General features: G+C 65.8%; 46 protein-coding genes (2 of these 46 only partly in view). 17 read left to right on the top strand and 29 right to left on the bottom strand.

The genetic code is table 11. From position 1 onward, the window contains the following. Window positions 1-578 carry the end of a FimL-related protein gene (locus tag D7325_RS09385; RefSeq protein ID WP_120995293.1) on the top strand. Its footprint begins 1,099 nt before the window's first position, so 578 of the gene's 1,677 nt are visible here — the last part of the coding sequence; its start codon lies beyond the left edge, outside the window; it ends in the stop codon at window positions 576-578. Beyond that, window positions 575-1,411, top strand: a complete 837-nt coding sequence (nudC, locus tag D7325_RS09380) for an NAD(+) diphosphatase (RefSeq protein ID WP_120995292.1) — start codon at window positions 575-577, stop codon at window positions 1,409-1,411. Before D7325_RS09385 ends, nudC begins: the two co-directional genes overlap by 4 nt. Here nudC and xylB read toward each other — a convergent pair whose 3' ends face one another. From xylB to xthA, 10 genes are all read right to left on the bottom strand, one after another. Beyond that, the gene (gene xylB, locus D7325_RS09375; protein WP_120995291.1) at window positions 1,412-2,917 is read right to left on the bottom strand and encodes a xylulokinase; all 1,506 of its coding nucleotides are present in this window, start codon (window positions 2,915-2,917) and stop codon (window positions 1,412-1,414) included. An 11-nt stretch (window positions 2,918-2,928) separates the two neighbouring features. After that, window positions 2,929-4,401 carry a mannitol dehydrogenase family protein gene (locus tag D7325_RS09370; RefSeq protein WP_120995290.1) on the bottom strand — a complete coding sequence of 491 codons (1,473 nt, stop codon included), beginning with the start codon at window positions 4,399-4,401 and terminating at the stop codon, window positions 2,929-2,931. A 55-nt stretch (window positions 4,402-4,456) separates the two neighbouring features. After that, entirely contained in the window at window positions 4,457-5,563 is a 1,107-nt protein-coding gene (locus D7325_RS09365) for an ABC transporter ATP-binding protein (protein ID WP_120995289.1), read from the bottom strand. 50 nt (window positions 5,564-5,613) lie between these two features. After that, entirely contained in the window at window positions 5,614-6,447 is an 834-nt protein-coding gene (locus D7325_RS09360) for a carbohydrate ABC transporter permease (protein ID WP_120995288.1), read from the bottom strand. 10 nt (window positions 6,448-6,457) lie between these two features. Continuing rightward, window positions 6,458-7,393: a carbohydrate ABC transporter permease gene (locus tag D7325_RS09355; RefSeq protein ID WP_120995287.1), complete on the bottom strand. Its 936-nt coding sequence runs from the start codon at window positions 7,391-7,393 to the stop codon at window positions 6,458-6,460. A 90-nt stretch (window positions 7,394-7,483) separates the two neighbouring features. Then, complete coding sequence (locus D7325_RS09350; protein ID WP_120995286.1) at window positions 7,484-8,788, bottom strand: ABC transporter substrate-binding protein; 1,305 nt, start codon at window positions 8,786-8,788, stop codon at window positions 7,484-7,486. Between the two features lie 235 nt (window positions 8,789-9,023). Further along, window positions 9,024-9,941 (bottom strand): AraC family transcriptional regulator, encoded by a 918-nt coding sequence (locus D7325_RS09345; protein WP_425452281.1) that lies wholly within the window; start codon window positions 9,939-9,941, stop codon window positions 9,024-9,026. A gap of 82 nt (window positions 9,942-10,023) precedes the next feature. Further along, entirely contained in the window at window positions 10,024-10,950 is a 927-nt protein-coding gene (locus D7325_RS09340; protein ID WP_120995285.1) for a carbohydrate kinase family protein, read from the bottom strand. 286 nt (window positions 10,951-11,236) lie between these two features. After that, complete coding sequence (locus tag D7325_RS09335; RefSeq protein WP_425452280.1) at window positions 11,237-12,613, bottom strand: substrate-binding domain-containing protein; 1,377 nt, start codon at window positions 12,611-12,613, stop codon at window positions 11,237-11,239. A 127-nt stretch (window positions 12,614-12,740) separates the two neighbouring features. Next, window positions 12,741-13,553 (bottom strand): exodeoxyribonuclease III, encoded by an 813-nt coding sequence (gene xthA, locus D7325_RS09330; protein WP_120995284.1) that lies wholly within the window; start codon window positions 13,551-13,553, stop codon window positions 12,741-12,743. A 110-nt stretch (window positions 13,554-13,663) separates the two neighbouring features. Between xthA and D7325_RS09325 the strand changes: the two genes are divergently transcribed. From D7325_RS09325 to D7325_RS09300, 6 genes are all read left to right on the top strand, one after another. Next, window positions 13,664-14,302 (top strand): GNAT family N-acetyltransferase, encoded by a 639-nt coding sequence (locus D7325_RS09325; protein WP_120995283.1) that lies wholly within the window; start codon window positions 13,664-13,666, stop codon window positions 14,300-14,302. Window positions 14,303-14,377: 75 nt separating this feature from the next. Beyond that, on the top strand, window positions 14,378-16,123 hold the full coding sequence (locus D7325_RS09320; protein ID WP_120995282.1) for an autotransporter assembly complex protein TamA: 1,746 nt from the start codon (window positions 14,378-14,380) through the stop codon (window positions 16,121-16,123). Next, window positions 16,120-19,800 carry a translocation/assembly module TamB domain-containing protein gene (locus tag D7325_RS09315; RefSeq protein WP_245962058.1) on the top strand — a complete coding sequence of 1,227 codons (3,681 nt, stop codon included), beginning with the start codon at window positions 16,120-16,122 and terminating at the stop codon, window positions 19,798-19,800. Before D7325_RS09320 ends, D7325_RS09315 begins: the two co-directional genes overlap by 4 nt. A 249-nt stretch (window positions 19,801-20,049) precedes the next feature. Continuing rightward, a complete protein-coding gene (locus tag D7325_RS09310) occupies window positions 20,050-21,399 on the top strand; it encodes an alanine/glycine:cation symporter family protein (protein WP_120995281.1) in 1,350 nt (449 codons plus the stop codon). A 54-nt stretch (window positions 21,400-21,453) separates the two neighbouring features. After that, the gene (gene tpx / locus D7325_RS09305) at window positions 21,454-21,954 is read left to right on the top strand and encodes a thiol peroxidase (RefSeq protein ID WP_120995280.1); all 501 of its coding nucleotides are present in this window, start codon (window positions 21,454-21,456) and stop codon (window positions 21,952-21,954) included. Window positions 21,955-22,355: 401 nt separating this feature from the next. Next, a complete protein-coding gene (locus D7325_RS09300) occupies window positions 22,356-23,534 on the top strand; it encodes an NAD(P)-dependent oxidoreductase (protein WP_120995279.1) in 1,179 nt (392 codons plus the stop codon). 101 nt (window positions 23,535-23,635) lie between these two features. Here D7325_RS09300 and D7325_RS09295 read toward each other — a convergent pair whose 3' ends face one another. After that, a complete protein-coding gene (locus D7325_RS09295) occupies window positions 23,636-25,102 on the bottom strand; it encodes a lipid II flippase MurJ (RefSeq protein ID WP_120995278.1) in 1,467 nt (488 codons plus the stop codon). 269 nt (window positions 25,103-25,371) lie between these two features. Here D7325_RS09295 and D7325_RS09290 point away from each other — a divergent pair, with 269 nt between their 5' ends. The 5 genes from D7325_RS09290 (at window position 25,372) to D7325_RS09270 (ending at window position 34,727) form a co-directional block, all read left to right on the top strand. Then, on the top strand, window positions 25,372-26,664 hold the full coding sequence (locus D7325_RS09290) for an MdtA/MuxA family multidrug efflux RND transporter periplasmic adaptor subunit (RefSeq protein ID WP_120995277.1): 1,293 nt from the start codon (window positions 25,372-25,374) through the stop codon (window positions 26,662-26,664). Further along, complete coding sequence (locus D7325_RS09285; RefSeq protein ID WP_120995276.1) at window positions 26,661-29,741, top strand: MdtB/MuxB family multidrug efflux RND transporter permease subunit; 3,081 nt, start codon at window positions 26,661-26,663, stop codon at window positions 29,739-29,741. Before D7325_RS09290 ends, D7325_RS09285 begins: the two co-directional genes overlap by 4 nt. A gap of 73 nt (window positions 29,742-29,814) precedes the next feature. After that, the gene (locus D7325_RS09280; RefSeq protein ID WP_120995565.1) at window positions 29,815-32,919 is read left to right on the top strand and encodes a multidrug efflux RND transporter permease subunit; all 3,105 of its coding nucleotides are present in this window, start codon (window positions 29,815-29,817) and stop codon (window positions 32,917-32,919) included. Continuing rightward, window positions 32,916-34,394: an efflux transporter outer membrane subunit gene (locus tag D7325_RS09275; RefSeq protein ID WP_120995275.1), complete on the top strand. Its 1,479-nt coding sequence runs from the start codon at window positions 32,916-32,918 to the stop codon at window positions 34,392-34,394. The genes D7325_RS09280 and D7325_RS09275 overlap by 4 nt, the downstream gene beginning before the upstream one ends. Before the next feature lie 63 nt (window positions 34,395-34,457). Then, on the top strand, window positions 34,458-34,727 hold the full coding sequence (locus D7325_RS09270) for a hypothetical protein (protein ID WP_120995274.1): 270 nt from the start codon (window positions 34,458-34,460) through the stop codon (window positions 34,725-34,727). 25 nt (window positions 34,728-34,752) lie between these two features. On the opposite strand, the gene D7325_RS09265 is transcribed toward D7325_RS09270, so the two are convergent. Further along, the gene (locus D7325_RS09265) at window positions 34,753-35,106 is read right to left on the bottom strand and encodes a hypothetical protein (protein WP_162988028.1); all 354 of its coding nucleotides are present in this window, start codon (window positions 35,104-35,106) and stop codon (window positions 34,753-34,755) included. Between the two features lie 149 nt (window positions 35,107-35,255). Here D7325_RS09265 and D7325_RS09260 point away from each other — a divergent pair, with 149 nt between their 5' ends. Together D7325_RS09260 and galU are read left to right on the top strand one after the other, a co-directional pair. Continuing rightward, complete coding sequence (locus D7325_RS09260) at window positions 35,256-36,443, top strand: hypothetical protein (RefSeq protein WP_120995272.1); 1,188 nt, start codon at window positions 35,256-35,258, stop codon at window positions 36,441-36,443. 233 nt (window positions 36,444-36,676) lie between these two features. Beyond that, window positions 36,677-37,516: a UTP--glucose-1-phosphate uridylyltransferase GalU gene (galU, locus tag D7325_RS09255; protein WP_120995271.1), complete on the top strand. Its 840-nt coding sequence runs from the start codon at window positions 36,677-36,679 to the stop codon at window positions 37,514-37,516. 40 nt (window positions 37,517-37,556) lie between these two features. Here galU and D7325_RS09250 read toward each other — a convergent pair whose 3' ends face one another. Continuing rightward, complete coding sequence (locus D7325_RS09250) at window positions 37,557-37,979, bottom strand: VOC family protein (protein WP_120995270.1); 423 nt, start codon at window positions 37,977-37,979, stop codon at window positions 37,557-37,559. 67 nt (window positions 37,980-38,046) lie between these two features. Here D7325_RS09250 and gorA point away from each other — a divergent pair, with 67 nt between their 5' ends. Both gorA and D7325_RS09240 read left to right on the top strand, forming a co-directional pair. Beyond that, on the top strand, window positions 38,047-39,405 hold the full coding sequence (gene gorA, locus D7325_RS09245; RefSeq protein WP_120995269.1) for a glutathione-disulfide reductase: 1,359 nt from the start codon (window positions 38,047-38,049) through the stop codon (window positions 39,403-39,405). Window positions 39,406-39,409: 4 nt separating this feature from the next. Further along, window positions 39,410-40,057 carry a trimeric intracellular cation channel family protein gene (locus tag D7325_RS09240; protein ID WP_120995268.1) on the top strand — a complete coding sequence of 216 codons (648 nt, stop codon included), beginning with the start codon at window positions 39,410-39,412 and terminating at the stop codon, window positions 40,055-40,057. A 101-nt stretch (window positions 40,058-40,158) separates the two neighbouring features. Here the strand turns inward: D7325_RS09240 and D7325_RS09235 are convergent, their stop codons facing one another. The 16 genes from D7325_RS09235 to D7325_RS09160 all read right to left on the bottom strand — a co-directional run. Beyond that, window positions 40,159-40,665, bottom strand: a complete 507-nt coding sequence (locus D7325_RS09235; protein ID WP_120995267.1) for a copper chaperone PCu(A)C — start codon at window positions 40,663-40,665, stop codon at window positions 40,159-40,161. Window positions 40,666-40,715: 50 nt separating this feature from the next. After that, window positions 40,716-42,185: an NADH-quinone oxidoreductase subunit NuoN gene (gene nuoN, locus D7325_RS09230; protein WP_120995266.1), complete on the bottom strand. Its 1,470-nt coding sequence runs from the start codon at window positions 42,183-42,185 to the stop codon at window positions 40,716-40,718. A 6-nt stretch (window positions 42,186-42,191) separates the two neighbouring features. Beyond that, window positions 42,192-43,724 (bottom strand): NADH-quinone oxidoreductase subunit M, encoded by a 1,533-nt coding sequence (gene nuoM / locus D7325_RS09225; RefSeq protein WP_120995265.1) that lies wholly within the window; start codon window positions 43,722-43,724, stop codon window positions 42,192-42,194. 21 nt (window positions 43,725-43,745) lie between these two features. Next, complete coding sequence (nuoL, locus tag D7325_RS09220; protein ID WP_120995264.1) at window positions 43,746-45,590, bottom strand: NADH-quinone oxidoreductase subunit L; 1,845 nt, start codon at window positions 45,588-45,590, stop codon at window positions 43,746-43,748. Beyond that, window positions 45,587-45,895: an NADH-quinone oxidoreductase subunit NuoK gene (nuoK, locus tag D7325_RS09215; RefSeq protein WP_120995263.1), complete on the bottom strand. Its 309-nt coding sequence runs from the start codon at window positions 45,893-45,895 to the stop codon at window positions 45,587-45,589. Before nuoK ends, nuoL begins: the two co-directional genes overlap by 4 nt. A gap of 4 nt (window positions 45,896-45,899) precedes the next feature. Then, the gene (gene nuoJ, locus D7325_RS09210; protein ID WP_120995262.1) at window positions 45,900-46,400 is read right to left on the bottom strand and encodes an NADH-quinone oxidoreductase subunit J; all 501 of its coding nucleotides are present in this window, start codon (window positions 46,398-46,400) and stop codon (window positions 45,900-45,902) included. Window positions 46,401-46,508: 108 nt separating this feature from the next. Continuing rightward, complete coding sequence (nuoI, locus tag D7325_RS09205) at window positions 46,509-47,057, bottom strand: NADH-quinone oxidoreductase subunit NuoI (RefSeq protein WP_120995261.1); 549 nt, start codon at window positions 47,055-47,057, stop codon at window positions 46,509-46,511. Between the two features lie 12 nt (window positions 47,058-47,069). Next, window positions 47,070-48,062 (bottom strand): NADH-quinone oxidoreductase subunit NuoH, encoded by a 993-nt coding sequence (nuoH, locus tag D7325_RS09200; RefSeq protein ID WP_120995260.1) that lies wholly within the window; start codon window positions 48,060-48,062, stop codon window positions 47,070-47,072. Then, the gene (gene nuoG / locus D7325_RS09195) at window positions 48,059-50,788 is read right to left on the bottom strand and encodes an NADH-quinone oxidoreductase subunit NuoG (RefSeq protein WP_120995259.1); all 2,730 of its coding nucleotides are present in this window, start codon (window positions 50,786-50,788) and stop codon (window positions 48,059-48,061) included. The genes nuoH and nuoG overlap by 4 nt, the downstream gene beginning before the upstream one ends. A 113-nt stretch (window positions 50,789-50,901) precedes the next feature. Continuing rightward, window positions 50,902-52,263, bottom strand: coding sequence for an NADH-quinone oxidoreductase subunit NuoF (nuoF, locus tag D7325_RS09190; protein WP_120995258.1), 1,362 nt, complete (start codon window positions 52,261-52,263; stop codon window positions 50,902-50,904). After that, window positions 52,260-52,754, bottom strand: coding sequence for an NADH-quinone oxidoreductase subunit NuoE (nuoE, locus tag D7325_RS09185; RefSeq protein WP_120995257.1), 495 nt, complete (start codon window positions 52,752-52,754; stop codon window positions 52,260-52,262). The genes nuoF and nuoE overlap by 4 nt, the downstream gene beginning before the upstream one ends. Window position 52,755: 1 nt before the next feature. Beyond that, window positions 52,756-54,537: an NADH-quinone oxidoreductase subunit C/D gene (gene nuoC, locus D7325_RS09180; RefSeq protein WP_120995256.1), complete on the bottom strand. Its 1,782-nt coding sequence runs from the start codon at window positions 54,535-54,537 to the stop codon at window positions 52,756-52,758. Between the two features lie 60 nt (window positions 54,538-54,597). Then, window positions 54,598-55,272 carry a NuoB/complex I 20 kDa subunit family protein gene (locus D7325_RS09175; protein WP_120995255.1) on the bottom strand — a complete coding sequence of 225 codons (675 nt, stop codon included), beginning with the start codon at window positions 55,270-55,272 and terminating at the stop codon, window positions 54,598-54,600. A 10-nt stretch (window positions 55,273-55,282) separates the two neighbouring features. Beyond that, window positions 55,283-55,690, bottom strand: a complete 408-nt coding sequence (locus D7325_RS09170) for an NADH-quinone oxidoreductase subunit A (protein ID WP_120995254.1) — start codon at window positions 55,688-55,690, stop codon at window positions 55,283-55,285. Between the two features lie 253 nt (window positions 55,691-55,943). Then, the gene (gntR, locus tag D7325_RS09165) at window positions 55,944-56,963 is read right to left on the bottom strand and encodes an HTH-type transcriptional regulator GntR (RefSeq protein WP_120995253.1); all 1,020 of its coding nucleotides are present in this window, start codon (window positions 56,961-56,963) and stop codon (window positions 55,944-55,946) included. 88 nt (window positions 56,964-57,051) lie between these two features. After that, window positions 57,052-57,671 carry the 3' portion of a TRAP transporter substrate-binding protein gene (locus tag D7325_RS09160; RefSeq protein WP_120995252.1) on the bottom strand. It continues 403 nt past the right edge of the window, so 620 of the gene's 1,023 nt are visible here — the last part of the coding sequence; the start codon falls outside the window, past its right edge; its stop codon occupies window positions 57,052-57,054.

The following is a 57,671-nucleotide window of genomic DNA, read 5'->3' as shown; positions in this document are numbered from 1 at the left end:
TTCCGGTGGTATCTGAGTGGTCCCATGAGCGAGCGCCCGAGCCGCTCGCCCTGCAAAAGCTGGCCGATGCGGTGCTGTACGTCGAAAGCATGGTGGCCAATCTCGAGCGCGGCGAGCGGCGGGATACCCGTCGGCAAATCGCACAGCCTGGCGCAGAGGCGGAAGCCTTCGCCAACCATCAGCTCACCGAAGCCCGCATCGTCGTACTCGATGAGGCGGCCGCTGGCCTGGCGCTCGCCAAGCGGGCCATCACCGCTTATCTCGAATCGAACGGCGAGAAGCTGCATCTGGCTAACGTGCCTTTCAGTCTGAACGCTGTCCGCGGCGGCCTCTGGTTCCTCGGCCAAGAGCGCGCCGCGGAACTGATCGGCGCCTGCGCCGACTATATCCAGAAGGACATGATGGAAAGCGCCCAGATGCCATCCGAACAGATGCTCGAAACCCTCGCCGATGCCCTGACCAGCCTCGAGTACTACCTCGAAGGCGGGGCGGCGCTACGGCATGATCAGGCGCGAGCGAGCGTTCTCGATCTGGCCGCGGACAGCGTTCGCGCGCTGGGCCTGCCGGTCGCCGCATGACCATCGCGCGCTGGCAACCCGCCCTGTTGGGCGCGCCGTCGACGGGCGCCTGGGCCTTGGTGCATTGCCAGCAGCAGTTTCTCGCCGATGCCAATGGCGTGCTGTTCCCGCGCGACTGGCTGAGCAAGCAGGACCTTCCCGTGTCCAGCGAGCACGGTCTCGGTCATTTCGAGGGGCGCCCCGTCTACCTGCTCGAGCTGATGGAGCCCGCCGCTTTGCCCGGCGCCTTCTGGCAGGGGTTGCGGCAATTCATGCTGCAGACCGATGACCACGAGCTGTTCCGCATGCTCGGCTATGCCGCGCAGATCGGCACCTGGGCGAGCCAGCATCGCTTTTGTGGCCGTTGTGGTGGGCCGATGCGCCAGCACGGTGCCGAGCGGGCCATGCACTGCGAGGCGTGCGGGCTGCATCAATACCCCCGGCTGTCGCCGAGCATGATCGTGCTGGTCCATCGGGGCGATGAGTTGCTGCTGGCACGCTCGCCCCGTTTCGCCTCGGGCGTGTACAGCACGCTCGCCGGTTTCGTCGAGCCGGGGGAGTCGGTGGAACAGTGTGTGGAGCGCGAGGTGTTCGAAGAGGTCGGTGTCACCGTCCGCGACCTGCATTACATCGGCAGCCAGGGCTGGCCGTTCCCCCACTCGCTGATGCTGGGCTTCCATGCCCGCTATGTCTCGGGCGAAATCGTGCCGCAGCCGGGGGAGATCGAAGATGCGCGCTGGTTCCATCTGGACGATCTGCCCCCCTTGCCGGCCAGCCGCTCCATCGCGCGCTACCTGATCGACCTCTACGTCGCGCAACGTCGCGGTACCGAACTGCCACAGCTCCTTGGCTGATCACGGCGCGTCCTGCGCCAACCCATGCATCTGATCGAGGGCGGCCCGGTAACGCCGATAGGCCTGCTCGTAGCGAAGGACGGCCTGCGAGTCCGGCTGCACGCCAGGTTCGTCGCCCAGGCCGACGCATCGCTGGCACAGCTCGGCCAGGCTGGCCTGCGGGTCGAGCGTACGGGCATGGCACCAGGCTACTTGTAACGCCGCGCCGAGGGCGCCGGCTTCGGTCTGCTGGCCCCGAACCACCTCGACCGCCAGCACGTCGGCGATCATCTGGGTCCAGACGGCACTGCGCGCACCGCCTCCGACCAGGCGCACCCGTCGGCACTCGATGCCGCTGTCCCGGAGCAGGTCGAAGCCATAGCGCAGACCGTAGGTCACGCCTTCCATCACGGCTCGGCAGAGATTGGGGCGCGACAGGTTGTCGATCCGCATCCCGGTCAGCGTTCCGGTCGCATTCGGAAGCGGCGGAACGCGCTCGCCGTTGAAATAGGGCAGCAGCGTCAGGCCGTCTGCGCCGATTGGCGCCTGCGCGACCAGCGCCTCGAAATGGTCGAGCTCGACTCCGAGCAGTTCGCGCACGGCGGCGTTGGCGTTGGTCAGGTTCATCGTGCAGATCAGCGAGAGCCAGCCGCCGCTCGACGAGCAGAAGGTGGCGACCGCAGGGTGCGGGCTGATGGCTGGCGTGTCCGAGTAGGCGTACAGCGTGCCGGATGTACCCAGCCCCACCGTGACCGAGCCGGGGCTGATGTTGCCGGTGCCGATGGCCGCCATCATGTTGTCACCGCCGCCACTCGAGACGAGTACGCCGGGTGCGAGTCCGAGCAACGCTGCGGCTTCCGGGCGCAGCTTGCCGGCAGGTCCGTCGGGCTCGATCAATGTCGGCAGTGCCCGCTCGAGGCGGCCGGCGGGGTCGATGTGCCGGAGCAGCTCACGATCCCAGCGCCGTGCCCGCACATCGAAGTAGCCGGTACCCGACGCATCGCCGAACTCGGTGACGCAGCGCCCCGTCAGCCAGAAGTTCAGGTAGTCGTGCGGCAGCAGAATGTGGGCGGTGCGCTCGATCAGGTCGGGGTAGTGCTCCAGGGTCCAGAGCAATTTGGAGACCGTGTAGCCCGGCGCGATGGCCACGCCGAGCCGCGCCAGGGAGCCTTCCGGGCCGCCGAGCCAGTCGAGCAGCCGCTCGTTCTGCGGCGTCGACTCGGTGTCGCACCAGAGCTTGGCCGGACGCAGCGGCTGGCCCCTTTCGTCGAGCAGGACCAGGCCGTGCTGTTGCCCTGAAACGCCCACGCCCCGTATGCGCTCGCCATCCAGGCCGGCCCGGGCCAGCGCCGTGTGCGTCGCCGCGACCAGCGCATCCGTCCATTGGCGCACGTCCTGCTCGCGCCGGCCGTTGCTGCCGCTGAGCAGCGAATGCGGGGCGGCACCTTCGCCGAGCACCTGGCCGGTGTCTGCGTCGAGCACCACCGCCTTGGTGCCCTGGGTGCCGCAATCGATGCCAAGAAACATGCGGCCTCCGCTCAGCTCAGCAATTTGCGCAGCGTGCCGGCGACGCCCAGCGTGCGCAGCCAGGCCAGGTTGCGTTCGAAGGCATCGCGGAACGCCTCGGAGCGAGGAATGAGCGTGCCGAAGATCTCCTCACGCGCAAGCAGGCGCTCAGCCAGACCGTCATCTTCGGCCACGAGCGACTGGCAGAACGCGGCGCGCGGGTCGGGTATCGCATAAGGCTGACCTCGTTCATCGACGCCCTTGAGGTACCGCGCCCAGGCCGCCACCACCAGCGCGGCGCGATCGAGCGGGGCGCCATCGCGGATCAGCCGTTCGATGGTCGGCACGCTGAATTTCGGGAATTTCGATGAGCCATCGGAGCACACCCGCTCGAGCTGGTCGGCGATGGTTCGGTTCGAGAACCGCTCGATCAGGGTGTCCTTGTAGCGCGCCAGGTCGATGCCCGGAACGGGCGCCAGCTGTGGGGTGACGTCGAGGTCCATGTACTGGCGGATGTACGCGACGATCAGCGGATCGGCCATCGTCTCGTGCACGTAGCGATAGCCGTGCAGCCAGCCCAGGTACGTCAGGGCGAGGTGGCTGCCGTTGAGCAGCTTGATCTTCATCTCCTCGTAAGGCGCCACGTCGTCGGTGAACTGCACGCCGACCTTGTCCCAGGCCGGCCGGCCATTGACGAAGCGATCCTCCAGCACCCACTGAACGAACGGCTCGCAGACCACCGGCCAGGCGTCGTCGATGCCGTGCGAGTCCAGCAGCCCTTGCCGATGGCCTGCGCTGGTCATGGGCGTGATGCGATCGACCATCGCATTGGGAAAGCCGACCTCCCGATCGATCCACTGCGCCAGTTCGGCGTCGCGCAACTGGGCGAAGGCGAGCAACGCCTTGCGGGTGACGTCGCCATTGTGCGGAAGGTTGTCGCACGACATCACCGTGAAAGGCGCGACACCCGCCGCGCGCCGGCGCTGCAAGGCCTCGCACAGCAGCCCGAAGACGCTCACCGGTGCCTGTGGGTTGGCCAGGTCGTGCTGGATCTCCGGCAGGTCGGCGCGGAACGCTCCGGTGCTGTCGTCCATGCAGTAGCCGCCCTCGGTAATGGTCAGCGACACGATGCGGATCGTCGGATCGGCCAGCCGGGCGACAACCGCCTCGCAGGCGTCCTCGACCAACAGCATGTCGCGGATCGCGCCGATGACCCGCACCTCGGTGTCGGGGCGATCATCGAGTTCGACCAGCGTGTACAGATAGTCCTGGCCGGCGAGCGCGTCGCGCATCGCCCGCTCGGGCGCGCGCGTGCCGATGCCGCAGATGCCCCAATCGAGGCCGTCGCCGGTGTTCATGAGCGCATCGGTGTAGGCGGCCTGGTGGGCGCGGTGGAAGCCGCCGACGCCAATGTGGGCGATGCCCGTTCGGACCGCGGCGAGGTCATAACCCGGCCGCGCGACGGCCGGCGGGAGCTGGGGCAGGGTGGTGAGGCTGAGCTTCATCGGGACTCTCATTGACTGCGTGTTGTCTGCCGGCCGTCGGCCGGCGTCTGCATGTTCAGGCGACCTGCTGCTGCAAGGGTTGGCCGATGGCCTGCCCCTGGCTGTCGAACAGGTGGCAGTGATCGCTTTCGAGGGTGAGGTCGAGTTCCTGCCCGTACCGCGGGGTGAAGTCGCCACGCACCCGCATGGTCAGGCTCTCGCCCGAGCGGGTGCGAACGTGGCAGTAGGTGTCGCTGCCCAGGCGTTCGCCGACATCGGTCTTGACCTTGAGATGACAGCGCTCGTCGCTGCTGCGGTGCAGGTGTTCCGGGCGGATGCCGAGCGTGACGTCGCTTCCGCTCGTCAGCCCGGCGGCCTGCAACGGCAGGCTCAGGCGGCAGCCGGCGTCCAGCTCGACTTCGCAGCCTTGCGCGCCGACGGAGGCGATGCGGCCACGCAGGAAGCCCATCTTCGGCGTGCCGAGAAAGCCCGCGACGAACAGGTTGGCCGGGCTGTGGTAGAGCTCCATCGGCGAGCCGACCTGCTCGATCCGCCCGCCATTGAGCACCACCACCTTGTCGGCCAGGGTCATGGCTTCGACCTGGTCATGGGTCACGTAGATCATGGTGGCGTTGAGTTCCTTGTGCAGGCGCGCCAGCTCCAGCCGCATCTGCACCCGCAGCGCGGCGTCCAGGTTCGACAACGGCTCATCGAACAGGAAGACCTTGGGGTTACGAACGATCGCCCGGCCGATCGCCACCCGTTGGCGTTGCCCGCCGGAGAGCTGCCGCGGCTTGCGGTCGAGCAGCGGTTCGAGTTCGAGAATGCGCGCCGCCTCCGAGACCTTGCGGGCCACCTCGTTCTTGTCGGCCTTGGCCAGTTCGAGCGCGAACGACATGTTCCGGCGCACGCTCATGTGCGGGTAGAGCGCGTAGGTCTGGAAGACCATCGCCAGGTCACGCTTGGCGGGGCTGACATCGGTGATGTCGCGCCCGTCCAGTTCGATCTGCCCGCTGCTGACTTCCTCGAGCCCGGCGATCAGGCGCAGCAGCGTCGACTTGCCACAGCCGGACGGGCCGACGAAGACGACGAACTCGCGGTCCCTGACGTCGAGGTCGATGCCCTTGATGATCTCGACGTCGTCGAACACCTTTTTCAGATTGCGGATCTTCAGATCAGCCATGGGGATGCTCCTTCGAAAGCCGCGGCGATCGGGCGCCGCGGCGTGATCGTTCACTTCACGGCGCCGAACGACAGGCCGCGGACGAGTTGTTTCTGGCTGATCCAGCCGAAGATAAGAATCGGTGCGCAGGCGAGCGTCGAGACCGCCGAGAGCTTGGCCCAGAACAGCCCTTCAGGGCTCGAGTAGGAGGCGATCAGCGCGGTGAGCGGGGCGGCGTTGGCGGAGGTCAGGTTCAGCGACCAGAACGCCTCGTTCCAGCACAGGATCAGCGAAAGCAGCATGGTCGAGGCGAGCCCACCCTTGCTGATGGGCAACAGGACCTTGACCATTTCCTGCAGCGTGGTGGCGCCATCCATGCGGGCGGCTTCGAGGATGTCCCGCGGGATGTCGCGAAAGTAGGTGTAGATCATCCAGACCATGATCGGCAGGTTGATCAGCGTGTAGATGATCACCAGCACCGTGCGGGTATCGAGCAGGCCGAACTGCTTGGCCAGCAGGTAGATCGGCACCAGCACGCCCACCGGCGGCAGCATCTTGGTGGAGAGCATCCACAGGAGCGTGCCCTTGGTGCGCTTGGTCTCGAAGAATGCCATCGAGTACGCCGCCGGAATGGCGAACAGCATGCCCAGCGCCGTCGCGCCGAAGGAAATCACCACCGAGTTCCAGGCGAAGCGGAAATAGCCGCTGCGGTCCTGGATATGCAGGTAGTTCTCCAGCGTCGGCGTGAAGAACAGCTGCGGCGGGGTGGCGAAGGCGTCGATCTCGGTCTTGAAGCTGGTCAGCACCATCCAGAAGATCGGAAAGAACAGCAGCAGCGCCACGATCCAGGACACGCCCCCGACCAGCAGGGTATTGAGGCGGCGACTTTGTTTGAGCGTCAGCATCGGTCAGCCCTCAGTGCTTTTCGGTCAGGTTCTTGCCGAGCATGCGCACCAGCAGGATGGCGGCAATGTTGGCGATCACCACGGCGATCAGCCCGCCCGCCGAGGCCATGCCAACGTCGAACTGCAACAGCGCCTGGGTGTAGATGAGGTACGCCAGGTTGGTCGAGGCATAGCCGGGACCGCCGCTGGTGGTGGTGAAGATTTCGGCGAACACGGAGAGCAGGAAGATCATCTCGATCATCACCACCACCGCAATGGGGCGTGCCAGGTGCGGCAGCGTGAGGTGCCAGAAGATGGCCAGCGGACCGGCCCCATCGAGCCGCGCCGCTTCCTTTTGCTCCTGGTCGAGTGACTGCATCGCCGTCATCAGGATGAGGATGGCGAACGGCAGCCACTGCCAGGCCACGATGATCACGATCGACGCCATCGGATGCTGCGCCAGCCAGTCCACCGGCTGGGCGCCGAAGAACTTCCAGAGTGCGGCGAGCACGCCGGAGACCGGGTGGAAGATCAGGTTCTTCCAGATCAGCGCGCTGACCGTCGGCATGATGAAGAACGGCGAAATCAGCATGACGCGTACCAGGCCGCGGCCGGGAAACTCCGCCGCCTCCAGCAGCGCGGAGATCAGCACGCCGAGCACCACGCTGATCAGCAGCACGCCGCCGACGAGGATCAGCGTATTGGTCATGCCGGGGATGAAGCCGGCGTCGGTCAGGAAGTAGTGGAAATTCTCCAGCCCCACGAAGCCGCGCTCGCCGGGGTAGAGCAGGTTGTAGCGGATGACCGAGAAGTAGACGGTCATCGCCAGTGGCACTAGCATCCAGATCAGCAGCAGCGTGACCGACGGGCTGATCAGGAACCAGCCGGGGCTGCGCCGACGGCGACCATGCACCGGGCGCGCGTCCGACGTGGCGGTGCTCGGGGTGGCTAGGGTTGTGCTGTTCATACGGCGTCTCCGAGAGGTCGCCTGCCTCGCCGGGAAATCCCGGCGGGCGTGGTGAGAGGGCGCGCGGTTCGGTTGGCGAGACGACTGGCGTTACTTGGGATAGCCCGCGCGCTTCATGTCGCGCTGCACCGACTGCTGCGCCGCGTTGAGCATCTGCTCGACCGGCATCTGCCCCGTCAGTGCTGCGGAGAACATCTTGCCGACCTGGGTGCCGATGGCCTGGAACTCGGGAATGGTCACCAGCTGGATGCCGACGTAAGGCACCGGCTTGGCCGAGGGATCGGCCGGGTCGGCCTGCTTGAGCGACTCGAGCGTGACCTGCGCGAAGGGCGCGGCCTTCATGTACGCCTCGCTGTAGGTCGACTGGCGCGTGCCCGGCGGCACGTTGGCGACGCCGTCGGTCTCGGCGACGAGGTTGGCGTAGTCCTTGGAGGTCGCCCAGGTGACGAATTCCATCGCCGCGTCCTTGTTGTTGGACGTGGCGGGAATCGCCAGCGCCCAGGAATACAGCCAGGCCGAGCCTTTCTCGGTGGCCTCGTGCGGGGCGAAGGCGAAACCGACCTTGTCGGCAACCTTGCTCTGCGACGCATCGGTGACGAACGAACCCGCCACGGTCGCATCGACCCACATCGCGCACTTGCCGCTGTTGAACAGCGCGAGGTTCTCGTTGAACCCATTGCTCGACGCGCCGGGCGGGCCGTATTTGCCGAGCAGGTCGACATAGAAGTTCGCCGCCTTCGTCCATTCCGGGCCGGTGAACTCGGGCTGCCACTGCTCATCGAACCAGCGCGCGCCAAAGCTGTTGGCGATCGTGGTGATCAGCGCCATGTTCTCGCCCCAGCCGGCCTTGCCGCGCAGGCAGATGCCGTACTGCTCCTGCTCGGGCTTGTGCAGCTTGGCGGCGAAGTCGGCGATCTGGGACCAGGTCGGATGCTCCGGCATGGTCAGGCCCGCCTGCTCGAAGAGGTCCTTGCGGTAGTAGGTCATCGAGCTTTCGGCGTAGAAGGGCAAGGCGTAGAGCGTGCCGTCGACCGACAGCCCTTCGCGCACGGAGGGGAAGACGTCGTCGACGTCGTAGCTGGCGGGCAGGTTGTTCATCGGCGCCAGCCAGCCCTTGTCGCCCCAGAGCGACGCCTCGTACATGCCGATGGTCAGCACGTCGAACTGGCCGCCCTGCGTGGCGATGTCGGTGGTCAGGCGCTGGCGCAGGACGTTTTCTTCGAGCACGACCCAGTTGAGGTCGATGTCGGGGTGCGTCTTTTCGAAGGTCTCCGACAGCCGCTGCATGCGGATCATGTCGGCATTGTTGACCGTGGCGATGGTCAGGGTTTCGGCCTGGGCATGACAGGCCAGGGCCAGGCAGGTCGTTCCGAGTAGCGCTTTAGCGATCTTCATGTCGGGACTCCTCCTGCGCAGGCTTCGCTGCACAGGTCTTTATTGTTGTTCTCACCGCGCTGCTCGGCGCGGATTCGGGGCTCATTACAGCCCCGCCAGGCAACCGGCGACAAAGCCTCGCGCACACTTCGTTCGATACTTTCTTGCACTTGTTCCAGGTTCGATGCGCAAGACGAAGCCGCGCCCCGTGCGGTTGGCACGGGGCAGGGACGGATTGTTGACGGGGCAAAGCGTATTAGACGGCGAGGTTCTGCTCGGTCAGCCGTTGCATCGCCAGGCGGCGATAGCGCGAGGGCGTCATGCCCTTGAGCTGCTGGAAGCGCCGGTTGAAGTTCGACAGGTTGTTGAAGCCCGACTCGAAGCACACGTCGGTGACCGGCTTGTCGCTGTCGGTGAGCAGCTCGCAGGACTTGCTGATGCGCAGGCTGTTGACGAACTCGACGTAGCAGCGCCCGGTGGCGCGCTTGAAAAAGCGCGAGAAGTAGGTCGGTTTCATGCCGAGATGGGAGGCGACTTCCTCCAGCGGCAGCTCGCGCATGTAGTTGTCGAAGATGTAGTTGACCGCGAGGTTCGTGCGGTCGACGTGCTGGTCGTCGCCCAGCTGGGTCGCGGTGGTGCCGGACAACAACTGGTAGTCGTCGCAACCGGCCAGCAGCTCCATCAGGATGAAGAAATACCCGAGCCGGCTGATGCCGCGGCTGTCGGCGATCTGCTGCATCAGCGTGCCGGCGCGGCGGATGAGTGCCGGGTCGCGGAATTCGATGCCGTAGCGCGATCGCTCCAGCATCGGTGCCAGCAGGCGCAGTTCGGAGAACACCTGGTTGCCGGCCTGTAGCAATTCGTCGGTGAAGTTGACCAGCATGTCGCGCTTGGCGATGACTTCGCCGTCCTCGACCTGGCTGATCCAGTTGTGCGGCAGGTGCGGGCCGGTGAGAAAGAGGCTGTCGGGCGCGAAATTGCCCACGTAATCGCCGATGAACACCTTGCCGGCGCTCGCGACGATCAGGTGCAGCTCGTATTCCTTGTGGTTGTGCCAGCGCACGAGCGGGCAGGGAAAGCCGTGCTCGCGATAGATCAACGAATTGCCGTTGTGGTCGTCCATCAGCTCGTAGGACGGGTCGGTGGTGCGTGCGGTCTTCATGGCATCGGGCATGGTTGTCGTTGTTCCCGAATGGGTTATAGCCGGCGAGGGGCGTGCGTCCAAGCCGCCTTCAGTCGAATGCGCGGTGCCGCACTCAGTCCAGCTCCGCGCGGTGCGGCAGATCCGGGCCGCGCCGCGTGCAGGTGATGGCGGCGGCGCGGCAGGCAAAGTCGAGCATCCGTTGCAGGGCATCGTCCGCGAGCGCCTCGAGCCCGGCCGGCGAATCGGCGCCCTGTTCGTGCAGCCAGGCCAGCACCGCGGCCTGGAAGGTATCGCCAGCCCCGACGCTGTCGCAGACCGTGATCGCCGGAGCCGCCGCGCTCAGCACAGTGCCGTCGCGGTACAGGCTTGCGCCGTCGCCGCCCCGCGTCAGCAGCACCACGCGGCAGCCTTGCGCGAGCCAGCGCTGGACGACGGCGTCCTGGGATTCGTCGGGGTAAAGGAGGCGCAGGTCTTCATCGCTGGCCTTGATCAGCTGTACGCGCGGGACCAGCCGGTCGATCCGTTCGCGCCAGCGCTCGAGCGAGGGCTCGACGTTCAGGCGAATGTTGGGGTCGAGCGAGATTAGCCGGCCCTCGGCCCGCTCGACCAGCGCCTGGAGTGTGTCGGCGATCGGCTCGACCACCAGCGAGTAGGAGCCCAGGTGCACGCCACGGACGTCATCGCCGAGCGGAGGCAACTGGTCGATGCGCGGCAGCCGATCGGCGCAGCCGGCACCGCGAAAGTCATAGACCGGCGCGCCCGTCGCGTCGAGCGCCACCATCGCCAGGGTCGTCGGCGCGTCGACGTCGACGAGGTAGCCCGTGTCGACCCCCTCGGTCGCCAGCAAGGTGCCCAGGCGCTGGCCGAAGTAGTCCCGCGAGAGGCCGGTGAACAGCGCGGCGGGCACGCCCAGCCGGCGCAAGCCGACCGCCACGTTGAACGGCGAGCCGCCGGCGACTGCTTCCAGTGTCAGCCGGTTGCCGAGCGCCGTGGGCGACGCGAAGACATCGAACAGGGCCTCGCCGCAAACCAGGTACATGGTGATTCGTCCGCCGTGGAAGGTTCTCGCAGCTTAGTCAGCCTGATTCGCCTGAGACAGTACGAAGCTGACCGGCGACCGATACGATTCTGCCTGGCGCGGGGCTGGTCCCGGTTCGTGGATGACCATGGGACAGCGCTCAGCTTCTCGACTGTTAATGAAGAATATTCCGCAAGCCCTTCAGAAAAAAAGAAAAGTCGCTCTTCGCGATCTACATGCTTTTTCTGATGCAGCATTAATAGTTGGCTTCAAACCTTTGATTACTAAAGCCTTTGTGCGGATCGCTTCAGTACACCCAAACCTCGACACGGCGATTTTTCTGCCGGCCACTGTCCCCAAGGTTCGAAGCGACGGGAATATCGTCACCCAACCCATTGATCGCCTTGAGATAAATACCTTGCTTCGTCAGCTCGCGGCGTACCGTCATGGCGCGCAGTTTGGACAGCAGGGCGGCCCGCGACGGATCGCTCTTGGCGTCGCCGAACCCGACCAGCACGACCTGGCCGCGGCGCTTGTCGTGGCGCGTGAGGTAGTCGACGAGTCGCGGAATGTCGCGCTGTGCCTTGTTATCCAGCCGTGCGCTGCCCTCGGCGAAGCGGAAGTTGACCGTCAGGCGCCGTGCTTCTGCGGCGAGCGTCCGATAGGCCTCGGGCGATTGCGCATCGACGCTCTGCTCGATCGCCTCGATGGTCTGCGGCACGTAGCCCGAACGCGCGACGATCGCCTGCCCGGCCTCGCTGTGGGCGAAGTCGATCAGCGCACGGGTCCAAGGCGTCTGGTTGGAGGGAAGCGCGTACAGGAACAGGCGGCGCGACAGTGGATAGTCCTCGGTGGCGATCAGTGCGAGGCTCGGCGGCATGGGGCGCGACTGGCCGTCGGCGATGGCCAGTGCCTTGGCCTTGCCGACCGAGGCCAGGCCCACGAAGCCGATGCCTCCCGGATCGGCCGCGACCGCTTCGGCGAGGCGATCGTTGGATTCGTAGCGACGCGCCCCGGCCGTCAGCTTGACCGATTGGGCAGCCAGCACCAGCTCCTTGAAGGTGTCGTATGTGCCGGAGTTGTCGTCCCGCGCATGCACGCTGACCGGGCGATCGGGGCCGCCGATCATGGCCCAGTTGGCGATCTCCCCGGCGAACAGCCGCGCGAGCGTGCGGGTGTCGAGCGCATTCACCGGATTGTCCGGGTGCACGACGATGGCGAGCCCGTCGATGGCGATCACCTGCTCGGCCTGGACGCTTTCCAGGTCGCCATGCGCGCGCAGAAGCGCCAGTTCGGCTGACTTGATCGGGCGCGACGACGCCGCAAGGTCGGCGCTGCCCTCGGCAAGCCCCTGAAAGCCCGTGCTCGAACCGTGCGCCGCTACCTCGGCCCAGACGATCTGGCCATTGGCTTGCCGGCCGCTCACGCGCTGTTCGTTCTCACGCCCGGCCGGCGCGATGTTGATGTTCTTCAAACCCTTCTGCTCGAACAGACCGGCGATCAGCATCGGCGCGAGCTTGGCGCCGACGGTGTTGGAACCCTGGATGCGAAGGACCGGCGCCTGGCTCGAGGCGGCCATCGCCGCCTGTGTCGGCCACGGCAGGCAGACCAGCAGCAGCCCGAGAAACAGCGATGGCAGGGAATGGCGCGACGCGCCGGCAAGGTCCGAGGGGTGTCGGGTCATGGTGCGACCTCAGCGAAGGGAGGTCGCGAGCCTAGATCAAACGGATGACGGCAATATGACAGCGCGGCGCCTTGACCGCTCTGGCGCGGTGCATTCAGCGGGGCGCGTTCGGCTCAGCGCATCCGCCTCAGTCCACGGCAATCCACACGGGGCAGTGGTCGGAAGGCTTCTCCATCGCGCGGATGTCGTAGTCCACGCCGGCATCGCGCACCCGGGCATGCAGCGCTGGGGTGGTGAGGATGAGGTCGATGCGCAGGCCACGGCGCGGATCGTCCTCGAAGCCGCGGCTGCGGTAATCGAACCAGCTGAAGCGATCGCTGACCTCCGGATAGAGCGTGCGGAAGCTGTCTTGCAGGCCCCACGCCTTGAGCTTGGCCAGCCACTCGCGCTCCTCGGGTAGAAAGCTGCACTTGCCGGTGCGCAGCCAGCGCTTGGCGTTGATCTCGCCGATGCCGATGTCGCAATCCTCCGGCGAGATGTTGAAGTCGCCCATCAGCGCCAGCGAATCGCCCGGCGTGAAGCGCGCTTCGAGCAGGGCCTGCAGATCGGCGTAGAACTTGGTCTTGGCGGGAAACTTGGTCGGATGCGCACGGCTTTCGCCCTGCGGGAAATAGCCGTTCATGACCGTGACCGGCGCACCGTTGGCGTCCTGGAAGCGTCCCCAGATGAAGCGCTTCTGCGATTCCTCGCCATCGGCGGGAAAGCCCTTGTGGATCTCCAGCGGCGCCTGGCGCGACAGCAGCGCGACGCCGTAATGCCCCTTCTGGCCGTGGTAATGGACGTGATAGCCGAGCGCTTCGATGTCGGCCTGCGGGAACTGCTCGTCCGCGACCTTGGTTTCCTGCAGACCGATCACGTCCGGCGCGTGCCGTTCGATCAGCGCCTGGAGCTGGTGCGGCCTGGCGCGCAGTCCGTTGATATTGAAGGAGACGATCTTCATCGGCGGGCCTCGCAAAAAGAGGCGAGTTTACTGGCCGACCGGGTGATGGGCGAGCCTGCGGCGCGGGTGCTAACGTCCAAGGACAGCCATGACAAGAAAGCGAGCGTGCAATGACCGAGCCTGCGCAAGTCCGGATGATCGACGGTGGCTACGACCGCGAGACCCGATCGCTGCTGTATCACGCCTATCGTCACGAGCCGACCTTCGCCTACCTCTTTGAGGCCGACCGGCCGGGCTACGACCACCGCGTCCGCGCGACCATTCGCGAGCTGGTGCGCCAGCATTTCGTGCAGCAGCAACCGGCGCTCGGCCTGCTCTGCGAGGACCGCCTGATCGCTGCCGCGCTGATCGCGCCGCCGCAGCGGCGGCTGGAGGTCACCGAGAGCTGGGCCTGGCGCATGCGGATGCTGCTGTCGGCCGGCTTTCGCTGTACCCGGCGTTACCTCGACTACCACGATGCGGTGCTGGCCTGCCTGCCGGGGCAGGCGGTGCACGTGTTGCCGCTGATGGGCGTGCATCCGCACTTCCAGGGACAGCACTATGGCGAGCAACTTCTGCAGGCCGTTCATGACTGGTGCGCCGAAGACCCTCACTCCCAGGGCCTGGTGCTCGACACCGGCAACCCGCGCTATCTCGGCTTCTACCAGCGCCAGGGCTACGAGGAGGTCGGACAGATCGCGGTGGGGCCTGTGGTCGAGCATGTGTTCTTCCACCCGGCGCCGGCCGTGTCGCAACAGGCACAGGCCTGACGACAGGCGCCGGCGGCTGAATTTATCGGCCGCTTCGTCTGTCAGACGCACCATGCAGATGAACGTGCCGCCCTGATGTCCACGCCACGGAGCCTCCGGCCTCGCCACCGTTTGCGGCTTCTGGTCGCGGCGCTGGGCGTCGCGCTCGGCGTCGAGTCGAACGCGGCGGAGCTGGATGTGCGCATCGAGCCGGGCAACCGCGCGCTGCGGGAAAACGTCGAGAACTACATCGGCGACCTGGGCGATCGCGACGCCGAGGAGTTGCTGCGCTACAGCCGAATCGCCGAGCAGCAGGCGATCAAGGCCCTCCAGGCGCTCGGTTATTACCAGCCGACCATCGACAGCGAAATCACCGAGGGCGAGAACCCGACGCTGGTGCTGGACATCCAGCCCGGCGAGCCGGTGCGCCTGCGCGACATCGCGGTGAAGGTCGAGGGGCCGGCCGCGTCGTTCGAGCGCTTCGAGGTGCCGCGCGATCTGCTGACAGAAGGCGAGGTCCTGGACCACGGCGAGTACGAGGCGGTCAAGCAGCGGTTGCAGAATCAGGCCTCGCGCTATGGCTATTTCGACGCGCGCTTCACTCGCCAGCGCCTGCTGATCGACCCTGAGGCCGGCACGGCGGACGTCGAGCTGACCTTCACCAGCGGGCCACGGTATCGGCTCGGCGAGGTGACCTTCCAGGGCGACGCTCCCTTCGATGACCGGCTGCTCCAGCGCATGGTGCCGTTCGACAGCGGCGTGCCCTATGACTCGGAGCTGATCGCCGAACTGAGCCGCAACTTGCAGGCCAGCGGCTATTTCGATGGCGTGCGGGTCGACGTGGACCCGGCCAAGGCCAGCGGCGAGGTGCTGCCGGTGACTATTCACCTGGCAGCGCGCGAGCCGCGCACCTTCGGCCTCGGGCTCGGGTATTCGTCCGACGTCGGCCCGCGGATGCGCTTCGAATGGACCCGGCACTGGGTCAATCCGCAAGGCCACAGCTATGGCATCGACGCGGAACTGTCGGCGCCGCGGCAGAACGTCGGCGCCTGGTACGAGATTCCGCTCGATCCGCCGCTCACCGATCAGTTTCGCTTCGCCGGGGGCTACCAGTACGAGGAAATCGCCGGCACCGATACGCTCAGCCGCCTGCTGCGCGTCGGCCCCGAGTGGCACAGCCAGCTCGACAGCGGCTGGGACCGGGTCATCTCGCTGAAGTGGCAGCGCGAGGAATATCGCCTCGGTGACGATTCGGGCCTCAGCACGCTGCTGCTGCCCGGCGTCGCGTTCAGTTATCTGGAGAGCGACAACGCCATCGACCCCAACGAGGGCTACCACATCCGCTTCGAGCTGGCCGCGGCGAAGGAGGGGCTGCTCTCGGATGCCGACCTGATCCACAGCAACCTGATGCTCCGGGGCCTGACCACGCTCTGGGACGACCACCGTTTCCTCGGTCGCCTTCAGCTGGGCGCCAACATCACCGACGAATACACCCAGGTGCCGCCGTCGCTGCGCTATTTCGCCGGTGGCGGGCAAAGCGTGCGCGGCTACGAGTATCAGCACCTCTCGCCGACCAACTCGGACGGCGATCGCATCGGTGGCCGCTACCAGGTCGTTGTCAGCGCCGAGTACCAGTATTCGATCAACGACCGCTGGCGCATCGCGACCTTCATCGACCAGGGCAACGCCTTCAACTCCCTGAGCGAGCCCGACCCGCACACCGGCGTCGGCATCGGCCTGCGCTGGGTTTCGCCGGTCGGCCCGCTGCGGCTCGATCTGGCCCATGCGCTCGACGGTGACGGCGGCTTCCAGTTTCATTTCTCGATGGGGCCGGAGTTGTGAAACGTGCGTTGAAAGGGCTCGGCTGGGGCCTGCTGGCGCTGCTGCTGGCGATCGCCCTGATGCTCGGCTGGGTCGTCGGCACCGAAAGCGGAAGCCGCTGGGCGCTCGGACGGGTGCCGGGCCTGACGCTGACCGGCTTCGAGGGTCGATTGGGCGGGCATTGGCAGGCCGAGCGGCTCGTCTGGCAACAGGACGCGCGCCGGATCGAGATCGAGCAGCCGGAAATGGACTGGTCCCCGGCCTGCCTGCTGCGCCTGACGTTGTGCATCGAGTCGCTGACCGCCGGTGCGGTCGAGCTGGTGTTTCCGCCGACACCCGAGCAGCAGCCGCCCGCCGAGCCATTCAGCCTGGCCGACATCAAACTGCCCCTGGAACTGCGAGTCGGCGAGCTGGCGGTCGGCCCCGTGCGGTTCAACGGTACCGAGCAGCTGCAACGATTGCGGCTGGTCGCCGACTGGGGGGAGGAGGGCGCGACCCTGGAAACGCTCAGGCTGGTGCGCGACGACGTCGAGCTGACGCTGGAGGGGCGGCTTTCGACAACCGGCCAGTGGCCGCTCGAATTGCAGGGCACAGCCACGCTGACGGCGCCTGGGGATCAGCCCTGGGAGCTCGACTTCGCGGCGAGCGGCGAGCTGCGCGATCAGGTAGCGCTGCGCGTCGACAGCGACGGCTATTTCGAGGGCCGGCTGAGCGGCGAGGTGCAGCCGCTGGCCGAGCACCTGCCGGCCCGCCTGCGGCTCGAAGGCGATGACTTCAAACCGCTGCCAACGCTGCCCGAAACGCTGCGCTTGCAAGACATCGAACTGACCCTGGCGGGCAATCTGGAACAGGGCTATCAGGTGCTCGGCACGACACGGCTCCCGGCCGAGGGCACGCCGGTCGACGTGGCCCTGCAAGGGCGGGTGACCGCCAGCGAGGCGACGCTGGCGCTGCTCGAATTCGCCGCCGGCGCTGAACGGACCGTCCGGTTGGAAGGGCATGTCGATTGGCGCGAAGCCCTGCAAGCCCAGGCGAAGCTGAGCTGGCGGGATTTCCCCTGGGCGACGCTGTATCCCGACATCGCCGAGCCGCCGGTCAGCCTGCGGACGCTCGACGCCGAGTTCGAGTACGACGACGGCCGCTACCTTGGCCACTTCGACCTGGCCGGCACCGGTCCGGCGGGCGACTTCACGCTGCAAAGCCCGGTGAGCGGCGACCTCGAGCAGGTGCATTTCCCCGACCTGCGGTTGCAGGCCGGCGAGGGCATGGCCAGTGGCAGCGTCAGCCTCGGGTTCGCCGAGGCCATCGAATGGAAGGCCGATCTGGCGCTCGCCGGGCTGGACCCGTCCTACTGGATCGAGGCCTTGCCCGGACGGCTGGAAGGAGCGGTGCGCAGCGAGGGCTCGCTCGCCGGTGGGCTGCGGGGTACGGCATCGCTCGACATCGACGGCACGCTGCGTGGACAACCGGCCGCGCTGCACGCCGAGGCCGAGGTGCGCGACACCCGCTGGAGCCTGTCCGCACTCGACCTGCGAGTCGGCGATAACCGGATACAGGGCGACGGACATTGGGGCGAAACCGTGCAGGCGCGGCTGGAGCTCGAGCTGGCGCGACTCGGCCAGCTCTGGCCGGGGCTGGGTGGCCGGCTCGAAGGGCTGGTCACGGCCACCGGCACGCCAGAGGCGCTGTCCGCCTCCGCCCGGCTGGACGGGACGGCGCTGGCATTCGGCGACACCCAGGTGGGCTCGCTGGCGCTGCAAGCCGGTCTCGACGAGGGGGAACGCGGGAGCCTGGACCTGTCGGCCGGTGAACTGCGCGCCGCCGGACGGGCGCTTGGACAACTGACGATCGAAGCCCAGGGCAGCCTCGATGCGCATCGCGGTCAACTGCGGCTGGACGGCCCGCTCGCCGAGGTCGCCATCGACCTTCGCGGCGGCCTGCGCGATGACACCTGGCACGGACAGCTGACGCGCGCCGAGCTCGAGGCGGCCGAGCAGGCGTGGGTCCTGCGCGAAACCACGCCGCTGACGCGCTTCCCGGATGGCCGCCTGGTGATGGGCGCGCACTGCTGGGATTCGCCGCCGGCCAGCCTGTGCGGCGGCGAGCAGCGCCTGCTGCCGACCCCGGACATCGACTACCGGCTGCGCAATTTCCCGCTGGAACGCATCGCGGCGCACCTGCCGCAGGATGTCGACTGGCAGGGCGAACTCAACGCAGACCTGGCGTTTGCGCGCCCGGACAGCGGGCCGGTCGGCGGGCTGCGGATCGATGCCGGCCCGGGGACCTTGCGCGTCCGCGAGGCCGATCGCTGGATCGACTTCCCCTACGAGACCCTGGCGCTGGACGCCGAACTGACGCCGGATGAGGCCAGCGGCCAGTTGCAGTTCGACGGCGGCGCGCTGGGCTCGATGTTCGTCCAGGCCAGCGTCGACCCGCGCGGAGCCATCAAACCGTTGAGGGGTGAATTCCGCCTGACCGATCTGGCGCTCGAAGCGGCGCGGCCCTTCCTGCCGCAGGTCGAGCAGCTGGACGGGCACATCGAAGGCGCGGGCGTGCTGACCGGCACCCTGGCCGCCCCGCAAATCGAAGGCACGCTGCGGCTGGAGAACGGCGAGATCGGCGGCGGGCAGCTGCCGACCAGCCTGGAAGACCTGAATCTGGTCGTGGAGATCGACGGTGAGGCGCTGGCGCTCGGCGGCCAATGGCGCAGCGGCGAGCAGGGGCGTGGGTCCCTGACCGGCAGCCTCGATTGGAGCGATCGGATCGACCTCGACGCACGCCTTGTCGGCGAGCGGCTACCGGTGGTGATCGAACCCTACGCCGAAGTGGAAATCGCCCCGAACCTGCGCATTTCCCTGGCCGGCGACCAGCTCTCGGTGGCCGGGCGCGTCGAGGTGCCGCGCGGTGCGATCGTCATCCGCGATCTGCCGCCCTCGACCGTGCAGGTCTCGGAAGATGCGGTGATTATCGGCGAGGAAGCCGAACAGCCGGCCGAGCCGGTGGACATCGACATGGATGTGGACGTGGTGGTGGGCGAGGACCGCCTGACCTTCAGCGGTTTCGGCCTGACGGCGCTGCTGCGCGGCTTCCTGCATATCGGCGACGACCTCGACACCCGTGGGCAACTGAACCTGGTCGACGGTCGCTACCGCGCCTACGGGCAACGGCTGACCATCCGTCGGGCGAGGCTGCTATTCACCGGGCCGCTGTCGCAACCCTTCCTCGACATCGAGGCCATCCGGCGGATCGAAGAGGACGATGTGATTGCCGGGTTGCGGATCACCGGCAGCGCCGCGCAGCCGCAGGTCGAGGTGTTCGCCGAACCGGCGATGAGCCAGGAGCAGGCGCTGTCCTACCTGGTGCTCGGTCGGCCGCTCGGGGCCGACACGGGCGACAACAATCTGCTGGCCCAGGCGGCCCTGGGGCTCGGGCTGCTCGGTGGCCAGCGGGTCGCGGGTGGCTTCGCCGAGCGGCTGGGCATCGAGAATTTCCAGCTCGATACGCAGGGCAGCGGGACCGAGACCCGCGTGGTCGCCAGCGGCGAGCTGACCGATCGCCTGACGCTGCGCTACGGCGTAGGGGTGTTCGAGGCGCCCAACACCTTCGCGCTGCGCTATCAGCTGACCAAGCGCATTTTCCTGGAAGTGGCCAGCGGCCTTGCCAGTTCGCTGGATATCTTCTACCGCCGCGATTTCTGAAGATCGGCTCTGTGACGGGCCTCACGGCATTGATTGACGGCCGTGACTGCGTGGTAGCATCCGGTCGCGCTGTTTTCTGGCGCATGGCATTGCACGTACGGTCACGCGCGCGACGGACTCCACCGCTGCGTGCGAATGCCGCCGTTGCGACCCGACGGCGGCGCGCCCAGGCTCGGGTGCCCGCAGTACCCCGGGCAGCCCGCTAACGACACGCACCCAACAGGGTGCCCAAGAACAATAGGAACGCACATGGAAGCCCTCAATAACCTAGTCAACAGCGTCAACGGCCTCGTCTGGGGACCGCCCATGCTGGTGCTCATCCTGGGTACCGGCTTTTTCCTGATGGTGATGCTCAAGTTCATGCCTTTGCTGCGGATCGGCACCGGCTTCGGGCTGATGTGGCGCGGGCGAGAGCCCGGCGAGGCGGAGACCGGCCAGATCAGTCCCTTCCAGGCGCTGATGACCTGCCTGGCGGCGACCGTCGGCACCGGCAACATCGCCGGCGTGGCGACGGCCGTGTTCCTCGGCGGTCCGGGCGCGCTGTTCTGGATGTGGTGCACGGCGCTGGTCGGCATGGCGACCAAGTATTGCGAAGTGGTGCTGGCGGTGCATTACCGCGAGCTCGACGGCCGTGGCGAGCATATCGGCGGCCCGATGTACGCGATCAAGAACGGGCTGGGCAAGCACTGGGCCTGGCTGGGCGTGCTGTTTGCCATCTTCGGCGGTTTCGCCGGGTTCGGCATCGGCAACATGGTGCAGGTCAACAGCATGGCCGACGCGCTGGAAACGACCTTCTCGATTCCGGGCTGGCTGACCGGCGTCGCCACGATGGTGCTGGTCGGGCTGGTGATCCTCGGTGGCATCAAGCGGATCGGCAAGGTGGCTGCCTCGTTGGTCCCGTTCATGTGCGTGGCCTACATCATCGCCTCCATCGTGGTGCTGGTGGTTTTCGCCGAAGCCATTCCCACCGCCTTCGGCCTGATCTTCGAACACGCCTTCTCACCGATCGCAGCGACCGGCGGCTTCGCGGGGGCAGCGGTGATGGCGGCGATTCGCTTCGGTGTGGCGCGCGGCATCTTCTCCAACGAGGCGGGCCTCGGGACCGCCGGCATCGCGCAGGCGGCCGGCACCACCACCAGCTCTGTGCGCTCCGGTCTGATCGGCATGCTCGGCACCTTCATCGACACCCTGATCATCTGCACCATGACGGGTCTGGCCATCATCTGCTCGGGCGTCTGGACCGGTGGCGAGAGCGGCGCGGCCCTGTCGGCAGCAGCCTTCGAGGCGGCCATGCCCGGCATCGGCGGGGCGATTCTCAGCATCGCGCTGGTGATCTTCGCCTTCACGACCATCCTCGGTTGGAGCTACTACGGCGAGCGTTGCTGGGTGTTCCTGGTCGGCACCCGTGCAATCTGGCCGTTCCGTGTGGTCTGGGTGCTCGCCGTACCCTTCGGCGCCATCGCCCAGCTGGACTTCGCCTGGCTGCTGGCGGACACGCTCAATGGCCTGATGGCGATTCCAAACCTGATCTCGCTGCTGCTGCTCAGTCCGGTGGTGGTCAAGTTGACGCGTGAATATTTCGCCGCCAACCGAGTCTGAAACACACATCCCACGCCGCGGCGCCAACCGCGGCTTTCGCACAAGGAGTCAGACATGAATGAAGTGACCCATCGCGGCAATCCCATCCAGGTGATCGGCGACTTTCCCCAGCCCGGCACACAGGCGCGCAGCTTCTGCCTGGTCGGCGCGGATCTGTCCGATATCGAGCTGAGCGCCTTTGCCGGCAAGCGCAAGGTCCTCAACATCTTTCCGAGCATCGACACCCCGACCTGCGCCACCTCCGTGCGCAAGTTCAATGCCCAGGCCGAGGGCCTGCCGAACACGGTGGTGCTGTGCATCTCCGCCGACCTGCCGTTCGCCCAGGCGCGTTTCTGCGGTGCCGAAGGGCTGAAGAACGTGGTCAACCTGTCGACCATGCGCGGCCGTGAATTCATGACCGACTACGGCGTGGCGATCGCCAGCGGCCCGTTGGCCGGCGTGGCGGCACGTGCGGTCGTGGTACTGGACGAACAGGACAAGGTGCTGCACAGCGAGCTGGTCCGCGAGATCGGCAGCGAACCGGATTACGACGCCGCGCTGAACGCGCTCAAGTGAGTCCTCGGTAAACGATACAAGCGTTCCCTGGCGTAAAAACGAAAACGCCCCGACCGGTCTTCCCGGTCGGGGCGTTTTCGTTTGCCCGGCGCCGCATTGGCTCTGGCCTGGGTGTTTCGGCCGCAGCATTTGACTGACGGCAGAAAAACAGCGGAAAGCGATCCACCGTCTATCGCAGTCAATTAGCGCGACGGGTAGCCGTTGGCTAGCGTCAACGAGGCGCAAACCCCTACAACAAAAATGATGGCCAGGCAGTGACGCTTTGGTGGCGATAAGCCAGAGATTTTTTTCTAAAGGACAAAATCTTTACACGCCGCTGGGGTCTCAATCGCCGATGCCCATTTCGGAACGGATTCGCTATGTCTACTACTGTCAAACGAGTTGGAGTTTCAGGCACCGGTATGATCGCCCACTCCTTCGTGCGGCTGATCGTCAACCATCACCCTGATTTGAAGATCGAGCGGGTTCTGACTCGACGTCCGCTCGGCAGCCTTGCCGATTTCCCGCTGGCCGGCGCGCTGACCCAGTCCATCGATGACCTGATCGCGCATTCGGACATCATCGTCGAATGCAGCGGCGACGTGTTTCACGGCACCGAGGTCATCGAGCGTGCCTTCGAGGCCGGCTTGCCGGTCGTGACGGTGAACGCCGAGCTGCAGGTCACCACCGGGTCCTATCTGGCCGGCAAGGGGCTGATCACCGAGGCCGAGGGCGATCAACCGGGCTCGCTGGCAGCGCTGCACGAGGATGCCATCCAGATGGGGTTCACCCCGCTGGTCTACGGCAACATGAAGGGCTTCCTGAACCATCACCCGACACCCGAAGACATGGCCTACTGGGCCAAGCGGCAGGGCATCAGTGTCGAGCAGACGACCTCGTTCACCGACGGCACCAAGGTGCAGATCGAGCAGGTCGTGGTGGGTAACGGGTTCGGTGCCACCATCACCCGCCAGGGCCTCGAGGGGTTGGGGTCGACCAACCTGAACGACAGCGCGAGCGTGCTCGGCATGCTGGCCGACCGTGCCGGTCAGCCGATCGTCGACTACGTGGTGCCAAGCGGTTATTCGGCGGGTGGCGTGTTCATCGTCGGGCGCCATGACGAGGAGCAGGCGCCCGCGCTCCAGTACTTCAAGCTCGGTGCCGGCCCCTATTACGTCCTGGTTCGCCCCTTCCACCTCTGCTCGCTGGAAGTGGCCAAGACCGTGCGACGCGTACTCAACGGCGGCGGTGTGCTGCTCAACAACTCGACGCGGCCGACGCTGGGGGTCGCTGCCATTGCCAAGCAGGCGATGAAGCCGGGCGACCTGATCGAACGCGGCATCGGCGGGTTCCAGTTCCGTGGCGAGGCCATCCGCCTGGCCGACCATCCGGACCATGTGCCGATCGGCCTGCTGCGCAAGACCGCACTCAAGCGGGCTGTGGAGCCGGGCCAGCTGATCACCTTCGACGACGTCGATATCCTGCCCAGCCGTGCGCTGGAGATCGTCGAGGCGCAGCGGCAAGCCCTGAAGGCATCGGTTTGCGAGGAGGACGTCCTGGGACTGGAGCCATTTCCCCTGGTTGCGGGTGCCGCGGGCTGATCGCTGAGGCAGGTGGATCGAAAAAGGCCGCTCGAATCGAGCGGCCTTTTCGTTTCAGTCATTAGTGCCAATGGCAGTGCCCGTTTCGGCACGCAACAGCTTCAGCCCTTCTTCATCGACCAATAGGCCGGGCGAAACAGGTCCCGCTCGCCAAGCGCTCCGAGCCCCAGGACGAACGCCACCAGCACCGCGCCGATGTAGAGGCAAAGCTCGATGAACCCACCGGGCTTGGGCAGGTAATGCAGAACACCGCCAACGACAGCGGCGATGCCCAGCCAGCGCGCCAGCAGCGGGAAGCCAAACCCGGCCGGCGACGTCCGGTAGACGAAAAACCCCATCAACAGCGCCTGCACGACGGCCCCAGCGGAGAACGCGATCGCCAGCCCTTCGGCGCCAAAGGGGCGCAGTAACAAGGCATCGAGCACGATGGTCAGCCCCGAGCTTGCCAGCATCACGATCAGGAACAGGCGCGCCCGATGCTGCGCCAGCAGCGCGCGTCCCCAGAGCAGGGCAAACCCCATCGCCGGCAGGCCGATACCGTAAGCCGCGACGAGCGTTGCCGTGGCGGCGGTCTGCGCGTCGCCGAATTCGCCTCGCTCGAGCAGCACCTGCACCACCGCCTCGGGAAACGAGCAGAGCACCACCGCCGCCGGTACCAGGAACAGCAGCGCCGCCAACAGGCCCTTGCGGACCGTGGCGCCATGCTCATGGTGATCGCCGCGCTCCCAGCTCTCGACGAAGCGCGGAAACAGCACCGCCAGGATCGACATCGCATAGAGCGTCAGCGGGATGGTCACGATGCGGAACGCGAACGACAGCATGGTGATGCTGCCCTCCTGCAGGAAGGAGGCGAACATGCGCTCGGCCAGGATACACGCCTGCTGCGCGCCGGCGGCGAGCAGGACGGGCGCGAAGGCCAGACCGAATTCGCCGCCGCGCCCGGCCGTGCGCACCTGATGACGGCGCCCGACATAGCCGATCCGCCGGTGCTGCACCGCGATCAGGGCCAACTGCGGCAAAAGCATGCCGACGAAGATCACCATGCCGGTAGGCTCCAGCAGCAGGATGCCGACGATGGCGCCCGCATTGAGCAGAACGGTGCGTGTCATCGGCATGACGAACACGCCTTCCATGTTCAGCAAGGCGCCTTGGCAATACAGCACCGCCTGAACGGCGATCAACAGCGTGCCGACGCAGAACACCAGTTGGCCGGCATCGACCTGCGCGGCGCTCCAGCCGGGGGCGAGCGCGCTCAACAGCCAGTAGCTGGCCGCGCTGGCGACCACGCAGACGGCCAGCCCCAGCCCCGCCACGCGCCAGTAGAGCCACGTGGCCACGGCCTGGAACAGCGACTCGGATTGCCCGCGCAGCTTCTGCAGGTAGGGAATCATGGCGTCGCGCAGGGCGAGGCCGAGGAAGTTCTCGAAGAACAGCGGCAGGATCAGCGCGACGAAGATGAGGTCCGCTTCCCAGCTCAGGCCAAATGCCTCGGCGATGAACAGGTCGCGAAGAAATCCCAGAAGAAAGCTGGCAACGGTCAATGCCAGGATGAGCAGAGAGGCGTTCATTCCTTGATCCTGTGGCGATCCTTGCGAAACCGCGCAGGCAGGCGGGCGGATCGCGATGAAGCGGCACGGCAGCGTCCGGTTGGCGTGCGTGGGCGCGTTACGACAGGCCAGGCCGGTCGACCGCAGGAATAGACTCGGGGCGAGGCGCATGGTTCCGGCCCGTCAGTGCCGGAATAGACACTCGCGGATACGTAAAAATGCCGTAAATCCCCTTTGCGCGCTGGTTGCGACTGCTTAAGGTTCACGCTCCTTTCGAAGCGATCGCCTACATGACCGACTCCGCTGCCTCCCGCTCAGGTTCCGGCATCCGCTGGATGATGATCATCGCCGTCGTGGCCGTGCTGGCCTTGCTTGCCTGGTGGCTCTGGCCCGCAAGCCCGGCGGGGCAGGGCGGAGCAGGACGCCCGGAGGGCGGTGGACCCGGCGGTCGGCCCGGTTTCGGCGAATTCGGTGGCCCCGTGCCGGTGCGCGTCGCCACGGTGGAGCGGGGCGACTTTCCGGTCTATTACAAGGCGCTCGGCACGGTCACGCCGCTCAAGACGGTGAGCGTGCGCAGCCGCGTCGATGGTCAGCTGATGGAGGTGAAATTCGACGAAGGCCAGCGTGTCGAGGCCGGCCAGTTGCTGGCGATCGTCGATCCGCGCCCCTATGAAGTGGCGCTGCGCCAGGCCGAGGGCGCTCTCCAGCAGAGTCGCGCGCAGTTGCGCAACGCCGAGGTCGACCTCGAACGCTACAAGGGCCTCTATGCGCAGGACAGCATCGCCAAGCAGACGCTCGACACCCAGCAGGCGCTGGTCGCCGAATACCGGGGCACGGTCGCGGCCAACCAGGCGGCGGTCGACGAAGCCCGCCTGAACCTGCAATTCACCGAAATCCGCGCGCCCATCGATGGACGCCTGGGGCTGCGTCAGCAGGACCCCGGCAACCTGATCACCGCCAACGGCGAGACGCCGCTGGTGGTGATCACCCAAACCCAGCCGATGGCGATCACCTTTACGCTGCCGCAGCCCGATTTGCCGCATGTGGTCTCGCGCTTTCGCCAGGGTGACGAACTGGCCGTGCAGGCCTGGGATCGCAGCGAAGAACTGCTGTTCGGCGAAGGCGTGCTGCAAAGCCTGGACAACCAGATCGACACGGCCACCGGCACGCTGAAGCTCAAGGCGCGCTTCGACAACGAAGCGGAAATGCTCATCCCCAACCAGTTCGTCAACGTTCGGCTGCGCGCCGAGGTGCTGGACGACGCGCTGCTCGTCCCGTCGGCGGCGGTGCAGTTCGGCTCGCGCGGTACCTTCGCCTACGTCGTCGATGACCAGAACAAGGTCGAGTTGCGTACGCTCGAGCTCGGGCCGGCCGAAGGTGCCACCACCGTCGTTCTGTCCGGATTGGCCGAGGGCGAGCGGGTCGTGCTCGAAGGTACCGATCGCCTGCGCGACGAGGCGGCGGTCGAAGTGGTGGAGAACATCGACGACGATCAACAGGTGGCTCCGGCCGCGACCGGTTCGCCGGGCGCGGCGACGCCCAACGCCGGTACCGGCGCTGAAAGCGGCCGCGAGGCGCAATGAACATTTCGCGGCTGTTCATCCTGCGGCCGGTAGCGACCACGCTGAGCATGGTCGCCATCCTGCTCGCCGGCCTGATCGCCTACCGCATGCTGCCGGTATCGGCGTTGCCGCAGGTCGATTACCCGACCATTCGGGTCGTCACGCTGTACCCGGGCGCCAGTCCCGAGGTGATGACCAGCGCCGTTACGGCGCCGCTCGAACGGCAACTGGGCCAGATGCCCGGACTGGAACAGATGTCCTCGACCAGCTCCGGCGGTGCGTCGGTGATCACGCTGCGGTTCTCGCTGGAGGTGGCGCTCGATGTCGCCGAGCAGGAAGTGCAGGCCGCGATCAACGCCGCGACCAACCTGCTGCCGAACGACCTGCCGAGCCCGCCGATCTACAACAAGGTCAATCCGGCCGATGCGCCGGTGATGACGCTGGCCGTGACCTCCGAGACGCTCAGCCTGACGGAACTCCACGACCTGGTGGACACCCGCATGGCGCAGAAGCTCTCGCAGATCAGCGGGGTCGGGCTGGTCAGCATCGCCGGTGGCCAGCGGCCGGCGGTACGCATCGATGTCGATACCCAGGCGCTGGCGGCGCATGACCTGTCGCTCGCCGACGTTCGCAGCCTCATTGGCGAGGCGAACGTCAACCAGCCCAAGGGCAACTTCGACGGCCCGACGCGCGTGTCGATGCTGGACGCCAACGATCAGCTCAAGACGCCCGAGGAATACGCCCAGCTCATCCTGGCCTACAACGAAGGCGCGGCCTTGCGCCTCGCGGACGTCGCGACCATCAGCACCGGGGCGGAGAACGACCGTCTTGCCGCCTGGGCCGACCAGCAGCGCGCCGTGCTGCTGAACATCCAGCGCCAGCCGGGCGCCAACGTGATCGAAGTGGTCGAACGCATCCAGGCGCTGCTGCCCGAAATCACCGCCAGCATGCCGGCCGGACTCGCCGTCAGGGTGCTGACCGATCGCACCCAGACCATCCGTGCGGCGATCACCGATGTGCAGCACGAACTGCTCCTCGCCGTCGCGCTGGTGGTGATGGTGACCTTCGTCTTCCTCAAGCGGCTCTCGGCGACGGTGATTCCCTCCATCGCGGTGCCGCTGTCCTTGATCGGCACCTTCGCGGTCATGCACCTGGCGGGCTTTTCGCTCAACAACCTCACGCTCATGGCGCTGACGATCGCGACCGGTTTCGTGGTCGACGACGCCATCGTCATGCTGGAAAACATCGCCCGCCACCTCGAAGACGGCGAAACACCGCTTCAGGCGGCGCTCAAGGGCGCGCGGCAGATCAGCTTCACCCTGGTCTCGCTGACGCTATCGCTGATCGCGGTATTGATCCCGCTCCTGTTCATGCAGGACGTGGTCGGCCGCCTGTTCCGCGAGTTCGCCATCACCCTGGCGGTCGCCATCCTCATTTCGCTGGTCGTCTCGCTCACGCTCACGCCAATGATGTGCGCACGCCTGCTGCGCCGCGAGGCGCACGACGAGGCGCGACCGGACTGGGTCCAGCGCCTGATCGCCGGCTACGGCCGCCAACTGCGGTGGGTACTGGGGCACCAGGGGTTGGTGCTGGCGGTGGCAGTCGCGACGCTCGGCCTGACCGTGCTGCTGTACCTGGCCGTGCCCAAGGGGTTCTTCCCGTTGCAGGACACGGGCGTCATTCAGGGCATCAGCGAGGCGCCGCAGTCGGTGTCCTTCGCGGCGATGAGCGAGCGCCAGCAGGCGCTGGCGAAGGTGGTGCTGGCCGACCCTGCGGTCGAGAGCCTGTCGTCCCACATCGGCATCGACGGCAGCAACGTCACGCTCAACAGCGGGCGAATGCTCATCAACCTGCTGCCCCACGCCGAGCGCGACGTCACCGCCAGCGAGGTGATCGAGCGGCTGCGACCCCAACTGGCGCAGGTGCCGGGCATCCAGCTGTACCTACAACCGGTGCAGGACCTGTCCATCGAGGATCGCGTCAGCCGGACGCAGTTCCAGTTCAGCCTCGAGTCGCCCGATCCCGATCTGCTGGAGACCTGGACGCCGCGGCTGGTCGAAGCGTTGCGCGAACGGCCCGAACTGATCGACGTCGCCAGCGACCTGCAGAGCGAGGGCCTGCAGCTGTATCTGGACATCGACCGCGACGCAGCCGCGCGGCTCGGCATCCGCATTGCCGACATCACCGATGCGCTCTACGACGCCTTCGGTCAGCGGCAGATCTCCACCATCTTCACCCAGGCCAGCCAGTACCGCGTGGTGCTGGAAGCGGAGGACCGCACCCTGATCGGCCCGCAGGCGCTCGAAGGGATCTACGTGGATTCCGAAAGCGGCGAGCCCGTGCGGCTGGCGAGCCTCGCGCGCATCGAGCAACGCACCGCGCCGCTGCTGATCAACCACATCGGCCAGTTCCCCGCGGTGACGCTGTCGTTCAACCTCGCCGAGGACGTCTCGCTCGGCGAGGCGGTCGCGGCGATCGAGCGCGTCGAACAGGAAATCGGCATGCCTGCCGGCATCCAGACGCACTTCCAGGGCGCCGCCGAAGCCTTCCGCGCCTCGCTGTCGAGCACCTTGCTGCTGATCCTGGCGGCGGTGGTGACCATGTACATCGTGCTCGGCGTGCTCTACGAGAGCTACATCCACCCGATCACCATCCTCTCGACGTTGCCCTCGGCGGCGGTCGGCGCGCTGCTGGCGCTGCTGCTGACCGGCAATGACCTGGGCCTGATCGCGGTGATCGGCATCATCCTGCTGATCGGCATCGTGAAGAAGAACGCGATCATGATGATCGACTTCGCACTGGACGCCGAGCGCAACCAGGGCCTGAACCCCGAGCAGGCGATCTACCAGGCCGCGTTGCTGCGCTTCCGGCCGATCCTGATGACGACGCTGGCCGCGCTGTTCGGCGCCATTCCCCTGATGCTCGCCACCGGCTCGGGTGCCGAGCTGCGCCAGCCGCTGGGCCTGGTGCTGGTCGGCGGCCTGTTGGCCAGCCAGTTGCTGACGCTGTTCACCACGCCGGTGATCTACCTGTTCTTCGATCGGCTTGGCAGGCGCTTCGCTCGTCGGGATAGGGCAGGCGAGGAGGCGAGCGCATGATCGCTTCGAAAAAGTGCCGGCTGGCGGTCGAACCAACGGCCCGCGGTCTGCCGCCTTCAGCGGCTTCGCCTCGATGAACCTGTCGGCCCCCTTCATCGCCCGCCCGGTGGCGACCATGCTGCTCAGCGCCGCCATCCTGCTGGTCGGCCTGCTGGGCTTTCGGCTGCTGCCGGTCGCGCCGCTGCCCAACATGGATTTCCCGGTGATCACCGTCACCGCCAGCCTGCCGGGCGCCAGCCCGGAGATCATGGCCTCAAGTATCGCGACGCCGCTGGAGCGCGCGCTCGGCACGATCGCCGGCGTCGACGAAATGACCAGCCGCAGCGCGCAGGGCAACACGCGGATCATCATCCAGTTCGATCTCGACCGTGACATCAACGGCGCGGCGCGAGACGTGCAGGCGGCGATCAATGCGTCGCGCAACCTGCTGCCCAGCGGCATGCGCAGCATGCCGAGCTACCGCAAGATCAATCCGGCGCAGGCGCCAATCATGGTGCTGTCGCTGACCTCCGACGTGCTCAGCAAGGGCCAGCTCTACGACGTCGCCTCGACCCTCCTGGCGCAGAAGCTCTCGCAGGTGCCGGGCGTCGGCGAGGTCCAGGTCGGTGGCAGCTCGCTGCCGGCGGTACGGATCGAGTTGCAGCCGCGGCAGCTGGAGCAGTACGGCGTATCGCTCGACGAGGTGCGCCAGGTCATTACCGAGGCCAACGTGCGCAGGCCCAAGGGCGCCGTCGAGACCGAGCGCCGTCACTGGCAGATCGGCGCGAACGACCAGCTCCATCAGGCCAGCGACTACGCCCCGCTGATCATCCGCCACCAGGATGGCGCCACGCTGCGCCTGCGGGACGTCGCCGAGGTGCGCGACGCCGTGGAGGATCGCTACAACGCCGGCTTCTTCAACAACGAGCCGGCCGTGCTGGTGATCATCAATCGCCAGGCCGGCGCCAATATCATCGAGACCATCGAAGGCATCCGCGCGGAGCTGCCTTCGCTGCGGGCGGTGATTCCGGCCAGCGTCGAGCTCGACGTGGCGATGGACCGCTCGCCGGTCATCCGCGCCACGCTGCACGAAGCCGAGCGCACGCTGCTTATCGCCGTCGCGCTGGTGGTGGTGCTGGTGTTCCTGTTCCTCGGCCGCCTGCGCAGCGCGATGATCCCGGCGCTGGCCGTGCCGGTCTCGCTGATCGGCACCTTCGCCGTGATGTACCTGCTGGGTTTCTCGCTCAACACCCTGTCGCTGATGGCGCTGATCCTGGCGACCGGGCTCGTGGTCGACGACGCCATCGTCGTGCTCGAGAACATCGCGCGGCACATCGACGACGGAATGAGCCCGTTGCAGGCAGCCTACCGCGGCACGCGGGAGGTCGGCTTCACGCTGCTGTCGATGAACCTGTCGCTGGTCGCGGTGTTCATCTCGATCCTGTTCATGGGCGGGATCGTCGAGCGGCTGTTCCGCGAGTTCTCCATCACGCTGGCGGCGGCCATTCTCGTGTCGCTGCTGGTGTCCCTGACGCTGACCCCCATGCTCTGCGCGCGCTGGCTCAAGCCGCACGACGCCGCCAGCGAGGGACGACTGCACCGCGTCAGCCACCGGGCGCACCAGTGGCTGCTCAGGCACTACGATCGCTCGCTGAGCTGGGCGCTGCGCCATCGACGCATCACGCTGCTGACCCTGCTGGCGACCATCGCGCTGAATATCGTGCTGTATGTCCAGGTGCCCAAGACCTTCCTGCCGCAGCAGGACACCGGCCAGCTCACCGGCTTCATCCGCGGCGACGACGGGCTGTCCTTCGAGGTCATGCAGCCGAAGATGGAAATCTACCGCCAGGCCATCCTGGCCGATCCGGCGGTCGAGAGCGTCGCCGGCTTCGTCGGGGGCGGGGGCGGCATCAACAACGCCTTCATGATCGTGCGGCTCAAGCCGCTGGACGAGCGAGACCTGTCGGCGCAGGAGGTGATCGAGCGCATCCGTCGCAACCAGCCCAAGGTACCGGGTGGGCGAATGTTCCTGATGGCCGACCAGGACCTGCAATTCGGTGGCGGACGCCAGAGCAGCTCGCAGTACGCCTACACGCTGCTGGCCGGCGACCTGAACGACCTGCGAACCTGGACGCCGCGCGTGACGCAGGCGCTGATGAAGCTGCCCGAGCTGACCAGCATCGACGCCAATGAAGGCGAGGGCGCCCAGCAGATCACCCTCGAGGTCGATCGCGACGCGGCCAAGCGGCTCGGCATCGACATGAGCACCGTGACCACGCTGCTCAACAACGCCTTCAGCCAGCGGCAGGTATCGACCATCTACGAGCGCTTGAACCAGTACCAGGTGGTGATGGAGATCGACCCGAGCTACGCCGATTACCCGACGGTCCTCGACCAGATCCACGTCATCGCCGAGGACGGCAGCCGCGTGCCGCTGTCGGCGTTCGCCCATTACGAGCGCAGCCTGGAGGAAGACCGCGTCCAGCACGACGGCCAGTTCGCCGCGGAGAACATCGATTTCGACCTGGCGCCGGACGTGACGCTGGAAGAGGCGACGCTGGCCATCGAGCGGGCCGTGGCGGCGATCGGCCTGCCGAGCGACGTGCAGGGCCGTCTCGGCGGCGCCGGCGACGCCTTCCAGCAGGCGCAGGAAAGCCAGCCATTGATGATCCTCGGCGCGCTGCTGCTGGTCTATATCGTGCTGGGCGTACTCTACGAGAGCTACATCCACCCGCTGACGATTCTGTCCACGCTGCCTTCGGCCGGCGTCGGTGCCTTGCTGGCGATCATCCTGGTCGGCGGGCAGTTCAGCCTGTTTTCGCTGCTCGGCCTGTTCCTGCTGATCGGTGTGGTGAAGAAGAACGCCATCCTCATGGTGGATCTGGCGCTGCAACTCGAGCGGGACGAAAAACTCGCACCCGAGGAATCCATCCGTCGCGCCTGCCTGCTGCGCCTGCGGCCGATCCTGATGACCACGATGGCGGCGATCCTGGGTGCCGTGCCGTTACTGATCGGCAGCGGCGAGGGCGCCGAGATGCGCCGGCCGCTCGGCCTTACCATCGTCGGCGGCCTGCTGCTCAGTCAGGTGCTGACGCTCTACACCACGCCTGTCGTTTACCTGTATTTCGATCGCTTGCGCCACCGCTTCAACCGCTGGCGCGGCGCCCGTACCGATGCCGCCCTGGACACACCGCTATGACGCCACTGCCCGTACCGATCCGAACCCTCGCGGCGCTGCTGGTCGCCACATCGCTTGGCGCCTGCACCCTGGGGCCGGACTACCAGCGACCGCAGACGCCGGTCGTCGCCGAGTTCAAGCAGGCCGAAGGCTGGAAGCCGGCGACCCCCCATGCGCTGGACAGCAGCCAGTGGTGGCTGCTCTACGATGATCCGGTACTGACCGGGCTGATCGAGCGGCTGAACGTCGACAACCAGAACCTCGCCGCCGCCGAGGCCCGCTATCGCCAGGCACGAGCGCTGGTACGCGGGGCGCGCTCGGAGCTGTTCCCGGCGGTGGGCGCCAGCGCCGGCGTGACGCGCGCGGCGCAGGGCTCGCGTACCACCAGCGTCAGCACGGGCTCCAGCGTCTCGGAAAACTACGAGCTTGGCATCAACGCCTCCTGGGAACTCGACCTCTGGGGACGGCTGCGTCGCACCCTCGAAGCGAACCGGGCCAACGCGCTCGCCAGCGAGGCAGACCTGGCCGCGGTGCGGCTGAGCCTTCAGGCCGAGCTGGCGCAGACCTACATGCAGCTGCGCGTTCTGGACGAGCAGCGCCGGCTGTTCGCCGCCACCATCGACGCCTACGAGCGCTCGCTTGAACTCACCCGGAATCAGTACCGCGCCGGTATCGCCCCCAAGTCGGACGTCACCCAGGCGGTGGCGCAGTTGCGCAGCGCACAGGCGCAGGCGGTCGATCTGCTCTGGCAGCGCGCGCAGCTGGAACATGCCATCGCCGTCCTGGTCGGCGTTCCGCCTTCGGAGCTGGACATCGCCGTGCGCGAAGACGTCCCGGAGCTGCCGGACGTTCCTCGAATCATGGCCTCCGAGCTGCTCGAACGCCGCCCGGACATCGCCACCGCCGAACAGGACGTCATCGCCGCGAACGCGCTGATCGGCGCCACCCAGGCCGCCTGGTACCCGGACCTGACGCTCTCGGCCAGCGGTGGCTACAGCAACAGCGCCGTGGCCGATCTGATCAGCGTGCCCAATCGCTTCTGGAGCCTCGGGCCGTCGATGGCGCTGACGTTGCTCGACTTCGGCGGCCGGCGGGCCGAGCTCGAGCGCGTCGAGGCGAGCTATGACGAAACCGTCGCGACCTATCGCCAGACGGTGCTGGATGCGTTTCGCGAGGTCGAGGATTACCTCGTGCAGCTGCGGGTCCTCGGCGAGGAGGCGCAGATCCAGCAGGAGGCCCTGGAGGCCGCGCAGGATTCCCTGCGCCTTATCCAGAACCAGTATCAGGCGGGGATCGTCGATTTCCTGAGCGTCGCGACCTTGCAGACCAACGCGCTGAACACCGAGCGCACCAACCTTGCGTTGCTCGGGGATCGATTGGTGACCAGCGTGCAACTGATCGCCGCGCTGGGCGGAGGCTGGCAGGTCGCCAACCTGGCCGATGGTGCGCCGGTAGCCGACGAACAGCCTCAAGCCGGCGCAGAGGCCGGCAGATAACCTCGACGAGGCTGCTCGACCACAGGGGTTCGAGGGCCGTTCACGGCCCATCAGGAGCCACCGATGACCACCGAGCTGAAGGTAATCACCAATGTCGCCGCCCTGCGCAGCGCTGCCCACGTCGCCGACGACGCGCTGGATTTTCTACGCAGCGGACGAGACATCATCGTGTGGATGACTGCGATCAATAACGCCATCCGGCTGGACATCGAGCATGGCCGCGGCGTCAACGTCGAGGCGCTGACGAGCCTGGCGCAATACCTGGGCGACGACTGGGGCAACCACCTCGAGGGCGAAATCAAGCGCATGCAGGAACAGCTCGACGGCAAGTAGTCGCCACGCTGATGGCCGCTCGCCGTTAGTCGCGAACCGCCGCCTGGCCTTCGCAGCGCTTGGACTCGAGGCATCGGCTGATCGGGTCCAGCGTGCGTGTGCGGCAGCGGTAGTCGACCACCAGGTCGCCACCCAGGCGCGCGGCCTGCAACTTGAGCAGCCAGATCGCCTCGCCCTGGGTTCCGTGGAAGCGCTCGAACGAGCCGCTGTCGCAGGAGTTGCTGCGCACCGGGCCGATCACCTCATGCACCGGCGCGATCGATGAGGCCGAATAGGCCTTCACCTTCGCCGCGCGTGCAACTTCGTCCTCGGTGAACTGCTCCGGCGTCGCGGCGCATCCGGCGAGCAGGGCAATCGGCAGCAGGTGGAAGGCGCGCATCATATAAAGCCGTCGAAATCAGTCAGGTGTCCTATCTCGACAGGTCGCCGTGCCCGAAGTGCGACACGCGGGCACCAAGAGGCCGTCATGGCAGTCGAAGCATTCCCGGCCGTTGCCGGTTTGCCGAAACCAGCCAGAAGGACCCGCGAATGCTCCGCTCCGGCATGCGTCTGATGACGCTGGCCTTGATCTTCCTGTTACTGGCGGGCTGCACGGGTGGCAAGCGCCTGTCGGCCTCGATGAGCGACATCAACCGCGAGTACGGCACGCTGCAGGACCAGGCGTTGCTGCTGAACATCGTTCGCCGAAGCCTCTCCCTGCCGGCGCATTTCACGACCCTGGCGACCATCCGTGGGCGCAGCCGCATCTATGCCGGCGCGAACCTGAACCTGCCCTTCGGCGGCGATGCGACGTCCAGTTTCGGCTTCAACCCGCACATGTCGATCGAGCAGGGCCCCTCGTTCGAGGTGTCCACACAAGGCAACCAGGAGTTCTATCGCGGCTACGTTGCGCCGGTCGACACCCGCACGCTGGACTTCTACCTGCGGCAGGACAGGACGACGCAACTGGTGCTGTCGCTCTTTCTCGAGCAGGTCGTGATTTCCGGCGCCAACGGCAACCAGGTCTTTCGCAACGACCCGGAGAACCTTGAACAATTCGACCTGTTCCAGAAGCTGCTCAAGCGCCTGATAGAGCAGGGGCTGACCACTGAAAGCGTCACCCTCGTGCGCGACTACGGGCCGGAACTGCGCCTGAAGAAGCCGCCGACCCTCGATCAGATCCTGGCAGTCCGCAAGGAGAAGATGACCATCGAGAAGGTCGGGGAAAACCGTTACCAGCTCAGACAGATAGCCCAGAGCGCGCGGTTCTGTTTCGCCGCGCCGCATGAAGCGCTGTTCAAGCAGGCCCAGTGCGCCGGTGCCGCGGCGCCGCGGCGCTACGAGGTGACCGATCCGACGTTCTTCGGCAGCACCGGTACCGCGCAGGTGACGTTTCGGACCCCCGAGCTCGGAACGATTCGGCTCGACACGCGATCGCTGGCCGAGATACTCGACTACCTCGGCGACCTGATCGGTGTCCAGCAAGCCTTGGGCCGCCCCCTCGACATTCCCGGCGCATCGGGGGCCAAGCCGCTGATGGTCGTCTGGCGGGATCCGCTGCTGACGCAAGACGCGGCCGTCCGCACCACCTTCGCCGATACCGACTACGCCATTCCGCTCGGCGAGGCCGCTGGCTTCTCCGGCGAGGTGCTGTCGATCATCACCCAGTTGCTGGCCCAGGTGCAGTCCGTCAAGGACCTCCCGGTTTCGAACACCATCACCATTATCGGCGACTGATGGCGCATGGACATTTCCCTCGGGCGGCCCCACGCTAGAGCCCGCCGCGGGGGTCGTCCATCCGTTCGTGTCGATGATGGCGAACCCCAACGACGATTGGTGGTCGTAGCGATACGGTCCTGTCCTGGCCCTCGCTTCTGTCGCGGTCATGGCGTGAGATCGCTCACCGCAAGGCAGCTATCGCCTGAAGCTCAGGCACTGCGTCAAAACTGGAATTTCACTCAAGGACTCACATGATCAAGAAATGCCTTTTCCCAGCGGCCGGCTATGGAACGCGCTTCCTGCCTGCCACCAAGGCGATGCCCAAGGAAATGTTGCCCGTGGTGAACAAGCCCCTGATCCAGTACGGGGTGGAGGAGGCACTGGCCGCAGGGCTCAACCAGATTTCCGTGGTTACCGGCCGCGGCAAGCGTTCGCTGGAAGATCACTTCGACATCAGCTACGAGCTGGAGCATCAGATCCGCAACACCGACAAGGAAAAGTACCTGGTCGGGATTCGCCGCCTGATCGATGAGTGCAGCTTTTCCTACACCCGCCAGGTCGAGATGAAGGGCCTGGGCCATGCGATTCTCAGCGGGCGTCCGCTGATTGGCGACGAACCCTTCGCCGTCGTGCTCGCCGATGACCTCTGCATCAATGTCGACGGCGATCCGGTGCTGGCGCAGATGGTGAAGCTGTACAACCAGTTCCGCTGCTCGATCGTCGCCATCCAGGAAGTGCCGCCGGAAGAGACCAGCAAGTACGGTGTGATCGCCGGCGAGATGATCCGTGACGACATCTTCCGCGTCAGCCACATGGTCGAGAAACCCAAGCCCGAGGACGCACCTTCCAACCTGGCGATCATCGGTCGCTACATCCTGACGCCGGACATCTTCGAACTCATCGAGCAGACCGAGCCGGGCAAGGGCGGGGAGATCCAGATCACCGACGCGCTGATGCGTCAGGCCCAGGACGGTTGCGTGCTGGCGTACAAATTCAAAGGCCAGCGCTTCGACTGCGGCAGCGCCGAGGGGTACATCGCGGCAACCAACTTCTGCTACGAGAACTTCTATCTGACCGGCAAGGCCTTCTGAGGCCTGCGCGGCGAACAGGGCCACCCTCGGGTGGCCTTTTTCATTCGGGGCTCGGCAGATCCTGCGCGCCGGGTCCGAGCGGTTGGCCATAGCTGAACTCGACGTATTGCCCGGATGGATCGCGCACGCCGCAGTAGTAGCCGACGGGGAAGGGCTCGTCCCGCGGCTCCCACAGCAGGCAGCCATCGGCGCGGGCGCGCTCGGCAATCGCGTCGACCTCCTCGCGGCTGGCAACGGCGAAGCCAAGGTGCCCATAGTCGCCGGGCTGTTCGGCGCGAGGCTGGCCGCCCGGCATGATCACGAAGATGAACTCGCGCTCGCGGCCGGGTTCCGCCATCCAGACGATGCGGGAGCCCTTGCCGGGGCGTTCGTGAAACACCTCCATGCCGCAATAGCGTCGGAAGAACGCGATGCTTGCCTCGAGGTCCGGGACATGCAGCGCGACGTGGGTAAGGGTGGGCATGCACGTGCTCCTATGATTGGGCCGGGCGCGCTCGTTATGCTACGCGCCTGCATGGAGACATAGACTCATGGCTTACGACTTCGATCTCTTCGTCATCGGCGCAGGCTCCGGTGGCGTACGCGCGGCTCGGTTCGCGGCGGGCTTCGGCGCCCGCGTGGCCATCGCCGAAAGCCGCTACCTGGGCGGCACCTGCGTCAACGTCGGTTGCGTACCGAAAAAACTGCTCGTCTACGGCGCCCACTATGCCGAGGACCTCGGCGAGGCGCAGGGATACGGCTGGTCGATCGACGGCGCGACCTTCGACTGGCCGACGCTGATCGCCAACAAGAACCGTGAAATCGAGCGCCTGAACGGCATCTACGGCAAGCTGCTGACCGACAGCGGCGTGACCCTGCTCGAAGCGCACGCGACGATTCTCGATCCGCATACGGTCGAGGTCGACGGCCGTCGCCACACCGCCGAGCACATTCTCATCGCCACGGGCGGTTGGCCGTTCGTGCCGGACGTGCCGGGGCGAGAACTGGCCATCACGTCGAACGAGGCCTTCTACCTGGAGCGCCTGCCGAAACGCGTACTGGTGGTTGGCGGCGGCTACATCGCGGTGGAGTTCGCCTCGATCTTCAATGCCTGCGGGGCCGAAACGCGACTGCTGTATCGCGGTGAGCTGTTCCTGCGGGGCTTCGATCTGTCCCTGCGCGATCACCTGAAGGACGAGCTGATCAAGAAAGACCTCGACCTGCAATTCAATGCGGACATCGCGCGGCTGGATCGACTGGAGGATGGCGCCATCCAGGCGACCCTGAAAGACGGGCGTGTCATGGTCGCCGACTGCGTCCTGTATGCGACGGGCCGTCGGCCGATGCTCGACAACCTGGGGTTGGAAAACGTCGATGTCCCGCTGAACGACAAGGGCTTCATTCGGGTGAACGAGCAATACCAGACCTCGACGCCCTCGATCCTGGCGATCGGAGACGTGATCGGCAAGGTGCCGCTGACGCCGGTTGCGCTCGCCGAAGGCATGGCCGTTGCGCGTCGCCTGTTCAAGCCCGAGCAGTACCGTCCGGTCGATTACGCGCACATTCCGACGGCCGTGTTCAGCCTGCCGAACATGGCGACCGTTGGCCTGACCGAAGAGGAGGCGCGCGCCGCGGGCCACAAGGTAGTGGTGTTCGAGAGCCGTTTCCGCCCCATGAAGCTCACCATGACCAGCAGTCTGGAACGCAGCCTGATGAAGCTGGTCGTTGATGCCGACACCGACCGCGTGCTCGGTTGCCACATGGCCGGCCCCGAAGCGGGCGAGATCATGCAGGGGCTCGCCATCGCGCTGAAGGCCGGTGCGACCAAGCGGCAGTTCGACGAAACCATCGGGATTCATCCGACCGCCGCCGAAGAGTTCGTCACCATGCGCATTCCCACGGCAATCTGACGACATGGAGACCCTTTTCTACGTAGCCGACCTGTTCGGCGTCGCGGTCTTCGCCATCACCGGCGCGCTGATGGCGGGCCGCAAATCGATGGACCTGTTCGGCGTGCTGGTCATGGCGGTCGTCACCGCGCTCGGCGGCGGGACGCTGCGCGATGTCATTCTCGACAACCATCCGGTGAGCTGGATTCGCGACGACGGCTACATCATCGTCGCGTCGCTGGCAGCGATCGGGACGGTGCTCTGGGTGCGCGTGACCCGGCCGATCCACGAAACCGGCCTGCTGGTTTCCGATGCCTTCGGTCTTGCGGTGTTCACGGTCATCGGGACGGAGGTGGCGTTGCAGCATCAAGTGCCGGTCAGCACGGCGCTGATCATGGGCGTGATGACCGGGGTGGCCGGCGGGGTCATTCGCGACGTGCTGTGCAACGAGATTCCGCTGATTTTCCAGAAGGAGATCTACGCCACCGCCTGCCTGGCCGGCTCGCTGGCGTTCATCCTGCTGCGGGAGATGGGCACGCCCCACTGGGTCGATACCGGGCTGGCGATGCTGACCGTGCTGCTCATCCGCCTGGCCGCGATCCGCTGGCATCTCGCGCTGCCGCGCTTCCACCTGCTGGATCTGGACAAGTCTTCCGATCAGCCGCGCGGCTGATCGGCCTCAGCCGGCTGACGCTCCACGGTTGGCGCAGCCGGCGCCGTCGTAAGGGTTTCGATCATGCGCATCGAGGTAGGCGGCACGGCCGCCACCTCACCTCAGTGATCCGCGTGCGCACCGTGCGCGTCGCCGGGGGCCTGGCCCCGCACCTCGACGTCGACGGCACGGGTCTCACCGTCAGCGAATTCCAGCGTCAAGCTGAAGGTATCCCCGGCAGCGAGCGGGCGCTCGAGCCCCATCAGCATCACGTGATGGCCGCCAGGTGCGAGCTCGACGCCGCCGTTCGCAGGAATCTCGATCGCCTCGAGCCGCTCCATCCGGACCATGTCGCCCTCGCGCCGGCTGGTGTGCAGCTCGGCCTTTTCCGCGACCGTGCTGCTGACGCCGATGAGCCTGCGCGGCTGGTCGGTTCCGTTGTGGATGCCCAGGTAGGCCGCGGTGGCGGGCGAGCCGGGCGGCATCTCGCGTGCCCAGGCGTCCTTTATCGAGACGGCCTCGCCGCTGGCAACGGCATGGTGAGCACCGGTGTGTCCGGCATGATCAGCGAACGTCACCGGCGCGATCATGGCGCCGGCCAGACCAAGGGCTAAAAGCTGCATGCGCATATCGGCATCCTCATGCAAAGGCCGCCCGAAAGGGCGGCAGGGTCGTTCGGTCAGAGCGCCGCGAAACCGGCCTGTTGGGCCAGTTCCAGCAGCGGCTGGGGGTATACGCCCAGGAACAGCGCCAGAATCACGATCGCCATGAGCATGATGCCGCCGGCACGCTGGCCCCAATCCTGCGGGGCATCATGCCGACGGATACCCGGCTCGACCAGGTACAGCGTGACCATCACACGCAGGTAGTAATACAGGCCGATCGCGCTGCCGATGATCAGCGCACCGAGCAGCCACCACAGCTGGGATTCGACACCGGTGGTGATGATGTAGAACTTGCCGATGAAGCCCGCGGTCAGCGGAATGCCGGCCAGCGACAGCATCATCACGGTCAGCACGGCCGTAAGGTAGGGGCGCCGCCAGAACAGGCCGCGGTACTCGTAGAGCGCATCGGCGTCGCGCCCGTTGTAGGGGCTGGACATCAGCGTCACCACGCCGAACGCCCCCAGGCTGGTCAGCACGTAGGTCACCAGATAGACGCCCACCGCCTCGACGGCGAAGCCATTGCTGGCAATCAACGCAACCAGCAGATAACCGAAGTGGGCGATCGACGAGTAGCCGAGCAGGCGCTTGAGATTGCTCTGGTTCAGGGCCAGCAGGTTGCCGCCAAGGATCGACGCGATGGCGATCACCGTCAGCGCGTCGGTCAGCCAGCCGTCACCGGTTGCCGGCGACATCAGGTAAAGGCGCAGCAGCACCGCGAACACCGCCACCTTGCTTGCCGTGGCGAGAAAGGCGGAGACCGGCGCCGGCGCGCCCTCGTACACGTCGGGCGTCCAGAGATGGAAGGGCACCAGCGACAGCTTGAAGGCTAGGCCGATGAGCATCATGACGACACCCGTCTGCACCAGCGGTGAGGCAAGGTGCGTCGCGAGGCTGGCGCCGATGCCGGTGAAAGCGAGCGTCCCGGACTCGGCATAGAGCAGGGCCATGCCGAACAGCAGAAAGGCACTGCCGGCGGCCGAGAGCACCATGTACTTGATGCCAGCCTCCAGCGAGCGCCGGCTGAAGAAGGCGTAGGCCACCAGTCCGTAGACCGGCACCGACAGCAGCTCCAGGCCGACGAACAGCGCCGCGAGGTGCTGGGCACTGACCAGTACCATGCCGCCAGTCGCCGACAGCGTCAGCAGCAGGTACAGCTCCTCGCGGTTGCCGGGAAAGCCGTCGGCGCCAGGCTTCTCGCCAAGGTAGGCGTGCGCCAGCGTCATGCAGGCGAGCGTCGACACCAGGATCAGCGCGCTGTGGAAGTAGGCGAAGTCATCGAGCAACAGCAGTGAGGTGACGCCCGCGACGCCGCTTTCACGCGCCATCGGTATGGAGAGCAGCGCTGCCGTCAGGCCGATCGCGCTCAGCACGAAGCTCAAGCCGTGGCTGCGGCGCCAGGCGATGGCCAGCATCACGGTCACGAGCGTCGCGCTGGCGAGCAGCAGCGGCAGCAGGGCAATGAAGTGTTGTTGTGTGAGTTCCATGCGCGACTACCGGATCGAAGCGAGAGGGGAGAGAGCCGTGGTGATCCACTGCTGGACGCCGTTCATGCTGGCCTGCGTGGTATCGAACACCGGCTGCGGATAGACGCCCAGCAGCACCAGCAGCACCGCCAGCAGCAGAATCATGCCGAGCTCGCGGGCATCCATCCCGGGCAATGCGCCTTGCGCCTTGGCCGGTCCGAAATGCGCGCGGTGCACCATCGCCAGCGAGTAGATCGACGCGAGGACCACGCCGAAGGTCGCTATGACCACGATCCAGGGCATGCGCTCGAACGCGCCGAAGAGCACGACGAACTCACCGACGAAATTGCCCGTGCCCGGCAGGCCCAGCGAAGCCGCCGCGAAGAACAGACTGAGCGCCGGCAGCCAGCGCAGCCGTGACCACAGGCCGCCCATCTCGCGCATGTCCCGGGTATGCAGCCGCTCGTACAGCTGGCCACAGAGGATGAACAGCGCCGCGGCTGACAGACCGTGCGCGATCATCAGCACCACCGCGCCCTGCAGGGCGAGCTCGCTGCCGGAATAGATGCCGATCAGCACGAAGCCCATGTGCGAGATGCTGGAGTAGGCGACGAGGCGCTTGATGTCGGTCTGTGCGAAGGACAACAGCGCGCCATAGAAGATGCCGACCAGGCCCAGGACCATCGCGATCGGCGCGAAATCGACCGAAGCATTGGGAAACAGCGGCAGCGCGAAGCGGATCATGCCGTAGGCCGCCGTCTTCAGCAGGATGCCCGCCAGGTCGACCGAACCGGCCGTCGGCGCCTGGGCATGCGCATGGGGCAGCCAGGCGTGCAGGGGCACGATGGGAAACTTCACCGCGAACGCGATGAAGAACCCGAGCATCAGCAGGTACTCGATGGCCGGGTCAAGCTGGGCATCGAGCAGCAGGGCGTAGTCGAAGGTCAGCACGCCGCTGTCGTGGTAGTGCACCAGTACCAACCCGAGAATGGCCACCAGCATCACCAGGCCGCTCGCCTGGGTGTAGATGAAGAACTTGGTCGCCGCATTGATGCGCGAGCGCTTGCCTTCGCTGGAACTGTGTCCCCAGAGCGCGATGAGGAAGTACATCGGCACCAGCATCATTTCCCAGAACAGGAAGAACAGGAACAGATCCAGGGACAGGAACACCCCCACCACGCCGCCGAGAATCCACATCAGGTTGAGGTGGAAGAAACCGACGTGGCGCTGGATTTCCTTCCAGGAGCAGAGCACCGATAGCACACCGAGCAGACCGGTCAGCAGGACCATCAGCAGCGACAGGCCGTCGAGCGCCAGGTGCAGGTTGATGCCGAATCGCTCGATCCAGACGTACTTGAACTCGACGGCCCAGTTGGCGCCGGCATCCGGGGCCGGCGCCAGGCTGTAGTCGCCGGTGGCCCAGAGCCACAGGCCGAGGCCGAACAGCAGTGACATCGTCAGCAGGGCGATCCAGCGCGGCAGCGTCTGGTCGAAGCGTTCGACCAGCCAGCAGAGCAGCCCGCCGATGAAGGGAATCAGGATTAGCCAGGGCAGAATCACGGTAAAGGGTCCTTGCGCAATTCAGAGCAGAACGATGCCGAGCAGCAGTACCGCGCCACCGACGATGGACAGTGCGTACCAGCGCAGCTGGCCGGTCTGGGTGCGACTCAGCAGGGCGTTGCCGGCACGGGCGGTCTGGGGCACCAAGCCGATCGAGACGTCGACCGGGTCCCAACCCAGCAGCCAGCACAGGAACAGGTAGGGCTTGACGAAGACCTTGTCGTACAGCCAGTCGAAGCCCCACGCGGCGAACCACCAGGCCGAAAGCAGGCGTCCCGGCAGGCTCCGGGAAATCGCCTGGGCGATCTGCCGCTTGCCAAGGAACAACACCGCGGCGAGCAGGATGCCGGCCAGCGCAATGGCACCGGAGGCGATCTCCAGGCTGTGCTTCGCTTCGCCGCCGGCATGGCCGAAGCTTTCCGGCAGGACGCCCGCCAGCGGCGGCGTGATCAGCGCGCCGATGAAGGTGGACAGCACGATCAGCACGCCGAGCGGCAGGTTGTGGGCCAGCCCGTGCCCCGCATGGGCATCGGTCTTCGCCTCGCCGTGGAAGGCGATGAAAATCAACCGGAAGGTGTAGATCGAGGTCAGGAAGGCGCCCAGCAGGCCAGCGTAGAGCAAGCCGTTGTGGCCGGTGGCGAAGGCCTCCCAGAGAATCTCGTCCTTGGAGTAGAAGCCCGCCGTGATCAGCGGCAGCGCGGCCAGCGCCGAACCGCCGACGATGAAGCTCGCGTAGGCCAGCGGCAGTTTCTTCCACAGCCCGCCCATGCGGAAGATGTTCTGCTCATGGTGGCAGGCATGGATGACCGAACCGGAAGCGAGGAACAGCAACGCCTTGAAGAACGCGTGGGTCATCAGGTGGAAGATCGCCGCGTCCCAGGCGCCGACACCGAGCGCGAGGAACATGTAGCCGATCTGGCTCATGGTCGAGTAGGCCAGGATGCGCTTGATGTCCGTTTGTACCAGCGCGGCAAAGCCAGCCAGCACCAGCGTCACGGCGCCGACGACACCGACCAGTTCGAGCACGTCGGGAGCCAACAGGAACAGGCCGTGCGTGCGGGCGATCAGGTAGACGCCGGCGGTCACCATGGTCGCGGCATGGATGAGCGCCGATACGGGCGTCGGACCGGCCATGGCGTCGGCCAGCCAGGTCTGCAGCGGCAGCTGGGCGGACTTGCCGACGGCGCCGCCGAGCAGCGCCAGGGTCGCCAGGGTGATCCACAGGTCGCCGCGACGGAACGCCTCGGGCGCCATGGCCAGCAGTTCCTGGATATTGAGCGTGCCCACCTGAACGAACAGGATGAACAGGCCGAACGCCATGAACACGTCCCCGACACGGGTGACGATGAACGCCTTGAGCGCCGCATTGCCGTTCTTGCGCTCGCTGAAATAGAAGCCGATCAGCAGGTAGGAGCACAGCCCCACGCCTTCCCAGCCGAAATACAGCAGGAGCAGGTTATCGCCCAGCACCAGCAGCAGCATGCTAAAGATGAACAGGTTGGTGTAGGCGAAGAAGCGCGAATAGCCTTCCTCCCCGCGCATGTACCAACTGGCGAACAGGTGAATGAGGAAGCCGACGCCGGTCACCACGCCGAGCATGGTCAGCGACAGACCGTCCAGATGCAGGCCGAAATCGGCCTCCAGCCCGGACACGTTCAGCCATTGCCACAACACCTGGGTGTACGCGCCGCCGGCCGGAGGCGCGACGTTAAACTGCCAGATGATCCAGGCCGTGATCAGGGCCGACAGGCCCACCGAGCCCACGCCGATGGTGGCTGCAAGGTTTTCGGACAGCCGGCCGCGGGAAAAGGCCAGCAGGAAGTAGCCGAGCAGCGGGAAAACGAAGGTCAGGAATAAGAGGTTCATCCGCGCATCTCGCTTGCAGCATCGACATCGAGGGTGTTGAAGCGGCGATACAGCTGCAACAGGATCGCCAAGCCAATCGCCGCCTCCGCGGCAGCGAGCGTGATCACCAGGATGAACATGATCTGGCCGTCAGGTTGGCCCCAGCGGCTGCCCGCGACGACGAAGGCGAGCCCCGCCGCGTTCATCATGATTTCCAGGCTCATCAGCATGAACAGGATGTTGCGCCGGACCATCAGGCCGACCAGGCCCAGGCAGAACAGGATCGCCGCGACCGCCAGGCCATGTTCCAGGGGAATGCTTGTCATGGTCTCACTCCTTCGCTTCGTGGCGGCCGAGGTGGTACGCCGCGACGAGCGCGGCCAGCAGCAACAGTGAGGCCAGCTCGACGGCCAGCAGGTAGGGTCCGAACAGCGAGACGCCGACGGCCTTCGGTCCGACGCTGGTCAGCGCGAGCGGTGCGTGGGTGGGCGCGGCGAACAGCGTCCAGAGCAATTGCAGCAGCAGTACCAGCGACAGCGCCGATGGGCCGATCCAGACCATCGGCGTCAGCCAGGCTCGCTCCTGCGAAGAGGTCGTCGGTCCCAGGTTGAGCATCATCACCACGAACACGAACAGCACCATGATGGCGCCGGCATAGACGATGATTTCCAGCGCGCCGGCGAAGGGCGCGCCCAGGCTGAAGAAGCACATGGCCACGGCCAGCAGCGACACCACCAGATAGAGCAGGGCGTGTATCGGGTTGCTGGCGGTGATCACCCGCAGCGTGGCGACCACCGCCGCCCCGGAGGAGAAATAAAAAGCGAATTCCATGAGGTCAGGTCCTCGGCACGTGTACGTGGCGCACCCGGCAAACGGGCACCTCGATGGCGCGCCGCATGAGAGCGACGGCCGCGCAGGAAGGAATCGAGCCGCGCAAGGTCATGGCAGCAGCCCCTTGACGTTGATCGGTTCGGCTTCGGCCTGCGCCGCACCCTTGGGTTTGCCGGCGATGGCCATGCCTGCGACACGGTAGAAGTTGTAGTCCGGGTTCTTGCCGGGGCCTGAAATCAGCAGATCCTCCTTCTCGTAAACCAGGTCTTGCCGCTGGAATTCGCCCATCTCGAAATCCGGCGTCAGCTGGATCGCGGTGGTCGGGCAGGCCTCCTCGCACAGGCCACAGAAAATGCAACGCGAGAAGTTGATGCGGAAGAACTCCGGATACCAACGACCATCCTCGGTCTCGGCCTTCTGCAGCGAAATGCAGCCGACCGGGCAGGCCACCGCACATAGGTTGCAGGCCACGCAACGCTCTTCGCCGTCGGGGTCGCGCGTCAGCACGATGCGGCCGCGATAGCGGGGAGGCAGGTAGACCGGTTCCTCGGGATATTGCAGCGTGTCGCGCTTGCGGAAGGCATGGCTGAACACCATCACCAGGCTGCGCAACTGGGTGTAGGTGCCATGCAGCACCTCGCCGATGTACTTGAACATATCGGTTACTCCTTACTGCGCGGCCAGCACGAGCGCGCCGGTCACCAGCAGGTTGATCAGGGTCAGCGGCAGGCAGAACTTCCAGCTGAAGGCCATCACCTGGTCATAGCGCGGACGCGGAATCGACGCGCGCAGCAGGATGAACAGCATGATGAAGAAGCCGGTCTTGAGCGCGAACCAGAAGAACGACAGCCAGGGCAGGGCGTCCAGGAACGGGCCGTGCCAACCGCCGAAGAACAGGGTGGTGAGCAGCGCCGAGATCAGCACGATGCCGATGTACTCGCCGACGAAGAACATGCCCCATTTCATGCCGGCATATTCGATGTGATAACCGTCGGCGAGCTCTTGCTCGGCCTCGGGCTGATCGAACGGATGGCGGTGGGTCACCGCAACGCCGGCAATGAAGAAGGTGGCGAAGCCGAGAAACTGCGGAATGATGAACCACAGGTGTTCCTGCTGATACTCGACGATGTCGCGCATGTTGAACGAGCCGACCTGCGCCACGATGCCCATCAGCGAAAGCCCGAGGAACACCTCGTACGAGACCGTCTGCGCCGAGGCGCGCAGGCTGCCGAGCAGGGCGAACTTGTTATTGCTCGACCAGCCGGCGAAGAGCACGGCGTACACCGTCAACCCGGCCATCGCGAAGAAGAACAGCAGGCCGATGTTGAGGTCCGCCACGCCCCAGGTCGGCGTCACCGGCACCACGGCGAAGGCGATCAGCAGCGAGCTCATCGCCACCACCGGCGCCAGGGTGAAGATCGGCTTGTCGGCGAACGGAGGCGTCCAGTCCTCCTTGAAGAACATTTTCAGCATGTCCGCACCCAGCTGGAACATGCCGAACGGCCCCACGCGATTCGGGCCGTAGCGGTCCTGCCAGAGGCCGAGCAGTCGCCGCTCGACGAAGCTGAGGAGCGCGCCGCTGACCACGACTACCAGCAGGATGACGATGGCCTTGAGGACCTGGACGATGACGTCGATCAGTTCGGGGGTCAGCCAGCTCATTGCGCCGCCTCCTGGATGTCGGTGACTCGGGCGTCGGCGAAGACGGCGGGAATGCCGGCCAGCCCGACCGGCAGGCCGATCACGCCGAGCGGAAGGTCATCGAGAATTCGCAGCGGCAAATGCAGGGTCTGGCCATCCAGGCTCAGCGTCAGGCGCGCACCCTCGTTGACCGCCAGGCGATCGGCTTCGGCCTTGTTCAATGCCACGTAGGGTTCCGGCATGCGCGCCTGGATCGGTGCGGCCCGCGCGGAGGTTTCCTCGCTGCCGAACAGGTGATGCAGCGGCACCGCCTGCCATTGCCCCTTCTCCGGTGCGAAGGCCGGGTTGACGGCGAACCAGGTGTTCCGCTCGCCCGTGGGTTCGATCAACCGAACGCCCGGATCGCCGGCACGCAAGTGGCCGCCGACTTCGTCCTGGAACTTGTTCCAGGCCTGCGGCGAGTTCCAGCCCGGCGACCAGGCGAAGGGAATCTGCTGGCGGTCTTCGGCGCTGCCGGCATAGCCTTCCATCGAGAAGGCGAACGCCGAGTCCCTGTCTTGCGGCTGGCGGGGCTCGCTGACATTGATGTTGGCGCGCATGGCGGTACGGCCGCTGTAGCGGTGCGGTTCACGGGCGAGCTTCATGCCGCGGATGCGGAAATCGGCCTTGGGCGCCGCGCCACGGATGCCGGCCAGGCGCGGATGAGCCGCGGCGCAGGCCTCGGTCACCTGGTCGAGCTGGGTCCAGTCGACCGGCTGGTTCTGCCGCGTTGCGTGGAGTGCATGCAGCCAGCGCCAGCCCTCGCGGACGAGGTTGCCGCTGTCGTAATAGCTTGGGTCGAACACCTGGAAGAAACGCTGGGCGCGGCCTTCCTGGCTGACGAGCGTGCCGTCGCTCTCGGCGAAGCTGCCGACCGGCAACACGAGATGAGCCTTTTTCGCGGTTTCGGTGATCTGATGGTCCGCCGCGATGACGATCTTGGCGGCGGCCAGTGCCGCATCCACCGCTGCGACCGGCGCCCGCCGGTACAGGTCGTTTTCCAGTACGAGCAGGGCATCGCCACGGCCCGAGGTCAGCGCTTGCAGTGCGGCGTCGACGGACTTGTCGCCTTGATCGTCGGCCACCAGCATGGCGATGCCCATGCTGTTCGCTTCCGGCACCACCAGGCTGATCGAGGCGTTCTTCTCGCGGTTCTTCAATGCCTGGGCGATGTTGGCGGCCGCCTCGATCACGTCCCGCGAACCGAGTGACGCCCCGGAGACGATAAGCGGGCGCTGGCCCGCCAGCAGCGCGTCGGCGATGCGCTGGGCAAGCGCCGCGGCTTCCGGCTCGAGGCCACTGACGGCCGGAGCGCTCGGGTCGATCGCATGGGCGACGGCGAATCCCAGCCGGGCGAGGTCTTGCGGGGCTGCCTGCACGCTCTGGGTCGCGACGTCATCGAGGCGAGTCTCGCTGACGCTGGCGATGAACAGGGGGCTGCGGGCCTGCTGCGCAACGTTCTGGACGGCCGCCTGGTGCCACTCGGGAATCTTCGCCGCGGCGGCGATTTCGGTCGCCTTGCCCTTGACCGCCTGACGAAGGGCGAGGGCGAGCCGCGCGGCGGTCTGGGTGAGGTCCTCGCCTAGCACGAACACGGCGTCGTGCGCCTCGATCTCGCGCATCGACGGGGTCGGCAGCGGGCCGGTCTCCAACACCTGGCAGATGAGCTGGAGGTTGGCCAGCTCCTGCGCGGCGATCCCGGTGTAGTAGTTCTCGGCGCCAACGAGTTCGCGCAGGGCGTGGTTGCTCTCCAGGCTCGCACGCGGCGAGCCGATGCCGATCACCGTGCGTCCCTTGAGCAGGGCGGCGGCCTGATCGAGCGCGGCGTCCACGCCCATCTTCATGCCGCTGAGCATCATCACCGGCTGTCGCGGACGGTCCTTGCGATTGACGAAGCCGTAACCGAAGCGACCGCGATCGCAGAGGAAATAATGGTTCACGTCGCCGTTGAAGCGGTTTTCCACACGGCGAATTTCGCCGTAGCGCTCGCCAGGGCTGATGTTGCAGCCGGCCGAGCAGTTGTGGCAGATGCTCGGCGCGAACTGCATGTCCCACTTGCGGGTGTAGCGCTCGGAGTGGGTCTTGTCGGTGAACACGCCGGTGGGGCAGACCTCGGTGAGGTTGCCGGCGAACTCGCTTTCCAGCACGCCATCTTCGACGCGCCCGAAATAGACGTTGTCATGGGCGCCGAATACGCCAAGGTCGGTGCCGCCGGCGTAATCGTTGTAATAGCGCACGCAGCGGTAGCAGGCGATGCAGCGGTTCATCTCATGGGCGATGAACGGGCCGAGCTCCTGGTTCTGGTGCGTGCGCTTGGTGAAGCGGTAGCGGCGCTGGTTATGACCGGTCATCACGGTCATGTCCTGCAGGTGGCAGTGGCCACCTTCTTCGCACACGGGGCAATCGTGAGGGTGGTTGATCATCAACCACTCGACGACGCTGGCACGGAAGGCCTTGGCCTCTTCGTCGTCGATGGAGATCCAGGTCTTGTCGCTCGCGGGTGTCATGCAGGACATCACCAGCCGACCGCGGGTGTCGTTTTCGTCCTGGTACTGCTTGACCGCACACTGGCGACAGGCGCCGACGCTGCCCAGCGCCGGATGCCAGCAGAAATAGGGAACGTCGAGTCCGAGCGACAGACATGCGTGCAGCAGGTTGTCGGCTCCATCGACCTCATAGGCTTTGCCGTCTACATGGATTGTGGCCATAAGGTTTCTACTCACCCGCCGCAGCGGGCCTGGCTAATGGAAAACGGTCCCGGCGCATCGAGACGAGGGGAAATGGCGACGGCCAACGTCCCTCGCTCGTTGCGGCGGTCAATTCACTGGCCGATCACCGCCGGCTGGCTGGTCGGGCTCGCCGCAGGTACCGGCGCGACGCCGGCTTCGAACTCGTCGCGGAAGTACTTCACCGCACTGCCCAAGGGCTCGACCGCGCCGGGTGCGTGGGCACAGAAGGTGCGGCCCGGGCCGAGGAAGTCGACCAGGTGCAGCAAGGTTTCGATGTCCTTCGGCCGGCCCTGACCACGTTCGAGCGCACGCAGCAGCTTGACGCTCCACGGCAGGCCGTCACGGCACGGTGTGCACCAGCCACAGGATTCACGGGCGAAAAACTCTTCCATGTTGCGCAGCAGCGACACCATGTTGATGGTGTGGTCCACCGCCAGCGCCAGTCCGGTTCCCATGCGCGTGCCGACCTTGGCGATCCCGCCGGCGTACATCTGCGCTTCGAGGTGCTCGGGCAGCAGGAACCCGGTACCGGCACCGCCGGGCTGCCAGCATTTGAGGCGGTAACCGTCGCGCATACCACCGGCGTAATCCTCGAACAGTTCGCGTGCGGTAATGCCGAAGGGCAGCTCCCAGATGCCGGGTGTCTTGACCTTGCCGGAGAACCCCATGAGCTTGGTGCCCATGTCTTCGCTGCCCGGGCGGGCAAGCGATTTGTACCAGTTGACGCCATGGCCGACGATCGCCGGGACATTGCAGAGCGTCTCGACGTTATTCACGCAGGTCGGCTTGCCCCAGACGCCGACGGCAGCGGGGAAGGGGGGCTTGGCGCGCGGATTGGCGCGACGGCCTTCCAGCGAGTTGATCAGGGCGGTTTCTTCGCCACAGATGTAGCGACCGGCGCCCGTGTGGACGAAGAGTTCGAAATCGAAGCCCGAGCCCAGGATGTTATGGCCCAGCAGGCCGGCCGCCTTGGCTTCCTCGATGGCGCGATTGAGGTTGCGCGCCGCGTCGACGTACTCGCCGCGCAGGAAGATGTAGCCGCGGTAGGCCTTCAAGGCGCGCGCGCTGATCAGCATGCCCTCGATCAGCAGGTGCGGCAGCTGCTCCATGAGCAGGCGATCCTTCCAGGTGTTGGGCTCCATTTCGTCGGCGTTGCACAGCAGGTAGCGGATGTTCAGCGACTCGTCAGCCGGCATCAGCCCCCATTTCACGCCGGTGGGAAAGCCCGCGCCGCCACGGCCCTTCAGGCCGGACTCCTTGACGGTCTGCACGATGTCGGCCTGCGCCATCTCGCCCAGTGCCTTACGGGCCGCCGCATAGCCGTTCTTCTGCCGGTATTCATCGAGCCAGACCGGCTGGCCATCGTCACGCAGGCGCCAGGTCAGCGGGTGGGTTTCCTCGTTGCGGGCAACGCGATTTGCCGGACCGAGGGAAGCGAGGATGCGCTGGTTCATGGGTAGGCCTCCAGCAGGGCAGCCACGCCATCGGCGCGCACGTCGCCGAAGGTGTCGTCGTCGATCATCAGCGCCGGCGCCTTGTCGCAATTGCCAAGGCAGCACACCGGAATCAGCGTGAAGCGGCCGTCCGCCGTGGTCTGCCCCGGCGCGATGCCAAGCTGCTGTCCGATCGCATCCAGGATCGATTCATGCCCGCCGATGAAGCAGGTCATGCTGTCGCACACGCGGATGATGTGCCGGCCGACGGGCTGGCGAAAAATCTGGCTGTAGAAGGTCGCGACGCCTTCGACATCGCTCGCCGGAATGCCGAGGATCGCCCCGATGGCATCGGCGGCGCCGTCAGGAACCCAGCCGCGCGCCTTCTGGACGATCTTGAGCGCCTCGATGCTGGCTGCCCGCGGGTCTTCGTAATGGTGCATCTCGTGCTCGATGGCCGAGCGCTCGGTTTCGCTGAGGGCGAAACGGTCTGTCTGAATAAGCGTGCTCATATCAACGGTCCACGTCGGCCATGACGAAATCGATACTGCCCAGATAGGCGATCAGGTCGGCGACCATGCTGCCGCGGATGACTGACGGGATCTGTTGCAGGTGAGGGAAGCTGGGCGTCCGGATCCGGGTGCGGTAGCTCATGGTGCTGCCGTCGCTGGTCAGGTAATAACTGTTGATGCCCTTGGTTGCCTCGATCATCTGGAAGCTTTCGTTGGCGGGCATCACCGGTCCCCAGGACACTTGCAGGAAGTGGGTGATGAGCGTCTCGATGTGCTCCAGCGTGCGTTCTTTCGGCGGTGGCGTGGTGAGCGGATGATCGGCCTTGTAAGGCCCTTCGGGCATGTGCTTGAGGCACTGTTCGATGATGCGCAGGCTTTCTCGCATCTCACCCATCTTGACCATGCAGCGGTCATAGGCGTCACCGTTGACGGCCAACGGCACCTCGAACTCGAAATGCTGGTAACCGGAGTAGGGACGCGCCTTGCGCAGATCGAAATCGAGCCCGGTAGCCCGCAGGCCTGCACCGGTCACGCCCCATTCCAGGGCTTCCTTGGTGTTGTAGCTGGCCACCCCGATGGTGCGACCGCGCAGGATGCTGTTTTTCAGCGCGGCCTTTTCGTACTCCGCGAGGCGCTTGGGCATCCAGTCGAGGAACTCGCGGACGAGCTTGTCCCAACCGCGAGGCAGGTCATGGGCGACACCGCCGATGCGGTACCAGGCCGGATGCATGCGGAAGCCGGTGATGGCCTCGATCACCTTGTAGGCACGCTGGCGGTCGGTGAAGGTGAAGAACACCGGCGTCATCGCGCCGACGTCCTGGATATAGGTGCCGAGGTAGAGCAGGTGGTTCTGAATGCGGAAGAACTCGGCCATCATCACGCGGATGAAATCGACACGGTCGGGCACCTTGATGCCTGCGAGCTTTTCCACGGCCAGGACGTAGGGCAGGTTGTTCATCACCCCGCCCAGGTAGTCCACGCGGTCGGTGTAGGGAATGTAGCTGTGCCAGCTCTGGCGCTCGCCCATCTTCTCGGCGCCGCGGTGGTGGTAGCCGATCTCGGGCACGCAATCGATGATTTCTTCACCGTCGAGCTGGAGAATGATGCGGAACGCCCCGTGCGCTGACGGGTGATTGGGGCCAAGGTTGAGGAACATGTAGTCCTCGTGCTCGCTGCCGCGCTTCATGCCCCAGTCCTCGGGTTTGAAGCGCAGCGCTTCCTGCTCGAGGTCCTGCTTGGCGGCCGTCAGGCTGAACGGATCGAACTCGGTGGCGCGGGCAGGGTAGTCCTTGCGTAGCGGGTGGCCTTCCCAGGTCGGCGGCATGAGCATTCGGATCAGGTGCGGATGGCCTTCGAAGTTGATGCCGAACATGTCCCAGACTTCGCGTTCGTACCAGTTGGCATTCGGCCAGACGGACGTGGCCGTGGGCAGGTTCAGGTCGCGTTCCGACAGCGCCACCTTGATCATCACGTCACTGTTACGCTCGAGCGACATCAGGTGATAGAACACGCTGAAGTCGGCCGCCGGCAATCCCTGGCGGTGGGTGCGCAGACGCTCGTCGACGCCGTGCAGGTCATAGAGCATCACATAGGGCTTGCTTACCTGACGCAGGAAAGCCAGCACCTCGATGAGTCGCTCGCGCGGTACCCAGAGCACCGGCATGCCGGTGCGGGTCGGCTGAAGCGTGAAGGTTTGCGCGCCGAAGCGGGCATTCAGTTCGACGACGATATCCTGGTCGTCAGCCTTGTAAGGCGGGATGTACAGAGCACTGTCTGCGGTCATGATCTCGGTCGCTTTCGGTTCAACGTGAAGGTGAGCAGCAGCCCGCATGCGGGCTGCGAATCACACGTCGTCGGGGCTGCGCAGGTTGGTAACCTGGATGCGCTGTTCGCGTCGCTGTTCCTTTTGCGACGGCATCTCGGCACGGTAAATGCCTTGATCACCGACGACCCAGGACAGCGGTCGACGCTCCTTGCCGATGGACTCCTGCAACAGCTGCAAACCTTGCAGGAACGCTTCGGGGCGGGGCGGGCAGCCCGGTATGTACACGTCCACGGGGAGGAACTTGTCGACCCCCTGAACGACCGAGTAGATGTCGTACATACCACCGGAATTGGCGCACGAACCCATCGAGATGACCCACTTGGGCTCGAGCATTTGTTCGTACAGACGCTGGATGATCGGCGCCATCTTGATGAAGCAGGTGCCGGCAACGACCATGAAGTCGGCCTGGCGTGGTGATGCGCGTATGACTTCCGCACCGAAGCGGGCGATGTCATGCGGCGCGGTGAAGGCCGTCGTCATCTCCACATAGCAGCACGACAGGCCGAAGTTGTACGGCCACAAGGAGTTCTTTCGACCCCAGTTGACCGCATTACTCAGCACATCCTCGAGCTTGCCCATGAAGATGTTGCGATGGACTTGTCCTTCTAGCGGATCGGCGACAGCCTCCTGCTGGCCGATCGGATAACGGTCATTGACCGCATCCGGATCGATCCGGGTAAGTTTGTATTGCATGTGGAGAGCCTCATTGTTTTAGCTTCGCCTGTCGCTCGCGACGGCTTGCAGGCGCCCAATCGAGCGCTCCAATCCGCCAAAGGTAGACAAGACCTGCCAACAGAATTGCTATGAATACGGTAGCTTCAATGAGGCCCGCCCAGCCGCTTTCGCGCACCGAGACAGCCCAGGCAAACAGATAGAGCGCTTCGACGTCGAAAATGACGAAGAGCATCGCAACGAGATAGAACTTGGCGGAGAAGCGCAGGCGCGCGCTGCCAGTCGGAAGAATGCCGGATTCGAACGGCTCGTTCTTGCTGCGTCCCCAGGCCTTGCTGCCGAGCAGGCTCGATACGCCGAGCATGAACGCGCACAGCGCCAGGACGCCGAGAAGGAAGACAGCGAAGCCCCAGTGGTGGGGCTGAAGTAGATCAGGCATGCCGGACTCCTTTGCGGAACGGCTTGTTCACGGTTCGCGACTGCGACAGTGCGTCGCGATTCTAATGGTGCGCGATTGTAGGCCGCTGAACATTGTAAGTACATGCGTCAAATCAAAAAGTAGGGCTTTTTGACGCCGTGCAAGAAATTTCCTAACCGATGGCGATGAGCACCGCGGTCTGGTCGGTTATGTGATTTAACATAATATAGATTATGCGAACTCAGATACTGAGCCAGCAAGTGCCACCTGGCCATCAAGCGCTCTCGCGCACGATGACTTCGAAGCCCACGTCGATCTGCCGTGCCGTCGGCTGCTTGCCGCGTATCAGGTCCAGCAGCATCTTCGCCGCCAGTTCGCCGATCTGCGCGCGGGTCGTTCGCACCGTCGTCAATGACGGATGCATCCAGGCGGCGGCTGGCAGATCGTTGAAGCCGGCCACGGCCAAACGCCCAGGTACCTCGATGCCGAGCTGCCGCGCGCGGAACAGCGCACCCAGTGCCAGGTCGTCGTTGTTGAAGAAAATCGCGTCGACCTGCGGCTGGCGCGCGATCAATCGATCGAGCAGCTCGGCGCCGAGCGCGATCGATGACAGCTCCGGTGTCAGCAGCTCGAGCGCCGGGTCATGGCGCCCAATGGCGCGCATTGCCTGGCGGTAGCCTTCGGCGCGCTGCAGCGTGCGCGGATCGAGCTGCGCCGCGGCGAATGCGATATGACGGTAACCACGCTCGATGAGCGTCCTGGTCATGGCGGCGCCTGCATCGAGCTGGGAAAACCCGACGCAGCAATCGTCCGGTGTTTGGCTGAGTTCCATCAGGGTCACAATCGGCCGGCTGTAGCTGGCCAGCAGCTCCCGCGCCGCTTCGCTGCGTTCGAACCCAGTCACCAGCAGCCCCGCCGGCTGATGCGCCAGGTAGGCCTTGAGCAGGCGCTCGTCTTCTTCGGGGCGGTAATGGCTCACGCCGATCATCAGTTCGAAGCCGGCTGGCATGAGCACATGTTGTGCCGCTTCGATCATGTCGACGAACACGGCGTTGGATAGCGACGGAATAACCACGGCGACCAGGTTCGAGCGTGCGCTTGCCAGGCTGCGGGCGGCGGGATGCGGCACATAGCCCAGCTCTTTGGCGGCTTTTTCGACCCGCTCACGCAAGCTGTCGGACACCAGGGCTGGCTGGGACAGTGCGCGTGAGGCGGACATCAATGAACAGCCGGCGGCGCGTGCGACGTCCGACAGCGTGACGCGCTCCGGTGCGCGGCGGCGGCGTTGAGTCATGAAGGTGCTCGACGGAAAGGAGCGCCATCCTAGCAAACCGCCGGATGGCGCCGGTCATGAGCAGGGCAGCGCCCTGCTCTCCTGCCCCTTACTGGGCGGCCTTGGCTTTCTCCAGTTCCGCCTGGACTTCCTGGAACAGATCCTCGCCAACACGATCGATGACGCTCTGGATCGCCGGTTGCGCCTTTTCACGCATCTGCTGCGTCACTTCGGGGCTGATCTTGTTGACCTTCATGCCCTCTTCCTTCAACGCGGCAAGCGCCTTGGCGCCTTCGGCACGGGTGTCCTGGCGCTCGAAGTCCCTCGCCTTGGCGGCCGCCTCCATAAGAATGTCTTTTTCGGTCTGCGACAGCCCATCCCACCAGCGCTTGGACGCCGTGACGATCCAGGGGCTGTAGACGTGGTTGGTGATGGTCAGGTAGTCCTGAACCTCATAGAACTTCGACGACAGGATGGTGTTGAAGGGGTTTTCCTGGCCGTCCACCGCCTTGGTCTCGAGCGCCGTGAATAATTCCGAGAATGGCAGCGGCACGGCATTGGCACCGAGCAGCTTGAAGGTCTCGATGAAGACCGGGTTGGGCATGACGCGCAGCTTGATCCCCTCGAAATCCTCGATCTTCTCGATCGGCCGAACGTTGTTGGTCATGTTGCGGAAGCCATTTTCCCAGTAGACGAGCCCGACCAGGCCCTTCTCTTCGAGCTTGTCCA

Origin of the sequence: Stutzerimonas urumqiensis (assembly GCF_003640395.1) — a bacterium.
GTDB classification, from domain to species: domain Bacteria; phylum Pseudomonadota; class Gammaproteobacteria; order Pseudomonadales; family Pseudomonadaceae; genus Stutzerimonas; species Stutzerimonas urumqiensis.
Note: the sequence above shows the minus strand (reverse complement) of the source record. Positions and strands in the feature narration are given on the sequence as shown.

Excerpts from the sequence above, each read along its gene's own strand:
- D7325_RS09370 (WP_120995290.1), bottom strand. The coding sequence starts at position 4,401 with ATGAAGCTCAGCCTCACCACCCTGCCCCAGCTCCCGCCGGCCGTCGCG.
- D7325_RS09360 (WP_120995288.1), bottom strand. The coding sequence starts at position 6,447 with ATGCTGACGCTCAAACAAAGTCGCCGCCTCAATACCCTGCTGGTCGGG.
- nuoH (WP_120995260.1), bottom strand. The coding sequence starts at position 48,062 with ATGAGCTGGCTGACCCCCGAACTGATCGACGTCATCGTCCAGGTCCTC.
- D7325_RS09270 (WP_120995274.1), top strand. The coding sequence starts at position 34,458 with ATGACCACCGAGCTGAAGGTAATCACCAATGTCGCCGCCCTGCGCAGC.
- D7325_RS09280 (WP_120995565.1), top strand. The coding sequence starts at position 29,815 with ATGAACCTGTCGGCCCCCTTCATCGCCCGCCCGGTGGCGACCATGCTG.
- D7325_RS09290 (WP_120995277.1), top strand. The coding sequence starts at position 25,372 with ATGACCGACTCCGCTGCCTCCCGCTCAGGTTCCGGCATCCGCTGGATG.
- D7325_RS09240 (WP_120995268.1), top strand. The coding sequence starts at position 39,410 with ATGGAGACCCTTTTCTACGTAGCCGACCTGTTCGGCGTCGCGGTCTTC.
- gntR (WP_120995253.1), bottom strand. The coding sequence starts at position 56,963 with ATGACTCAACGCCGCCGCCGCGCACCGGAGCGCGTCACGCTGTCGGAC.
- D7325_RS09310 (WP_120995281.1), top strand. The coding sequence starts at position 20,050 with ATGGAAGCCCTCAATAACCTAGTCAACAGCGTCAACGGCCTCGTCTGG.
- D7325_RS09295 (WP_120995278.1), bottom strand. The coding sequence starts at position 25,102 with ATGAACGCCTCTCTGCTCATCCTGGCATTGACCGTTGCCAGCTTTCTT.
- nuoK (WP_120995263.1), bottom strand. The coding sequence starts at position 45,895 with ATGACAAGCATTCCCCTGGAACATGGCCTGGCGGTCGCGGCGATCCTG.
- nuoJ (WP_120995262.1), bottom strand. The coding sequence starts at position 46,400 with ATGGAATTCGCTTTTTATTTCTCCTCCGGGGCGGCGGTGGTCGCCACG.
- xthA (WP_120995284.1), bottom strand. The coding sequence starts at position 13,553 with ATGAAGATCGTCTCCTTCAATATCAACGGACTGCGCGCCAGGCCGCAC.
- xylB (WP_120995291.1), bottom strand. The coding sequence starts at position 2,917 with ATGTTTCTTGGCATCGATTGCGGCACCCAGGGCACCAAGGCGGTGGTG.
- D7325_RS09260 (WP_120995272.1), top strand. The coding sequence starts at position 35,256 with ATGCTCCGCTCCGGCATGCGTCTGATGACGCTGGCCTTGATCTTCCTG.
- D7325_RS09265 (WP_162988028.1), bottom strand. The coding sequence starts at position 35,106 with ATGCGCGCCTTCCACCTGCTGCCGATTGCCCTGCTCGCCGGATGCGCC.
- D7325_RS09350 (WP_120995286.1), bottom strand. The coding sequence starts at position 8,788 with ATGAAGATCGCTAAAGCGCTACTCGGAACGACCTGCCTGGCCCTGGCC.
- D7325_RS09335 (WP_425452280.1), bottom strand. The coding sequence starts at position 12,613 with ATGACCCGACACCCCTCGGACCTTGCCGGCGCGTCGCGCCATTCCCTG.
- nudC (WP_120995292.1), top strand. The coding sequence starts at position 575 with ATGACCATCGCGCGCTGGCAACCCGCCCTGTTGGGCGCGCCGTCGACG.
- nuoE (WP_120995257.1), bottom strand. The coding sequence starts at position 52,754 with ATGAGCACGCTTATTCAGACAGACCGTTTCGCCCTCAGCGAAACCGAG.
- nuoL (WP_120995264.1), bottom strand. The coding sequence starts at position 45,590 with ATGAACCTCTTATTCCTGACCTTCGTTTTCCCGCTGCTCGGCTACTTC.
- D7325_RS09345 (WP_425452281.1), bottom strand. The coding sequence starts at position 9,941 with ATGCCCGATGCCATGAAGACCGCACGCACCACCGACCCGTCCTACGAG.
- D7325_RS09250 (WP_120995270.1), bottom strand. The coding sequence starts at position 37,979 with ATGCCCACCCTTACCCACGTCGCGCTGCATGTCCCGGACCTCGAGGCA.
- D7325_RS09285 (WP_120995276.1), top strand. The coding sequence starts at position 26,661 with ATGAACATTTCGCGGCTGTTCATCCTGCGGCCGGTAGCGACCACGCTG.
- D7325_RS09175 (WP_120995255.1), bottom strand. The coding sequence starts at position 55,272 with ATGCAATACAAACTTACCCGGATCGATCCGGATGCGGTCAATGACCGT.
- D7325_RS09235 (WP_120995267.1), bottom strand. The coding sequence starts at position 40,665 with ATGCGCATGCAGCTTTTAGCCCTTGGTCTGGCCGGCGCCATGATCGCG.
- gorA (WP_120995269.1), top strand. The coding sequence starts at position 38,047 with ATGGCTTACGACTTCGATCTCTTCGTCATCGGCGCAGGCTCCGGTGGC.
- tpx (WP_120995280.1), top strand. The coding sequence starts at position 21,454 with ATGAATGAAGTGACCCATCGCGGCAATCCCATCCAGGTGATCGGCGAC.
- D7325_RS09325 (WP_120995283.1), top strand. The coding sequence starts at position 13,664 with ATGACCGAGCCTGCGCAAGTCCGGATGATCGACGGTGGCTACGACCGC.
- D7325_RS09340 (WP_120995285.1), bottom strand. The coding sequence starts at position 10,950 with ATGTACCTGGTTTGCGGCGAGGCCCTGTTCGATGTCTTCGCGTCGCCC.
- nuoI (WP_120995261.1), bottom strand. The coding sequence starts at position 47,057 with ATGTTCAAGTACATCGGCGAGGTGCTGCATGGCACCTACACCCAGTTG.
- D7325_RS09365 (WP_120995289.1), bottom strand. The coding sequence starts at position 5,563 with ATGGCTGATCTGAAGATCCGCAATCTGAAAAAGGTGTTCGACGACGTC.
- nuoC (WP_120995256.1), bottom strand. The coding sequence starts at position 54,537 with ATGACCGCAGACAGTGCTCTGTACATCCCGCCTTACAAGGCTGACGAC.
- nuoG (WP_120995259.1), bottom strand. The coding sequence starts at position 50,788 with ATGGCCACAATCCATGTAGACGGCAAAGCCTATGAGGTCGATGGAGCC.
- nuoF (WP_120995258.1), bottom strand. The coding sequence starts at position 52,263 with ATGAACCAGCGCATCCTCGCTTCCCTCGGTCCGGCAAATCGCGTTGCC.
- galU (WP_120995271.1), top strand. The coding sequence starts at position 36,677 with ATGATCAAGAAATGCCTTTTCCCAGCGGCCGGCTATGGAACGCGCTTC.
- D7325_RS09320 (WP_120995282.1), top strand. The coding sequence starts at position 14,378 with ATGTCCACGCCACGGAGCCTCCGGCCTCGCCACCGTTTGCGGCTTCTG.
- D7325_RS09355 (WP_120995287.1), bottom strand. The coding sequence starts at position 7,393 with ATGAACAGCACAACCCTAGCCACCCCGAGCACCGCCACGTCGGACGCG.
- nuoN (WP_120995266.1), bottom strand. The coding sequence starts at position 42,185 with ATGGAACTCACACAACAACACTTCATTGCCCTGCTGCCGCTGCTGCTC.
- D7325_RS09275 (WP_120995275.1), top strand. The coding sequence starts at position 32,916 with ATGACGCCACTGCCCGTACCGATCCGAACCCTCGCGGCGCTGCTGGTC.
- D7325_RS09170 (WP_120995254.1), bottom strand. The coding sequence starts at position 55,690 with ATGCCTGATCTACTTCAGCCCCACCACTGGGGCTTCGCTGTCTTCCTT.
- D7325_RS09300 (WP_120995279.1), top strand. The coding sequence starts at position 22,356 with ATGATCGCCCACTCCTTCGTGCGGCTGATCGTCAACCATCACCCTGAT.